This is a genomic window from Stenotrophomonas sp. YJH_SMC_43, from assembly GCF_059372535.1.
Map to the genome: position 1 here is coordinate 569,479 of NZ_JCAFVQ010000003.1, position 54,760 is coordinate 624,238.

Consider the following 54,760-nt stretch of genomic DNA (forward strand, 5'->3'; position numbering starts at 1 on the left):
TCCGCAGCGTGGATATCGAAACGCAGCAGCCGATCATCGCCATCACCCGCACGATGATCGAGCAGCAGGGCTTCACCACGATCGCCGACCTGCTGCAGAACTTGACGTCTACGGGCGCGCCGGCGATCTCCCGCGCACGCGCATTGTCGTCCGGTGAAAATGTCGGCGGTTACTACGTCGACATCCGCAATCTGGGCGCCACGCGCACGCTGGTGCTGGTCAATGGCAAGCGCCTCGGTGCGACCACCAGCGGCCTGCAGGATCTCAGCCAGATTCCGATGAGCGCGGTGGAACGCATCGATGTCCTGAAGGACGGCGCCTCCTCGCTGTACGGTTCGGATGCGATTGCTGGCGTGGTCAACATCATCACCCGCAAGAACTACGAAGGGCTGGAAGTGTCCATGCAGCACGGGCAGTTCAGCCAGGGCGATGGCAAGGACAGCACGTTTTCGCTGGTGACCGGCGCCCGTGGAGAACGTGGCGGATACACCCTCGCACTGGAATACCAGAAGTCGGACCCGGTATTTGCCCGCGACCGCGAGTTCTCCCGGTACGGCGGCGCCGGCCCCAACTACCCGGGCGCAGACTGGAGCAACATCAGCCAGAACGGTTCGTGGTGCGACCCGGCGCTCTACAAGTGCAACACCGGTGACGCGGTGTTCAAGACGCTCAACCGTGGCGGCGACCCGAAGAATCCGAACGACTACCACCCGATCACGCCGGCCGAGTTCGCCAACGGCAGCGACCAGATGCACCTGCAGACCGGCATCGAGCGTCGCTCGCTGTTCCTCAGCACGGACTACGCGCTGACCGACCAGATCAAGTTCGCCGCCGACATCGGCTACAACGAGCGCACCACCGACCAGCAGATCGCGGGCTACCCGTACCAGTCGACCAAGTTCGGCACGCCCCTGGACGCAGCCAGCGTATTCAATCCGCTCGACCATGGCATCGCGTTCAATCGCCGCCTGTGGGAAGTGCCGCGCACGACCGAAAGCAAGCTGAAGTCGCTGCGCATTGCACCAAGCCTGTCCGGCTACTTCGAACTGGGCGCCAAGACGTACGACTGGGAAGTCGGTGCGCTGTTCAACCGCAATGAAGTCACAAAAACAGGCCGTGGCGACATGAGCCTGATCGCTTCCCGGCAGGCATTGGGGCCCTCCTACCTCGATGCCAACGGTGTGGCCCGGTGTGGCACGGCGGCATCGCCGGTCACGGGCTGCCTGGCCTGGAATCCTTTGCTGCCATACGGTGTCGCGGGGGCTGGCTCTCTCTCCGATCCCGAACTGCAGCGCTTCTTGTTCCCGACGTTCAACGATACCGGCATCACCAAGACCCGCAGCTATTTCGCCAATATCTCCGGGCCAGTGATCGAACTGCCTGCCGGTGACCTGTCCGTCGCTCTGGGTTACCAGTACCGCAAGGAAGAAGGCCGCTTCGTGCCCGACGCCTTTGCCCAGTCGCGCCAGAGCACGGCACTGGGCGCATCCACCACCTCGGGTGAGTACAGTCTCAATGAGTTCTTCGCCGAAGTGAACGTGCCGGTGCTGCGTGACCTGCCGTTCGCCAAGGAACTGACCGTGAACCTGGCCACGCGCTATTCCGACTACAGCAACTTCGGCAACACCACCAATTCCAAGGCCAGCTTCGCCTGGCGCCCGATCGAGGAATTGATGATCCGCGGCACTTTCGCCGAAGGCTTCCGCGCCCCGAGCATCTCCGACCTGTATGGTGGAATGGGGACCAGCTTCGAAACCTATGTCGATCCCTGCGGCACCGGCGCCACCAACAGCGTCAACGGCAACGCTGCCTGCAACGCTGCCGGCGTCCCGCTGGGCTACCAGCAGCTGAACCAGAGCCTGAAGCCCTGTGCCAGCTATCCGTGTGCCACGCCCGACGAATTCACCACCGGCTCCAACGCGAAGCTGCGACCGGAAGAGTCCAAGAGCAAGACCGTGGGCGTGGTCTGGAGCCCGCGCTGGGTCGATGGCCTGGACATCAACCTCGACTGGTACAGCTACAAGATCACCAACATGATCATCGAGGACAGCGTCGACCGCATCCTGCGTGACTGCTACGTGCTGGGCAATTCCTCGCGCTGTGGCAGCATCAAGCGCGCTGGCGATGGCCACATCACCAGCATGTTCTACGGCCTGGCCAACCTGGGCTCGATGGAAACCGAAGGCTGGGACTTGGGCATCCACTACCGCCTGCCCGAGTTCTCGTTCGGCCGCTTCACCATCGACCTGCAGAACAGCTATGTCTCCAAGTACGACGAGGAGAACCAGAACTCGGCCGGCGACACCATCATGATGGGCCGGATCGGCCGGCCGGGCATCTTCCGCTTGCGCTCGAACCTGGGTGTGAACTGGCAGCTTGGCAACTTCAGCACGCAGTACACGGTGCGCTACTACTCCGGCATGGCCGAAAGCTGCGTGCCGAACCGTCCGTGCTCGCTGCCCGATCGCTACGCCTACGGAGAACCGGATGCTCTGCGCAAGGTGGGCTCCAATGCCTTCCATGACATCCAGGTCAGCTACAGGCTGCCTTGGGACGGTACCGTGGCGCTGGGTTCGAACAACGTGTTCAACCACCAGGGCCCGATCATGTTCTCCAAGCCGTCCAGCTCCTTCCCCTACTACGGCGGCTTCGATATCGGCCGCACCGTGTACGTGAAGTACTCCCAGCGCTTCTGACGGGCATGTCCGTGCTCGTGGCCGGCGGAAGGGGAGTCCGCCGGCCACGATGCACACCACCTCCACCCAATCTCCATCGTTTTTCGACGGAATCTCCAAGGTTCCCGGCAACACTTGATGTCATGACGGCTAAGGAGCAGGACCGCATGGATCGCCACGCGCCCCGACGCTGCACACCCGTCTCCAGGTTCACCACTGAATGTGGCGATGTGGCCGGGTTCCGACCCTCCGGACGTGCCGCCGCAAGGGAAGTACGAGATGACGACGGCAGTTCGCACCGGCCTGACCGACCTGGTCGCTGACGCGCAGCGGTACCTGCGCAGGATTCTCCCCGGGCTGGCCTCGGCAGTGCATCCACTTGCTTCATTGCACGCCATTCCCCACGCAATGGCATCGCGCTACCACCTCGCCGGACTGATGCTGTACGGGGAAACCCCCGCCATGCTCGCCGTGGCCCGCGAGCCCGGCGAATCCAGCACCCGTGTGATCCAGGATGTACGCTGCCTGCGCTCTGCTGCGAATGCACTGGTGCTGTACGTCTCGCCCTATCTCACGCCGACCCAGCGCCGCTTCCTGGTCGAGAACCACATCGACTTCGTCGTCCCGCACACCCAGTTGTTCGCGCCCAGCCTGGCCATTGAGTTCCGCGACGACCCTGATCATGAGAAGAAGGCCATCTCGCTGCTGCCTTCGGCGCAGGCCGTGCTGATCCACGTGCTGCTGAGCGGCCAGTCGCGCTGGTGGTCGCCGCGCGAGATCAGTGCTGCCGCCGGCTACACCTCGATGACGGCGTCGCGCCTGTCTGCCGAACTGGTTGGTCGCGGCCTGGTTGAACGCTCCACCGGTGGCCGCGAGCGCTTCCTGAAGCTGGCCGGCAACCGCGACGAGGTCTGGGCCAGGGCGCAGCCGTTCCTGCGTTCCCCCATCCTGAAGGAAGTGGATGTCTGCTGGGGCCCGACCGCCGAGGCGCTCCGCGATGCCGGGCACCCGGCGCCGACGGCGGGCCTCGATGCGCTTGCTGACACGTCACCGCCCGCGATCGGCGGCACCCGCGCGCTGCACATCGATGCGTGGCGGTTGCTGGGTGCACTTCCCATGCCCGGCCCGGACTGCGTCCAGAGCGCACGGCTGCAGATCTGGGCCTATCCGCCGGCATTCACCAGCATCGGCGATGTGGTTGACCCCCTTTCGCTGTATCTCAGCCTGCAGGGCAAACGCGGCCATGATGCAGACGCGCTGGAACAGCGGGTGGAACAGGCGCTGAGCGGGAACACATACCCCGCATGACCGAAGCCCTAGGCGGGCTGCTCGCTCGGCACCGCAGCAGCGCGCCTGGCGCTGTACTCGGCGAACACCACGCCGGACACCGCCAGCAGGCCACCGCCCAGTACCCAGCCACTGAGCGATTCGCCCAACAGCAGCACGGCCAGCGCGGCGGTCACGATCGGCACCAGGTTGAAGAAGCCAGAGACGCGCGCAGCGCCCAGACGTGAAAGTCCGGTCATCCAGGTCAGCGGCGCCAGGATCGAGGCACAGACCGCCGCGAAGCCGATGCAACCGACGGCGGTCAGATTGCTCACCCCGGTACCGACCAGCAACTGCAGTGGCAGCAGGATCAGCGAGGCCGCCGTGGCCTGCAGGAACAGCGACTCCAGCACCGACAGCGGAATCTTCCAGCGCTGCATCAGCACGTTATAGGCGGCGAAGGCCAATGCGCCGATCAGCATGATCGCGTCTCCGCGGTTCAGGCCCTGCGCCGCCAACCGTGCCAGGTCGCCCTGCGATACCACCGCCACTACGCCGGCGGTGGAGATCACCGCGCCAAGAATGGAAGTACCACGCACCGGATGGCCCATGAACACGCGTGACAGCGCCAGCGCGATCAACGGAATCAGCGCCTGGATCACCCCCATGTTGGTGGCCGAGGTGAAGTGCGCCGCATAGTAGGCCAGGCACTGGTACATCACCCCACCCAGGCAGCCCAGCACCAGGAAGCGCCCGAGGTTGGCGCGCACGGTCGGCAGATTGCCGCGCAGCCGCGGCAGCGCGAATGGCAGCAGGACCACCGCCGCGACCAGCCAGCGGAAGAAGCCGATATCGATGGGACCGACCGAGCCCGAAGCAAGCTTGGTCACGATGGTGTTCGCGCCCCACAGCAGGCAGGCGAGGATCGGGAAGAGATAGTTCACGCGTGCAGGTGTACGTGGGGGAATGGCCAGCGTACGCTTGGCGTATATTGAGGACATCCCGAAGATGCGCCACCCCGACCCCGGCTTGCGGCAATCGATGGAGCCGATCCCCACCTTCCGCCAGCTGCCCGGCCCGATCTACTTCCGGCAGGGCGCGATGGAGCCCACGGACTGGGGCACGCACAGCCATCCGTGGGGTCAGTTCAACTTCGTCGCGCAGGGGGTGATGGAGATGAAGATCGACGGCGAGTGGATGGTGTCGCCGCCGCACTACGCGATCTGGATTCCACCAGGAATGGCGCACTATTCACGCAACCGCTCGCAGCTGGCCTACCGCTCGGCCTATCTGTCGGCGGCGCTTTCACGCCGGCTGCCCACGCGTTGCAGTGCGCTGGAAGTCAGCCCGCTGCTGCGCGAACTGCTGCATGAACTGGCACGACAGGGCGTGACCGATCCGCAGACACCGGTCCAGCGGCGCATGGCCGCCGTGGTGATCGACCAGATCGTCAATGCCGCTGTGCTGCCCAGTTTCCTGCCGATCGCCAGCAGCGATGCCTTGAAGCTGGTGATGGCGTACATGGAGAAACACCTGTCGGCGGCCGAATCGGTTGCCGAGATCGCGCGGCGGCACCACATGAGCGTGCGCAAGCTGGAGCGCCTGGCACGCAGCGAACTGGGCATGTCGCTGGGCGACTGGCGTGGGCGGGTGAAGTTCGTGCGCGCCACCGAGGCGCTGTGTACACGCCGGCCGATCAGCCGGATCGCCGAAGAGCTGGGCTATTCCGGCGTCAGCGCCTTCGCCGAGATGTTCAAGCGGCACGCGCAGTGCACGCCGGATCAGTACAGGAAGCTGCATCGGGCGGGGTGAGCGCGGCCTAGAGAGCGACCAGCAGGTCCACAAGCAGCCTCGGCAGGAACAAGGCGGCCAGAACGCTGGCCAACAGGATCAGCAGGACCTTCGCCGTCAAGGGGCGACGGCGCGGATTGCTGAAGTACAGGTGCAGATCGCGCAGTTCGTCTTCCAGCTCCTTCCGCACGCCTGCGCTCTGTGCACCGGGTTCGAGCAGCTGTCGCTCAAGCGCCTTCAGGCGCTTCATCAGTTCACGCGGCGGTGTAGCCCGCAGGATCAGCTGATTGAGCTCTTGGAGCCGGCGCGCCTGCGGCATCAGCGCTGCCACGAGATCATCCGGCGGAAGCCGTGAGACCCGTCGCAGGGCGTCCGCATCCATCTCAGCCTGCAGCACATCGCGTTGCCGCTGCAGTTCGGCCAGGGAGGTGCGGCGCTGCCACATGAGGAGGCACAGGATTGATGGGTGGCGGGCAGTGTATCGCCCGGCGCCCCGGGAAGGGTGTCGATTTCCCGCCCCATCGTTCGTCGGAGAAGGAAAGGCGGGTCTTTCAGCCTGCAGGAGTGCCCCGATGTGCCCGATCCTCACCGCCTTCGCCACCTCTCCCGACCGCGGCCAGGGCCTGGCCCGTGACATGCGCGTACGCTGGGCGCTGGAGGAACTGGCCGTGCCCTATGACGTGCAGCTGCTCAGCTTTGCCGAGCTGAAGCAGCCCGTCCACCTGGCGCGCAACCCCTTCGGGCAGATCCCCACCTGGCAGGACGGCGACCAGGTCCTGTTCGAATCCGGCGCAATCGTCCTGCACCTGGCCGAACAGCATGCCGGCCTGCTCCCCGCTGATCCGGACGCACGCATGCGCGCGATCATGTGGGTTTTCGCTGCGTTGAACACGGTGGAACCGCCCATCGTCGAACGCTCGATGGCCTGGGTGCTGGAACGCGAACTACCTTGGTATTCACAGCGGCTGGTGATGCTGGACGAGCGCGTGCGGATGCGTCTCTCGCAGCTGTCTGCGTGGCTGGGCACGGCGGCGTGGCTGGATGGCGACTTCAGCGTGGGCGACCTGATGATGGTCTCGGTGCTGCTGCGCCTGAAGAGCAGCGGCCTCCTCGACGAATACCCGAAGGTGGCTGCCTATGTGGGCCGTGCAACGCAACGCCCCGCCTACCAGCGTGCATTTGCCGCGCAGCTGCAGGTGTTCCTGCAAAGCACAGACGCGCCATCACCAAAGGATGACTGAGGCAGCCTCCTTCGGCATTCGAAGGTCCCCGGCCGCGCGGGAAACCGGAAGGCAGCCGTGTGGTGTATACACGGGCTTCACTGCCTGTGGGCTCCGATCGCGGGGGTCGGACACCCTCAAGGACTTCACTGTGAGCACTTCCTCGCACTCGCTCGCTTTCCTGCTTGCGCGCATCCTGCTGATGGCACTGTTCCTGGTCTCCGGCCTGGGCAAGCTTGGCGACCTCAGTGGTACCCAGGGCTACATGGAAGCAATGGGAGTGCCCGGCATCCTGCTGTGGCCGACCATCGCCTTCGAGATCGGCAGCGGCCTGTGCATCCTGCTCGGCTTCCAGACCCGGCTGGTATCGATCGTCCTGGTGGGCTTCAGCCTGGTCACCGCCTTCATCTTCCACCACAACTTCGGCGACCAGACCCAGCAGATCATGTTCCTGAAGAATCTGGGCCTGGCCGGTGGCTTCCTGTTGCTGGCCTGCACTGGAGCCGGGCGCTACAGCATCGACGGCCGGGGACGCGGCGCATAGGTACCGGCCAGCAGGCTCGCCACGCTAGCGACGGAGCTCCGCCTCCGGCGCCAGCGTGTGGACCACCTTGCCCTGCGCATCGAGGAACTCGATTGCCCCGTAGCCCTCCGGCGTGACGGTCAACCGCAGTCGCGGCCGATCCGCCTTGTCATTCAGTGCAATGGCCGGCGTTCCATCGGCGCCGACCACCAGGCCGATGCGGGTCGGCGCCTGCACACCGGGAATCAACGCATTCCCGAGCGCGGGTTCGCGTATCAGCTTCGGTGCCTGGTTGATCGAGAAGCTCACTTGGCCATCGGGAGACACCCGCCATCCGATCGCATCCATCGCCGGATGATCCAGCGCCAGCACCGCCATGCCGCCGTCGACATCAGCGGTGCCGAAACCACCGCGCTCGCTGCCCTTGTCGTCGTACAGCACCATGCCGGCCACGTTGAAGGCGCGCTTGTACTGGATGCCATCGATGATCGGCGCCGGCGTCTTCCCGGACAGCGTCATGCGGATCACGCCCTGGTCATCGACGATATCGATGCGACGCGCGGTGATGCGCTCGTTGTCGGGCGTCCCGATCCGCGTCTGCGGAGCCTTGTCCACGATCAGGCGCTGCAGGGTTTCCACCGAAGGCCGCTTGGGCGCTCCGGCATCTTCGGCCGCACGCGCCGGAATGCTGTGGAATGCAATCAGCAGGACCAGCGCGCAGGCAGGGCGCATCATGCGGCCTCCAGAGCGGCGTGCACCGGGCGCCGGCAGGCGGCCTGCACCAGCATCAGCTGTGCCACCAGGATCAGCATCGCGCAGCCGGACAGCAGCCATGGGTCGATGTACCACTGGGCATTGAAGCTGAATTCGCCGGCGGAGATTCGCTTCCAGCCGTTGAAGTGCTGCATCGCCGCGACCACGAACGCGAAACCACCCATCGCGTTCGAAAGCCACGGCACGACGATGCCACCCGGCCGTGCAGACATCATCAGTAGACCCAGCACGCCGATGACGGTGCGCTGCACGCGGCAGTAAGGGCAGACATAGGCCAGCCCACTCCATTCCACCGACCAGGCCAACAGGCTGATCAGCACCGCTGCCGCCCCCGCGACGTACAGGACCCTCGGCGCGATCGCCGTGCTGCCGTTATGTGCCATGCTGTGGCTCTCTGCGGTAAGGACCCGCGCAGGGTAGCGCGGTTGGCCCTCGTACGGTTCAGCGCAGCGGATCGGCGGCCACACCCTCGCGGGTGATCTTCACCGGCAGGATGTTCCCCTGCGCATCGAATTCCAGGCGTTCTATGGCGGTCTGCCGATGGTCGCGCGTGGTGTCACCCAGCGGCCGGCGATGGTAGACGATGTACCAGCGGTCGCTATTTGGCACCTTGATCACCGAGTTGTGGCCGGCACTGGTGGCGATGGCCTCGTCCTGCTGCAGCACCTTGCCGATGCGCTTGAAGGGCCCGGTGGGTGTATCGGCGATGGCGTAGGCCACCGAGTAATCCGGGCCACCCCAACCGCCTTCGGACCACATGAAGTAGTAGCGGCCTCCGCGCCTGAACATCAGCGGGCCCTCCACGTATTCCGGCGCCGGGGTGATCTCCTTGAACAGCAAACCATCGGTCAGCGGCAGCACGCCGGTGAAATCATCCTTCAGGCGCACGATGTTGGCGCGCTTCCAACCGCCGTAGATCATGTACCAGGCGCCATCGTCATCCTTGAAGACGAACTGGTCGATGGGCTGCGCACCATTATGGAAAGCGCCGACCAGCGGCTTGCCCAGCAGGTCTTTGTAGGGCCCTTCCGGGCGGTCGGCCACCGCCACGCCGATGCCACCCAGCTCGCTATCGGTCTTGATGTCGTTGGCGGCGAAGAAGAAGTAGTACTTGCCGTTGTTTTCCACGACGGACGGCGCCCACATCGCGCGCTTCGCCCAGGGCACGTTCCTGGCGTTCAGGACGTCGGCATGCTTTGTCCAATGCACCAGATCAGGCGACGAGAAGGCATCGAACGTAATCTGCGCATCGTAGTCCGCCGAGGTGGTTGGAAATATCCAGTAGCGGCCTGCAAATACCGCCGCTTCCGGGTCGGCATACCACCCCTGCAGGATCGGATTACCCGAGGTGGCCGGCGGCGCGGCGTGCGCGCCCGTTGCCAGTGCCGCTGCCGTGCAGGCGGCCATCATCCACTTGCTCAACGCCATGCCGTGCGCTCCCGTGCTGGATGGATGGGAGCATATTAGATCGATTCAGATGCGGATTGCGAAGGCAGCCTCACCCCATGGGCGGGAATGGGACGAAGGCCTCAGGCTTTCTTGATGACGGTGCGCTTGCCGATGCTGCTGGTCTTGCCCGCTGTCGGCCTGGCCAGGCCAGGAATCAGGAAATCGGTGACCTTGTGGCCCATCGATACCTTGGCGGCCAGCCAGCGCGGCATGCGGCCACGGCCGGTCCAGGTCAGGCGCTTGTATTCCGGATCGCGGTATTTGGCCGCGACCTTGCCGGTTTTACGGCGGGCGGACTTGCGCGCAGGTGCGGCGGTTTCTGCGGCTTCATCGCCGAAGAGCTCTTCGATGGTGTAACCAGCTTCGGCGGCAGCGGCCTTCAGCAGGCGGCGCACGGCCGCGGCCGGGCGGCGGGTGGTGATGAGCGCTTTGCGCTGTTCGGCCGCAGCCACCAGTGCGCCCAGCTCCCGAAGGCTGAGCGATTCGATATCGATAGTCATGCGGGGAAAGGTCTACTGCGGCGGGCTGGGTGTCAAGTTTGGTTTATAGGTGCAGCAACTTGCCGACGGCCACCCTCTGCAGCCTGCCGGCATGAGATCGGGATAATTTGATTAGTTTCATTCTCGGCCATCCCACGGAATGACAGAATGTCATGAATCCGATCCCCCCTAAATGATGATGCGTCAAGGATTAGCCGGATTCAGGAACGTCTCGATTCATGGCGATACCACAAGGAAAGAAGGATGATCTCCGGAACGCTTACTCAAGAGCATCATCTCCACGCACTTCGCCTGCACCGGCGGAAGGCGGTAAAGGTACTGGTAGGGGTCCTGCTGGCATGTGCGGTGATCGGCGTTGTCGCTCTTGCCACGGACCATCACTTCTCTGGCCTTATCCTGGTCTGCGGCGGCGTCGGTGGCGCGATCAGTGCGTTCGCCCAGTCCAGGCTGACCCTGCCCCGTCAGGTGGCCAAGATCCACCGTCAACAGGCGAGTCTGCACGCCCACTACACCTATAGCTGGGACGAAGAGTGGCTCAACGTTGCGTCCGAGCATGTGCAGGCCAAACGGCGGTGGTCGGATTACGCCAAGGTGCGGGAGAACGAGGAAGTGCTGCTCCTCTACCACTCGGACGTCATGTTCGAGGTTCTCCCGAAAGCATGGTTCAACGGCCAGGCGCAGATGGATGAATTCCGGAGATTGGCCTCGCGCGCAGCGGGCTGAGCGTATCTACCGAACGTTTGAAACATTGCAGCTCTCCAATGAACACGTCACAGTTCGTTGCGTATAACGGAGACAGCGCATGCAAGAGAAGACTCATCACCTCAGGATGGCAGCGACAGGAATCACATTGCTACTGGCCGCCTGTACCTCCGTCGGCGACATGCGACGCACTGGACACGTCGCGACATTCTCGTCCGATCAGAATCCCTTGGCTGCGGCCACTTGCGTACGCGATGCGTGGGGAGAGGTGAGCATTGGGGGATCGCACTGGCAGTACGTCATTGAGCCCCGTTCCGATGGCTACTCCGTGTCCACTTCCAACGGCGGCGTCCCGGCAGAGTTTGTTGAGATCACCCCTCAGGCTGGAGGAGGAAGCGAGATCAAGTTCTACAGCAAGTTCCTGAAGCGCCGGCAGGCACGCTACATCGAGGCCGCCACGCAATGCGGTGCCCGCACGAAGTAGATCGAGCCCGGCGAACATCCCCGATTTCATGAGTCCTGATGGAAAGCCATCTCGCCATGACCAGCGCTCACTCACCTTCTTCGTGGATGCCACTGAACATCAATAGACGCAATAACTGCTCCAAATCCAGCATCAATAACCCTTGCTAGACGCTCTTGGACTCCGCCGGAGATCAGTGTGGTGGGCCCATCAGGATTCGAACCTGAAACCAAGGGATTATGAGTCCCCTGCTCTAACCGTTGAGCTATAGGCCCTGCGCAGCGCCACAGTGTAGTGGACCGCCCCCCCGCCCGGCTACTCAGGCATCACTGCCAACGCATTGGCCACCTGCTCCAGCCGCACCTCCGCAATCTCCGCGAAGTGCTGCATCTGGCGTAGATGCGCCTGAAAGAGCGCGACGGTTCTTCGCGCCCCTTCCAGCCCCGACTGCTTACTGCCACCAAACCCATCAACCAGTTCCGAGCCAGAAAGCGTCAGCAGCGCATCGTGCGCCGGGCGAACCCAAGTCGATCCTCGCGCTCATCCTGCAGTACCTCATCCCGGTCCAGCAGCGGCGTGAAATCGTCTCGCGGGGAATCGGGCGCGTCGTTCTCTACATCGTTCATGGCGTAGCTCCAGATACAGGACTAACCAGAGCAGCAGTGCGTACATGGCGCCTACGACCTGCTGCGCGTCTGCATCGGTGCCGGTGATGTCCGGCCCGCCCACGTGATGTGTTGAGCATCTGCCCGGCCAGACTGCGGCCGCCATTGAGTGAATTCAAATGGCATATGCGACAGGCGGCAGTTCCCCGGGGCATTGCCCGGTTCTACCGAGTGGTGAATTATGGGACGAATAGTGTTACGTAATTCCGGCACTCACCGCGTCCCAATCGCCGACGGCATTCCGCAAATCATTGTTTGGAGATGAATTCCACGCGACCTTGGAGGCTCGGTCGCCGGAATAGTGTTACGTAATCAATACGAATCCCGTTACGAATCCGCCGGCCACGCCCCACCGCCACCAAAGAAAAACCCCGCCGAAGCGGGGGTTCTTCTTGACAGAACCACTTGCCGAGCATGGGCTCGGCACTACCTGGAAATCAATCGATATCCAGGAAGCTGCGCAGCTGCTCCGAACGGCTCGGGTGACGCAGCTTGCGCAGGGCCTTCGCTTCAATCTGGCGGATGCGCTCGCGGGTCACGTCGAACTGCTTGCCGACTTCCTCAAGGGTGTGGTCGGTGTTCATGTCGATGCCGAAGCGCATGCGCAGCACCTTGGCTTCCCTCGGGGTGAGGCCGGCCAGCACGTCGCGCACGGTTTCAGACAAGTTGATGTTGGTGGTGTTCTCGATCGGGGACTCCACGTTGGTGTCCTCGATGAAGTCGCCCAGATGGGAATCCTCGTCGTCGCCGATCGGGGTTTCCATCGAGATCGGCTCCTTGGCGATCTTCATCACCTTGCGGATCTTGTCTTCCGGCATGTCCATTTCCTTGGCCAGCTCCTCCGGCGTAGCCTCGCGGCCGTACTGCTGGAGCATCTGGCGGGAAATGCGGTTCAACTTGTTGATCGTCTCGATCATGTGCACCGGAATACGGATGGTGCGCGCCTGGTCGGCAATCGAGCGGGTGATCGCCTGGCGGATCCACCAGGTGGCGTAGGTCGAGAACTTGTAACCGCGGCGGTACTCGAACTTGTCCACGGCCTTCATCAGGCCGATGTTGCCTTCCTGGATCAGGTCCAGGAACTGCAGGCCGCGGTTGGTGTACTTCTTGGCGATCGAGATCACCAGGCGCAGGTTGGCCTCGACCATTTCCTTCTTGGCCTTGCGCGCCTTGGCTTCACCGTAGGCCATGGCACGGCTGATTTCCTTCAGCTCTTCCAGGTCCAGCTGGGTCAGCTTCTCGATGTCGATCGTCGCCTGCTGTTCGGCGATGATCTGGTCCTTCACTTCGCGCAGGGCCGACGACCACTTCTGCTTGCGCTTCAGTGCGTCTTCCACCCACTCCAGGTTGGTCTGGTTGCCTTCCCAGGAACGGATGAAGTCCTTGCGCGGCATGCGTGCAGTGACGGTGGCCAGGTTCAGCACGCGGCGCTCATGGGCCTTGATCGACGCCATGGTGTCGCGCAGCTGCTTGGTCAGCACATCGGTCAGCGGCAGCGGCAGCTTCAGGGTGACGAACACCGCCGACATTTCTTCGCGCAGGCGCGGCAGGTTCTTCTTGTCGCCCTTGGTCGCGGCCTTCTTGAAGGCGTTGAAGGCATCGCTCAGCGCCTGCATGCGCGCGGCGACTTCCTCCGGATCCGGACCGGTCGGTGCGGCTTCTTCATCGCCACCGTCGACATCGTCGTCCTCGTCCTCGTCGCCTTCGGCGTCGGCATCGGCGCTGTCATCGGCAGCGGCCGCCGGCGGTGCCGGCTCTTCATCGGTCAGATCGTTGAAGCCGACGATCACTTCGGCCAGGCGCTTCTTGCCTTCCTTGTGGGCTTCGTAGTCGGTCAGCAGCGACTCGACCGAGACCGGGAACTGGCCCAGGGCCGCCTGGACCTGCGAAAGGCCTTCCTCGATGCGCTTGGCGATGGCGATTTCGCCTTCGCGGGTCAGCAGCTCGACGGTGCCCATTTCGCGCATGTACATGCGCACCGGGTCGGTGGTACGGCCACCTTCGGTGTCGAGCGCGCTCAGTGCGGCGGCGGCTTCTTCGGCCGCGGTGTCATCGACTTCGCGGTTACCGGTGTTGCCGTCGTTGAGAAGCAGGGTTTCCACATCCGGCGCAACTTCATGGACATCGATGCCCATGCCGTTGATCATGCCGATGATGTCTTCGATCTGTTCCGGGTCGACCATGTCGTCCGGCAGATGGTCATTGACTTCGGCGTAGGTCAGGTAGCCCTGTTCCAGGCCCTTGCTGATCAGTTGCTTGATTTCGGATTGGGCAGGACGTTCGTTGGCCATGTAGTGCTCGCGCCACCGGCTAGGGAGAAATAGGGAACGTAGCATTATACCAGCCCGGGGCCCGGACTGCCGGGCGGTGGTCCCGGCGGCCTAGGGCCTGAGAAGGAAGGTCACAGGACCGTCATTGACCAGGCTGACGACCATATGGGCACCAAATCGGCCCGTTTCCACCCCTGGCGCGTGATTTTCACGACAGATCTCGACAAATCGATTGAACCCGCGTTCAGCCTCGTCCGGCGGCGCGGCGCTGGTGAAGCTGGGGCGCATGCCCGACCGGGTGTCGGCGGCGAGGGTGAACTGGCTGACCAGCAGCAGGCCGCCGCCGGTGTCGCGCAGCGACCGGTTCATCTTCCCGGCCTCGTCGGCGAATACCCGGTAGCCCAGCAGGCGCTCGGCCATTCGCTGCAGCTGGGCCTCGCTGTCGCCCGGCTCCATGCCGACCAGCGCCAGCAGGCCGGGGCCGATCTGCCCCACCGCTTCGCCCTCGACGTGGACGGCGGCCTGGCTGACGCGCTGGATCAGGACGAGCATGCGGGGGCTTCCAATGAACACGGCCGGCCACGATAGCAGCGCCCTTGGCTAAACTGGCGCCGATGAATCCGCAACGCAAAGCCCGGCTGGTCTACCGCGCCACCACCCTGTTCGCCCGCCTGCCCTGGCCGCTGCTGCGGGGAATCGCCCGTGCCCTGTCCTGGACCTGGATCAGTCTCAACGCCCGTGAGAGCCGCGTCACCCGGCGCAATCTGGAGCTGGCCTACCCGGACCTGGAGGGCGCCGCCCGCGACCGCCTGCACCGGGAGCTGCTGCGCTCCACCGCCCTGCAGGCCATCGAAACCCTGCGCCTGTGGAGCCAGGCGCCGGCCGACAACCTGCGCCTGCACCTGAAGCAGCGCCACGGCGAGGCCCTGTACGACGCAGCGCTGGCCAGCGGCAAGGGCGTGATCGTGGCGGCTCCGCACTTCGGCAACTGGGAACTGCTGAACCAGTGGCTGGCCTCGCGCGGGCAGATCGCCATCGTCTACAAACCACCGGAAGACGAGGCCAGCGATGCCTTCCTGCAGCTGGTGCGGGGCGGCCAGAACGTAAAGCAGGTGCGTGCCGAAGGCCCGGCCGTGCGCCAGCTGTTCAAGGTGCTCAAGGACGGCGGTGCCACCGGCATCCTGCCCGACCAGCAGCCCAAGGCCGGCGATGGGGTGTTCGTGCCGTTCTTCGGCGTGCAGGCGCTGACCATGACCCTGGTCAACCGGCTGGCCGAGCGTACCGGCGCCACCGTGCTGTATGGCTGGTGCGAGCGCATCGGGCCGGACATGGAGTTCGCCCTGCACATCGAACCGACCGACCCCGCCGTGGCCGACCCGGACCCGCAGGTGGCCGCTACCGCGCTCAACGCAGGCATCGAGCGCATCGCCCGCCGCGACCCTGCGCAGTACCAGTGGACCTACAAGCGCTATACGCTGCGACCATCGGGCAGTGGCGAGGAAGACCCCTACGCGACCGAGGAACACCCGCACTGACGGCCGCTCCACTCAGGCCACCGGCCCCTGCGACCGGCGGCCGCACCACGTTGAATACGACGCCGGCGCCCCCATAGAGACTGCGATGTCCGCCTCCCCCGGTCCTGCCATGCCTGCTGCTTCTTCCCTGTTCGGCGATCCGGCCGCGATCCGCTGCGAGCGCGCGGTTTCCGAACTGCGTGCCGGTCGCCCGGTGCTGCTCCACGATGGCCAGGGCCAGCGCCTGGCGGTGATCGCGCTGGACAGCGCCACGGCCAGCAGCTTCGCTGCCTTCGCCAATGCCGCCCACGAGCGGCATTACCTGTTCCTGACCGCCACCCGCGCCCGCGTGCTTGGCGTGGAGGCCCCGCAAGGTGCGCGCCTGCCGCTGGCCGGCGTTGCCTTCGACGCCCTGCCCTCGCTGGGCTATCTGCGCGAACCGGGCCCGATGCCGGACGGCTGGAGTGCCGGTGACGCCTTCGATGCAGGCGCCGTGGAACTGGCCCGCCTTGGCCTGTTGCTGCCGGCCATGGTGGCGGTGCGCTTGGACGCCGAAGACCGCACCTTCGATGGCGCTTCCGAGGTGGCGCTGTGCGACCTCGCCGAAGGCGCAGCACATGCGGCCCACGACTACGAACTGGTGGCGCGTTCACCGGTACCGTTGCGCGACGTCGGCATGACCACGTTCGCGGTGTTCCGCGGCGGCGTCGCCCAGCGTGACCAGGTCGCGATCATCGTCGGCGAACCCGACCTGTCGGCGGTGGTGCCGGTGCGCGTGCACTCCTCGTGCCTGACCGGTGACCTGTTCGGCTCGCTCAAGTGCGACTGCGGCGACCAGCTGCGGCGCGGCCTGCGCAAGCTGAAGGAACTGGGGGGCGGCGTGCTGCTGTACCTGGACCAGGAAGGCCGTGGCACCGGCATCGCGGCCAAGATGCGCGCCTACGGCTACCAGCACGACGGCCTGGACACCATCGACGCCGACGCACAGCTGGGCTTCGGTGCCGACGAGCGCCGCTACGGCAGCGCGGTGGCCATGCTGCGTGGCCTGGGCATTTCGCGCGTGGCCCTGCTCAGCAACAACCCGACCAAGGCGCAGCGCCTGCGCAATGCCGGCATCGAAGTGCTGGACTGCATTCCGGTCACCGGCGAAATCACCGCCGAGAACGAACACTACCTGCGCACCAAGGCCGATCGTGCCGGCCACCTGCTGGATGTGGACGCGCTGATCCAGGCTGCCCAGTAACGCAGCCGACCTGCTACCGTCTGCGCGGTGCGGCCACGGCCGCCACCGCCCGCCCTGCCACCTGACGGAGCCCGCGTGACCGACGTTCCCCTTACTGCTCCGCCCACCGATGCCTGGCAGTCGCTGCCGCGCCGCGCCTCGCGGCTGGCCGCACTGGAAGGTGCCTTCGGTGGCCTGTTTGTGCCAGGCCTGCCGCTGGCCGCTGCATGGTGGTTCTTCGATCTGCCCGGTGGCGTATGGGTCGCAGCCCTCGGGCTGCTGGTGGGGGCTGCATGTGGTGCGTGGCTCGGCCACCGCCGCCTGGTCCGCACCCGTTGGCGGCTGGACGCACAGGGCCTGGGGCTGCGCCGCGACCTCATGTGGCAGCTGGAAACGCGAATCCCCCTGTCGCGCGTGCAGCACCTGGACCTGCGCCGCGGGCCACTGGAACGCCGCGCCGGTCTGGCCACGCTGATCGTGCACACCGCCGGCACCCGCATGAGCGCGGTGACCGTGAGCGGCCTGGACGAGGCGGATGCCGAGCGCCTGCGCGACACCCTGTCCCATCAGCTCGACCAGGACGCCGACGCCCTGTGAGCCTGCCACCACCTCTGCCTGCAGCGCTGCCCACCGGTGGCGAGGACCACCGCCTGCATCCGTGGTCATGGTTGTTCGTACTGTTGATGCAGCTGCGCCATTACTTCCTGCCGCTGGTCGCGCTGCTGGTGTTCGGCCAGCGGGGTGACCGCGACCCGATGTGGGCGCAGCTGATTCCGCTGACGGCAATTGCCGCACTGGTACTGGTGTCGGTGCTGCAGTACCTCAGCTACCGCTACCGTATCGGCAGTGATGCGATTACCGTGCGCAGCGGTCTGCTGGCGCGCAACCGGCGCGAGATTCCGTTTGCGCGCATCCACAACGTGGAAGTCCGGCAGAACCCGCTGCACCGCCTGTTCGGTGTGGCCGAGCTGCGCCTGGAATCGGCCGGCGGCGTGCGTCCAGAAGCCGAAATGCGGGTGCTGCAGCTGGACCAGGCGCTGGCGCTGGAACGACTGGTGCGCCAGCGCGGGCAGGCGCCGCAGGCCGCCGACGTTGTCGCCGCCGCCTCGATCACCGAGGCCGACACCGAACAGGTACTGCTGCGCCTGTCGAGCTGGGACGTGGTGCGCATGGGGCTGCTCTCCAACCGTGGCTGGGCGCTGGCGATCGCCGCGTTCGGTGTTCTGTTCCAGACCGTGCCGCGACCGGTGATGGACGATGCCCTCCAGCGCGGTGGCCGCGAGGCCTTCGGCTACGCCAGCCACCTGCACCCCGGCGTGGCTGGCGCGTTCCTGCTGCTGGCTGCGGCTCTGTTGCTGGGCTGGCTGGCGCTGCGCGTGTTGTCGGTGGTGCTGACCCTGCTGCGCTACCACGGCTTCACCCTCAGCGAGCAGGATCGCCGCCTGACCGTTTCGGCTGGCCTGCTCAGCCGCACCCGCAGCAGCGTGGCGCGCCGGCGCATCCAGGCCTGGACGCTGCGCGAAGGTACGTTGCAGCGCTGGTTCGGGCTGCGCCAGCTGCGCATCGACAGCGCCGCCGGTGGCCCTGCGCGCGATGAGGACCGCGCCCTGCGCGAACTGGCACCGCTGGCGTCAAGTACGCGTTGCGAGCAGCTGGTGCAGCACCTGCTGCCACAGTTGCAGTGGCCACCGGCGCAGTGGCAGTCCATTCCGCAGCGCGGCTGGTGGCGGCTGTGCCTGGGCGCGCTGCTGCTGGTGCCGCTGCTGGCTGCGGCCGCGTACTGGCGCTGGGGCCCATGGGGCCTGCTGGTGCTGGCGTGGCTGCCGGTGGCGCTGCTGGTCGCGCACCGGCAGATGGCGCGCATGGGCTGGTCCCTGGACGAGCACTATGTGGCGGTGCGCGGCGGCTGGTGGAAGCGCTGGTGGCGCTGGGCCGAGCTGGACAAGGTGCAGGGCCTGCGCCTGCAGCGCTCGCCGCTGGACAGGCTGCTGGGCACCAGCAGCCTGCAGCTGGATACCGCCGGCGCGCATGGCGATGTGGCGCTGACCCTGCACCATCTGCCGCAGGCACAGGCGCAACAGGTGATGGAGCAGCTGGCCGCAGCACTCGCGCGGCGCAAGCTGCGCTGGTGACGGCGGGGCCGGATCCCGGCCGCGCATCCACGCATGGCGTGGATCTACTGTAGCGCCGAGACCACGCTCGGCTTGACGCAGCCGAGCATGGGCTCGGCGCTACATCACCCCCGTTACCGCTGCGAGGGGCCCCAATAGCCCAGGTCCTTGCGGATCTGCAGATCGCGCACCCAGCTGCCGAACGGCTTGCGCCGCAGCGCGCCCATTTCACCCGACAGGAAATCCTCGGTGGCCGCGATCACGCGCTCGCTGGACAGGCCATCGCGGTACGGGTGGATGGCATCGGCGTAGCGCACGATTTCCGCCTGCAGCGCCGCGTCCGGGTGCAGCGCGCGCTGCAGCATCGCCTGCAGCTGCGCAGGATCATCGAAGTCGATCATGTGCGGCTTGGGCACGCGGTTGCGGAAGGTCACCACCGGCTTGTGCTGGACAATGAACTCCGAAACGATCGACGAGGTATCCGATACCAGCACATCGGCGGCGCGCTGTGCGGCCATCACCTGCTCGGGCTCGATGAAGCGGGCATTGGCACCGGCCAGCGCGCGGTAGCGTTCGAACAGTTCCGGCGGGCACTTCGGGTGCAGGGTCAGCAGCCAGTAGTGATCACCAGCAGCGATATCGGCGGCGATCTGCGCGTGCAGGTGCGGGGCCGCGCTCAACCGTTCAGTGAAGGTCGAGCCGAACAGGATCACCGGGCGCTCGCCGGCCGGAGCACGCAACGCGGCGCTCTCGCCACCGTCATCGCGGAACAGCGGGTCCAGCTTCGGCCAGCCGGTCTCTGCCACCGCGAAATGGCCCTGCAGGGCAGCGATCTCACGGAACGGCGCAGTGGTGGCCGGCCCCTGCGTGCAGTACAGGTCGAACATGCCGCGCACCCGGAAGTGGCCGCGCGCACTGTCGCGCTTTTCCACGTTGAAGCCATGGAACAGCTGCACCTTGGCCCCCGAAAGGAACGTCGGCACCCAGTTGGCCGCACTGAATACCGCCCGCGGACGCATTGCCAGGGCCTGCTTCAGGCCCAGGTTGGGCACCCCCGGCAGGCTGCTGCCGGCCGCGCCATCCTCGAACCAGGCTGCTACCTCCTGCCCGGACGCGTGCAAGGCCTGCGCCAACGGGGCGAGAATAGGCAGCGCATAGCGCTCCGTCGCAAACAACAGGTACCCGGCCATCATGTCCTCCACGACCGCTCCCATCGAACGGCCTTGCATCTCGGCGTGCATTATCGCGTTCAACGAGGCCGGGCGCATCGGCGACTGCCTGGCCTCGCTGGCCTTCTGCGATGAGATTGTGGTGGTGGACTCGCAGTCCACTGACGCCACCGTAGCCATCGCCGAGGCCGCCGGTGCCCGCGTGCTGCAGCGCCGGTTCGAGGGTTTCCGCAGCCAGAAGGCGTTCTGCGTCGAGCAGGCCAGCCATGACTGGGTGCTGTGCCTGGATGCCGATGAACGGATCAGCCCGGAACTGCGCGCGGCCATCGAACAGGCCCGCGACGGCGGCTTCAGCGGCCACGCCGGCTACCGATTCGCCCGCCTCTCGGAGTATTTCGGCAGGTTCCTGCGCCACGGCAACGCCTATCCGGACCGGGTGATGCGGCTGTTCGACCGCCGCCAGGGCGGCTGGCGCGGCAAGCGCGAGATCCACGAGGCGGCCAGCGTCGACGGCAGCGTCGGTACGCTGCGCGGCGACCTGATCCACTATCCGTACCGGTCATTGCAGCAGCAGCTGGCCAAGACCGAGAAGTATGCGCGGATGATGGCCGAGCACGAGTTCGCACGGGGCAAGCGGGCCACCCTGGGCAAGCTGGTACTGGCGCCGGCCTGGCGGTTCTGGCGCGGCTTCCTGTTCCGTGGCGGCTTCCGCGATGGCTGGCATGGCCTGGTCTACGCCTACGTACGCGCCAACTACGTGCGGCAGAAGACCATCATGCTGTGGATGCTGGGCAATGGACAGGCGGTGGCCGACCCGGCGCCTTCCGCGGACCGGCCGTGACCACGCTGTGTCACACTTCGCGGGCGTTGCCTGAAGATCCCCCATGAAAATCCTGTACACCAACTTCCACTATGGCGACGGTGGCGGCCACACCACGTACATCGTCTCGTTGGCGCGTGCGTTGCACGGCCAGCATACGCTCCATGTCGCCGCGCCGGCCGACAGCCGGCTGCTGCGGACCATGGCCGATGAAGGCCTTGCCCGCACACTGCCGATTGCGTTCGGCAGCGGCCTGCCAACGCTGCCCCGGCAGCTGGCCGAACAGCGTGCGCTGCGCAGGCTGGTGCGCGATGAAGGCATCGACCTGATCCACGTCAACGGTGCGCGCGACCACCGCTTCGTGATGCAGGGGCTGCTTGGCATGCGCCGCCCGCCGATCGTGCTGACCAAGCACAACAGCAAACCCACCGATACCTTCGGCAATGTGCTGCGCGCGCGCTGGGCCACCGATCGGCTGATCGCAGTCTCGGCCGACACCAAGCGCCTGCTGGAACAGGGCCCATACCGTCGCTGCCCGATCGACGTGGTCCGCAACGGCGTGGACCTGGAGCGCTACTCGCCACAGCCGGCCGGCACCGGCAGCGCGCTGCGCCAGCAATGGACGCAGGATCCACAGGCGCTGGTGCTGGTCAGCAATGCCGGCACCGACGATTACAAGGGCTGGATCGACCTGGCCCAGGCCATCGCGCGGCTGCCCGATGCGGTACGCCCGCACGTGCACATGGCCGTGGCCGGCCACCTGCCCACCGCGCAGCAGCGCGAACAGGTGCAGGCGCTGGGCGAGGTGGCCGCGCAGGTGCACTTCACCGGCCTGCTGGCCGATACCCGCGTACTGATCGCGGCCGGCGATGCTGGCTTCGTGCTGTCCCATGACGTCGAGACGATCTCCTTCGCCTGCCGCGAGATGATGGCCAGCGCCAAGCCGATGCTGGTCAGCGATTACGCGGGCCTGCCGGAAAACATCGAACAAGGCGTCGATGGCTGGGTCGTTGCCACCCGCGACATCGACGCCATCGCCGCACAGGTGCAGGCGCTGTACGCACAGCGCAATGCGCTGCCGGAACATGGCCGGGCAGCACGCCGCCATGCACAGCGGGAGTTCGGCCTGCAGACATTCGCCGACGCCACGCTGGCCAGCTACCACGCCGCCCTGGCCAGCCCCTGAGCCAGGTTGCCCGAACGCTCAATCGGTGATGCTGGGCCCCTGCAGGCGGCGCTCGTGCTCGAGTTCCGCCGCCGACGGCCGGCAGGTGCCGGCGACCGCGTCGGCAGGCACCAGCCACCAGCGGCGACGATTGGAAATGCCCGCCATTTCGGCCTGCGCACGATCAATGCAGGCCTGCATCGCATCTTCGTTCACCAGCAGCCAGCGGTGCTGCGGAACCAGCCGCTGCCAGCGCACGGCTGCCTGCAGCTGTTGATGCCAACGCGCTTCGAATCCAAAGGTGGCCGCAGGACGATCGGCCATCAGCAGGTTCTGCTCTTTCCATGCCACCAGTCCCAGCTCGGCCTGCGGGCCGATGCGTGCGCTGACCTCGCGCATCAGGCCACGGGCCGAGCTGGAATCGTTCAACACCGGATAGCCGACCAGGCTGTACAGCACCCAGACCCCGGCCAGAGTAGCGACCAGGGCAACGTGCCTGCGCCGGCGCCCGCACACCCACAGGCTCAAGGCCGACCAGGCCGCCATCGCCAGCGCCGCCCAGGCCAGCGCATCGGTGGCACCGGGAAGCAACCCGCGGCCATGGGTAAGGCGCACTTCGAAATCCGGATCACCCAGCAGCGCCAGCGCACCGACCAGGCCCAGCGCCAGTGCCAGCAACGCGGTGAATGCGCCCAGCACACGCTGCACATCGCGCCGCCTCAGCAGCCCCGGCAGCAACGGCGCCAACGCCAGGCAGAACATCGGCAATGCCGGCAGGATGTAGACGTCGCGCTTGCCGTGCGGAATGGAGAAGAACAGCACGACCAGCAGCCACCAGGCCAACGGCAGCAGGTAGCGCGCATCGCGCCGGCGCAGCCGCCGGAACCAGGCCGGAAGCGCCCACGGCAGCAGCAGGAACGCGGGGATCCACATCGACGGCATGATCGCCAGGAAGTACCACCACGGCTGGTGATGGTCCCAGGACTGCGTATAGCGCCGTGCGGTCTGCCGGAACAGGATGTCGTCCATGTAGGCGCGATACGGCTCCGAGCCGGTGGCCAGGCCGGCCAGCAGCATCGGCACCAGCCACAACGACACCGCCAGCAGGAAGGCCAGCGGTGCCAGCCAGAAGCGCAGGTCACGCACGTGCAGGCTCACCCGCGGCCAATGCAGCATGGATGCGACTGCGGCCGGCACGATCATCATCAGCGCCAGCACGCCTACGCCCTTGGTGATCACCCCGATGCCGGCGAAGAACCAGCCCATCCACCACCAGCGCCAGGCCGGGCCCAGCAGCAGATGGCGCAGCAGGCCGTAGTTGGCCAGGGTGATGAACAGCACCACCAGCGGATCGATCTGCGCCTTCTTCGCCTGGAAGGTGAAGTGCAGCGCGAACAGCAGTGCCCAACCCGCGTACAGCCCCACCTGCCGCGTCCACAGGCGGCGGCCGAGATCGACCACGCACCACAGCGTGCCCAGCGCGGCCAGCAGCGAGGGCAGCAGGAACGCCATCCGCCAGTGGCCGACCAGGCTGTACAGCGCGGCCTGCCACCACATCAGCATCGGCGGCTTGTCCGAATAGAGTTCGGGGCCGCGATGCGGGAACAACCAGTAACCACTGTCGACCATCTGCTTGGCCACCAGCGCGAAACGTGGCTCATCCGATGGCCACGGATCACGGAGGCCCAGGCCGGCCCCCAGCACCAGCAGGGCCATCACCACCAACAACCACGTCTGGCGCGACGCGTGGGTTTTCAGCATGGGACTCGAAACGGCAGCGGGGGTCAGGCTGCTTTTAACAGACGCGCGTAGAAGAAACCGTCAGCATCGTTTTCACCCGGCAGCCGCTGGCGTGCCACCCCTTCGCAATCGACGCCGAACGCGTCGCCCAGTGGCTGCGCCACGGCATCCGGATGCCACTTCAGGAACGCGCGCACCTGATCGATGTTCTCGGCGCGCAGGATCGAACAGGTGGCATACAGCAGCACGCCACCCGGGCGCAGCATCGACCAGCAGGCTTCCAGCAGGCGCGCCTGCACGCCAACCAGTGCATCGATATCTTCAGCGCGACGGTGGAACATCACATCCGGCTGGCGGCGGATCACGCCAGTCGCCGAGCACGGCGCATCCAGCAGGATCGCGTCGAACGGCACGCCATCCCACCAGGCACCGGGATCACTGGCATCGGCAGCCAGGGTCTGCGCATGTTCGCCCACGCCGGTGCGGGTGTAGGTATCGCGTGCGCGGGCCAGACGGCGCGCGTCGATATCCAGCGCCAGCAGGCGCAGGCTGGGGTCGCGCTCCAGCAGGTGCGCCGACTTGCCGCCGGGTGCCGCGCAGGCGTCCAGCACGCGGGCACCGGCCACCGGGGCCAGCGCATCGGCCGCACACTGCGCCGACAGGTCCTGCACCGAGATCGCGCCCTCGGCGAAGCCGGGCAGCTGATTCACGGCAACCGGAGAGGCCAGCCGCAACGCGTCGGCGCTGAGCGGACTGGCTTCCGCGGCGATGCCGGCTTCGGCCAGCGCTGCCAGTGCCTTGTCACGGCCGCCCTGCTGGCGGTTGGCGCGCAACCACAGTGGCGCCGGTTGCAGGCTGGCGCTGAAGATCGCGTCGGCCTGCGCCGGCCAATCGCGTTCCACCGCATCGGCCAGCCATTCCGGGAAGGCATCGCGCGCGGGCTGTTCCGGGAAACCTTCGCGCTGCGCGCGGCGCAGGATCGCATTGACCAGGCCTGCCTGGCGCTCACGGCCCAGTGCACGCGCGGCATCGACCGTGGCCGACAGCGCCGCGTGCGCCGGCAGCTCGAGCACGTCCAGCTGGGCGAACCCGACCATCAGCAGCGTGCGCAGGTCGGCATCACGCGCCGACAGCGGCTTCTGCATCCACGACTGCAGCGCCGCGTCATAGGTGCTGCGACGACGCAGGACGGCAAAACACAGGGCTTCCAGCAGCGCGCGGTCGCGGCTGTCGGCCAGCTTCGGCAGCGCCCAGGCCAGCTCGGCCTTCAGCGAACGGCCACGGGTGAACACCTGTGCCAGCACACGTGCGGCCAGCATGCGCGTGGCCGCGCCCGGCGCCGCCTTGGCGACGGAGAAATCGTTCTGCTTCGACACCGCTTATGCCCCCACGCGCAGATCGCGGCGGGCGTTGAGGTAGTCGGCCGCAGTAATCGCCTTGCCACCTTCCCGCTGCAGCACTCGCAGGCGCAGCGCGCCCTGGCCACAGGCGATGTCGATGCCATCGCGGCTGGCGGCCAGTACGGTGCCCGGTGCCTGGCCGTGGTCCGCCTCCAGCGCCACCGCACCATGGATGCGCACGCGTTCACCGGCCAGCGTCGCCTCGGCGATCGGCCACGGATTGAACGCGCGCACGGTACGCGCCAGCGCGCCGGCGTCCTGCGCCCAATCCAGCTTCGCTTCGGCCTTGTCCAGCTTGTGCGCGTAGGTCACGCCCTGCTCCGGCTGCGGCCGCGCGATCGGCTTGATGCCGGCACGCAGCAGGCCCAGGCCATCGGACAGCACCTGTGCGCCCAGCTCGGCCAGCTTGTCATGCAGCTGGCCACCGGTATCGGTGGCCGCGATCGGCAGTTCCTGGTGCAGCAGCACCGGGCCGGTGTCCAGGCCGGCCTCCATCTGCATCAGGCAGACGCCGGTCTTGGCGTCGCCGGCCTGGATCGCGCGCTGGATCGGCGCGGCACCGCGCCAGCGCGGCAGCAGCGAGGCATGCACGTTCCAGCAGCCGTGGGTCGGAATGGCCAGCACCGCCTTGGGCAGGATCAGGCCATAGGCCACTACCACCATCAGATCCGGCTGCAGGTCGTGCAGCTGCTGCTGGGCGGCCGCGTCCTTCAGCGACTCCGGCTGGTAGACCGGAATGCCACGGGCCACGGCTTCCAGCTTGACCGGCGACGGCGCCAGGCCACGGCCACGGCCGGCCGGACGATCAGGCTGGGTGTAGACGGCCACGACCTCATGATGGCGCGCAGCCGCGCGCAGCGATGACACCGCGAATTCCGGCGTACCGGCAAAGACAATCCTCATGGCTACCCCACTTGCAGGATGGATTCGTGCAGGAAAGAAAACGGCGCCGTCGGCCGGCGCCGTACAGCCCGCGCGTGCCGCGCAGGCGCGGGCCACCCGAAGGGTGGCCCGGATTGGCGATCACGCCACGTGCTTGCGCTGCTTGGCCAGCTTCTTGCGCACCATCTCGCGCTTGAGCGGCGACAGATAGTCGATGAACAGCTTGCCGTCCAGGTGATCCATCTCATGCTGGATGCAGGTGGCCAGCACTTCGCCGGCTTCCATCTGCTGTTCCTGGCCGTTGCGGTCCAGGTACTTCACGGTGATGGTATCGGCACGGGTGACGTCAGCGAAGATGCCCGGAACCGACAGGCAGCCTTCCTGGTACACCCGGCCCCCGTCCTTGGCGACGATTTCCGGGTTGATGAACACATGCGGTTCATTCTTTTCTTCGCTGACGTCGATGACCATGAAGCGCTTGTGCACGTCCACCTGGGTGGCGGCCAGGCCGATGCCCGGGGCGTCGTACATGGTCAGGAACATGTTGTCGATCAGTTCCTGGAAGGCCGGCGTGGTGACTTCGGCGGCTTCGATCAACGCAGCCTTGGTACGCAGGCGCGGATCGGGGAACTCGAGAATGGGGAGAAGGGCCATGGCTGTTTCCGGATAGGGGGCCGGCACGCCGGCATACGTCGCAGATTCTAGCTCCAACGCTTGCCTTGCGCCCCGGTTTCTGGACTATAGTGCGCGAACCTGTTGGGGAATCAGGGCTTCACACCTATGTTGCTTCGTTTTCGTACGGTCGTCGCCGCGGCGATGCTGACCGTGGCTGCCTATGCTACCGCCGTGGAAGTGAATGGCGGGCACCCGGACACCTATGTGGTCCGAAAAGGGGATACGTTGTGGGATATCGCCGCACGTTTCCTGCAGAAGCCGTGGCTGTGGCCGGAGATCTGGCAGGCCAATCCGCAGATCGCCAATCCGCACCTGATCTATCCCGGTGACGTGCTCAGCCTGGCCTATCTGGACCGGGTGACCGTCGCTGCCAAGCCCGGCCCGCGCCAGGAAGCCCCGATCGATGCCATTCCGCTGGCCCAGGTCGAGCCGTTCCTGAAGCAGCTGAGCGTGGTCGACAGCATCGAGCAGCTGCCCTACGTGGCCGGCCTGGAGGAAGAACGCCTGCGCGTCACCAGCGGCAGCGCGGTGTACGTACGCCTGGCTGACGCCCAGCTGGGCCAGCGCTGGGCCGTGGTCCGCCCGACCGTGCGCTATGCCCAGCCCAAGCCGACCGAGGACCTGACCGCCAACGGCGACGTCACCCCGGGCAGCGGCAACCTGTGGCGGGCCTACAACGCCCCCAACCACCGCCGCGGCGTGCTCGGCTATGAGCTGGCCCAGGTCGCCACCGGCACCATCACCCATGTCGCCGGCGGCAAGGTCGAGGCGTCCACCCTGGTGCTGGACAAGAACGAGGGCGGCCGCGAGGTGCGTGCCGGCGACCGCCTGGTCCCGGTCGAGGCCAAGCCGTACGACCTGCAGTTCATTCCCCATGTCCCGGCCGCCGGTGTGGAGGGCGTCGACGTGCGCGTGCTGGCCGTCACCGACATGTTCACCGCCGCCGGCCCGCGCGATGTGATCGCGATCTCGGCAGGCCGCGCGCAGGGCGTGGACAACGGCACCGTGTTCTCGTTGTGGCGCCCAGGCCGCCACGTGGCGCACCGCATGAAGTACCCGACCTCGTCGCGCATGGACGATTCGCTCAGCACCGGCGCAGGCCGGGTCTCGCTGCCGGACGAATATGCCGCGCACGCCATGGTGTTCCGTACCTTCGACAACGTCAGCTACGCGCTGGTGATGCAGGGCGTGAAGCCGGTGCGCGTGGGGTTCAACGCACTGCACCCGGACGCGAAGTAGCCATCGCCAGGCGGCCCGGCCACTGCGTGTAGTGCCGGCCTCTGGCGGGCAGGCACCTCCGGCAAAGTCTGACAGCCACATGCGAAGGCGCCCTAGGGCGCCTTTGTTGTATGCGCTCGATAGTGGGGGGATGACCAACCCAACTGACGAGGCGCTGCTGCGCCTGTTGATGGCAGGCGGCGCGCTGGCACCACGTCGGGCGCTGCTGGAGGCCGCAGGCAATGCGGAAATCGCGATCGCGCAGGGCGCCGCGAACTGGCGCGCCCACGGCTGCACGCCAGAGCAGTGCGCCGCACTGGAACGCCCGGACGCCCGGGCCTCGGCCGTGGCACGGCGCTGGCTGGAAGACGACAACCAGCACCTGCTGGCCTTCACCGATCCGGCATTCCCCCCGGCCCTGCTGGATGTTCCCAACCCACCCCTTGCGCTGTTCATCGCCGGTGACCCCAGCCTGGCCTGGCGCCCGTCGGTGGCGCTGGTCGGCAGCCGCTCGCCAACGCCGGGCGGACGCGCGCTGGCAGCCCGCTTTGCCGGCTGTTTCGTCGAAGCCGGACTGACGGTGACCAGCGGGCTGGCGGCGGGCATCGACGCCGCCGCCCACCAGGCGACACTCGACGCCGGTGGTTGCACCGTGGCGGTCATCGGCACCGGCCCGGACCGGGCCTACCCGGACAGCCACGCCCGCCTGCAGGCCCGGATCGCTACCGAAGGCGCGGTGCTCAGCGAGTACCTGCCAGGCACGCCGGCACGCCCCGGCCACTTTCCCGCCCGCAACCGGCTGGTGGCCGGGCTGGCACTGGCGACGGTGGTGGTCGAGGCCGCCCAGCGCTCCGGCGCCCTGATCACCGCACGCCTGGCCGCCGAGGCCGGCCGCGAGGTCTGCGCCCTGCCCGGCTCGGTGCTCAATCCACGCGCGGCGGGCTGCCATCGGCTGATCCGTGAGGGTGCTGCATTGATCGAGCGCCCGGAGGAGGTCCTGGAACTGCTGGCCCCCGCCCTCCGCCAGCAGCTGCCGGGCTTGCAATCACGGTTGGCCACCCCCACTGAACAGGCACCGCCGGTACTCCTGCCGGCGCGCTGGGCCGACGACCCTGACTACCAGTGCTTGTGGCGGGCCCTGGACCACAACCCAAGCAGTATGGATTCACTGATCACGCGCTGTGGATTGACGGCGCCCCAGGTGTCCTCCATGCTGCTGGCCATGGAACTGGCGGGAATCGTGGTGTGCGTACACGGCCGCTACTGTCGAACTCCCTAGTTTCTTCACCTCCACAGCGTCGCGCGACGCAGGCCGAGGGGCAATGAAAGAGAGCATCCTGGACGTACTGCTGTACCTGTTTGAACACTATTTCAGCGAAGATGCGGACCTGATCCGTGACCGCGATTCGCTCCAGAACGGCCTGATCCAGGCCGGTTTCAGCCCAACCGAGATCAACAAGGCATTCGACTGGCTCGATGCCCTGGCCGCGCAGCGGCCGAGCGTGGCCCAGGCACGGGTCGATGGCCCCGTGCGCGTCTACCACGGTCCCGAGCTGGACAAGCTGGACGTGGAATGCCGCGGCTTCCTGCTGTACCTGGAACAGCACGGCATCCTCGACGCCGACCAGCGCGAGCTGGTGCTGGACCGGGCGATGGCCCTGGACCAGGACGAACTGGACCTGGACGACCTGAAGTGGGTCGTACTGATGGTGCTGTTCAACCAGCCTGGCTCCGAGGCGGCGTATGCCTGGATGGAGACGCAGATGTTCATGGACGAGCCAGAACCCCTGCACTGACCGTACACTTGGGGGCATAGCGCATTCAGGAGCGTCCCCGTGAGCGAGTGGTTCCATGCAGAAGGCAACCGGCAGCAGGGTCCGCTGCCAGCGGAACAGTTGGTCGAGTTGTTCCGCAACAACCAGATCTCCCTGGACACCCTGGTCTGGCGCGACGGCCTGCCGCAATGGCAGCCGTTGCGCACCGTGGTCGACGAACTCGGCCTGATCGTGCCGGCGCTGGACGCTGCCACGCCACCCGTGGAACCCGAGCCCGAACCGGAACCGGTGGCACCGCCTCCGCCGCAGCCGCCGGTACTGCCGCCGTCCACCCCCTACACCACCAGTGCATCGGCCACCGCCCTGCCGGCGCCGAAGAAGAAGCTGTCCGGTTGCGCACTGACCGCCATCATCGGCGGCGGCCTGCTGCTGGTGCTGGTACCGATCGTGGCCATCCTGGCCGCCATCGCGCTGCCTGCCTACAACGACTACACCGTGCGCGCCAAGGTCGCCGGCGCAGTGACCGCACTGCAGCCGTTGAAGGACCAGGTGCAGCATTTCGCCGATGACGAAGGCCGTTGCCCCGGTGCCAACGACGCCGGCTTCCCGGCCCCGGGTGACTTCGCCCATGCAGGGCTGTCGGCGGTGAACATCGGTCGCTTCAACAATGGCCACTGTGGCATCGAAGCCACCCTGGCGCTGCCCGGCAAGAGCCTCGATGGCGACCTGCTGTGGCTGGAATACGATCGCGACAGCGGCCGCTGGGAATGCAGTGGCGAAAGCAACGACAAGTACCTGCCGCCGTCGTGCCGCGGCTGAGCCACGCGCACGCCAGCACCTCCAAGGATGATTCAACAGGGAACATGCAATGACTGAGTGGTACTACGCCGAAGGACAGCAACGCCAGGGCCCGCTGCCGGTCCAGGAGATCCGCCAGCGCTTCCAGCGTGGCCAGCTCAACCTGGACACCCTGGTCTGGCGCGAGGGCATGGCCCAGTGGGCTGCACTGCGCCAGGTGGTCGACGAGCTCGGCCTGCAGACGCTGGCCGATGCCAGCACTGCCACCAGCAGCGGCGGCTTCGACCTGCGTGGCGACTATGCCGCCATCGACAACGGCAGCGCCCCGCTGCCCGGCACCGGCGCACTCAGCAGCTCGCCCTACAGCGCTCCAGCCGCCGCCGGCGGCGGTGGCCACGCACAGCCGGTGGTTGGCGGTGAAGTGGTCTACGCAGGCTTCTGGAAGCGTGTGGCGGCCTACATGATCGACTACTTCGTGCTGGTCATCCCCGGCAGCATCATCGGTGCCATCCTCGGTGCGATCCTCGGCGCCAGCATGGGCGCGGTGGGCAGTGGCGAATCGGCCATCGAGATCGTGGCGCAGCTGGCCAGTGCCCTGATCAACCTCTGCATCGGCATGGCCTACTACACCTGGTTCCACGCCTCGCAGGGCGGCGCCACGCTCGGCAAGATGGCGGTCGGCATCAAGGTCGTGCGTGGCAACGGCGAGCGCCTGACCAAGGCGCGCGCATTTGGCCGCTACTGGGCCATGCTGCTGAGCAGCTTCACCCTCGGCATCGGTTTCCTGATGGCGGCCTTCACCGAGCGCAAGCAGGGCCTGCACGACATGATCTGCGACACCCTGGTGGTCGACCGCTGGGCCTACACCGACCAGCCGCAGCTGCAGCGCCGCGAGCTGGGCACGGTGACCGTGCTGGTGCTCGTGCTGACCGGCCTGCTGTCGCTGGCGGGCGTGGTCCTGCTGGTGTTCGCGGTCGGCTTCATCGCCAAGATGGCCTCATGAACGGCCATCCTCACGCCTGGCTGCTTGACATGGGCTGGCCGGGCGTGATTCCTCTAATAAGGTGAAACCTGAACGCCCGGCACATTACCGGGCGTTCAGTTTATGGATTTGCCCGTGGCCGCTTCACTAATGCGGCCGTTTGCTCCACCCTAGCGGCCCCTCTCCCCCGGTCCGCCCACAGACCTTTCCTGACATGCCCAAGCACCTGCTCATCGTCGAATCGCCGGCCAAGGCCAAGACGATCAACAAATACCTCGGCAAGGACTACACGGTCCTGGCCTCGTATGGGCACGTGCGCGACCTGATCCCGAAGGAAGGCGCGGTCGACCCGGACAACGGGTTCGCCATGCACTACGACGTGATCGACAAGAACGAGAAGCACGTCGATGCGATCGCCAAGGCCGCCAAGGGCGCCGACGACATCCTGCTGGCCACCGACCCGGATCGCGAGGGTGAGGCGATCAGCTGGCACATCGCCGAAATCCTGAAGGAACGCGGGCTGGTCAAGGACAAGCCGATGCAGCGCGTGGTGTTCACCGAGATCACGCCGCGCGCCATCAAGGAGGCCATCAGCCAGCCGCGCGCGATTGCCAGCGACCTGGTCGATGCCCAGCAGGCGCGCCGCGCGCTGGACTACCTCGTCGGCTTCAACCTGTCGCCGGTGCTGTGGCGCAAGGTCCAGCGTGGCCTGTCCGCCGGCCGCGTGCAGAGCCCGGCACTGCGCATGATCGTCGAGCGCGAGGAAGAGATCGAAGCCTTCATCGCCCGCGAATACTGGTCGATCGCCGCCGAATGCGCGCACCCGTCGCAGCACTTCAACGCCAAGCTGATCAAGCTGGACGGGCAGAAGTTCGAGCAGTTCACCATCACCGACGGCGACACCGCTGAAGCGGCACGCATGCGCATCCAGCAGGCCGCGCAGGGCTCGCTGCATGTCACCGATGTGGCCAGCAAGGAGCGCAAGCGCCGCCCGGCGCCGCCGTTCACCACCTCCACCCTGCAGCAGGAAGCCTCACGCAAGCTCGGCTTCACCACCCGCAAGACCATGCAGGTGGCGCAGAAGCTGTATGAAGGCGTGGCGATTGGCGACGAAGGCACCGTCGGCCTGATTTCTTACATGCGTACCGACTCGGTGAACCTGTCGCAGGACGCGCTGGCCGAAATCCGCGACGTGATCGCCCGCGACTACGGCATCGCCTCGCTGCCGGACCAGCCGAACACCTACCAGACCAAGTCCAAGAACGCCCAGGAGGCGCACGAAGCGGTGCGCCCGACCTCGGCCCTGCGCACTCCGTCCCAAGTGGCGCGCTTCCTGACCGACGACGAGCGCCGCCTGTACGAGCTGATCTGGAAGCGTGCGGTGGCCTGCCAGATGATCCCGGCCACGCTCAACACCGTCAGCGTCGACCTCTCGGCCGGCAGCGAGCACGTGTTCCGTGCCAGCGGCACCACCGTGGTGGTGCCCGGCTTCCTGGCCGTGTACGAAGAAGGCAAGGACAACAAGAGCGCCGAGGACGAGGACGAAGGCCGCAAGCTGCCGGCGATGAAGCCCGGCGACCGCGTGCCGCTGGAACGCATCCAGGCCGAACAGCATTTCACCCAGCCGCCGCCGCGCTACACCGAAGCGGCGCTGGTGAAGGCGCTGGAAGAGTACGGCATCGGCCGTCCCTCGACCTACGCTTCGATCATCCAGACCCTGCTGTTCCGCAAGTACGTGGAAATGGAAGGCCGCAGCTTCCGCCCGTCCGACGTCGGCCGCGCAGTGTCCAAGTTCCTGTCCAGCCACTTCACCCGGTACGTGGACTACGACTTCACCGCCAAGCTCGAAGACGAGCTCGACGCCGTCTCGCGTGGCGAAGAAGAGTGGATCCCGCTGATGGCCCGCTTCTGGGAGCCGTTCAAGGAGCTGGTGGAAGACAAGAAGGAATCGGTCGACCGTGCCGAGGCCAGTGGCGCGCGCGAGCTCGGCACCGACCCGAAGACCGGCAAGCCGGTCAGCGTGCGCCTGGGCCGCTTCGGGCCATACGCCGCCATCGGCAGCACCGCCGAAGATGCCGAGGAGAAGCCCAAGTTCGCCTCGCTGCGCCCCGGCCAGTCGATGCACACCATCTCCCTGGAAGACGCGCTGGAGCTGTTCCTGATGCCGCGCGCGCTGGGTGAGGACAAGGGCGAGCCGGTCAGCGTCGGCATCGGCCGCTTCGGCCCGTTTGCCAAGCGCGGCAGCACCTATGCCTCGCTGAAGAAGGAAGACGACCCGTACACCATCGACCTGGCCCGCGCCGTGTTCCTGATCGAAGAGAAGGAAGAGATCGCGCGCAACCGGATCATCAAGGAATTCGAGGGCAGCGACATTCAGGTGCTGAACGGCCGTTTCGGCCCGTACATCAGCGACGGCAAGATGAACGGCAAGATCCCCAAGGATCGCGAGCCGGCATCGCTGACCCTGGCCGAAGTGCAGCAGCTGATGGAAGAAACCGGCAAGCCGGTGCGCAAGGGCTTTGGCGCCAAGAAGGCCGCCGCGAAGAAGGCCCCGGCCAAGAAAGCAGCGGTGAAGAAGGAAGCGGCGCCAAAGAAGGCCGCTGCAAAGAAAGCGCCTGCCAAGAAGGCCCCGGCGAAGAAAGCAGTAAAGAAGGCCGCCGCCAAGAAGGCCCCGGCGAAGAAGGCCGCTGCAAAGAAGTAGATCCATGCCATGCGTGGATGAGGGGCAAGGTGTGCGGACCAGCGGTCCGCACCTACCGTCCGCGCCGACCACCCCTTCTGCACGCAGCCGGGGGATAATGAAGGCCCACGCCGGGCCGGTCGCCGCCATGAAAGAACTCACCCTGGACTCTGCTGTCGCCACGCTCCGCGCGGGCGGCGTGATCGCCTACCCGACCGAAGCGGTCTGGGGCCTGGGCTGTGATCCCTCGCACGAAGCTGCGGTGCACATGGTGCTGCGGCTGAAGCAGCGCCCGATCGAAAAAGGCATGATCCTGGTCGCGGCCGAGCTGGCGCAGCTGGAAGGCTGGGTGCGCCTGCAGGCGCTGCCCGACGCCCGCCAGCGCGCAGTACTGGCCAGCTGGCCCGGCGCCAACACCTGGATCCTGCCCGCCGGCCCGCGCGCGCAGCCCTGGGTCACCGGCGAACACAGCGGGATTGCGGTGCGCATCAGCGCACACCCGCTGGTGGCCGAACTCTGCCGCGCCTGGGGTGGCCCGCTGGTCTCCACCAGCGCCAATCTGGCCGGCGAACCACCGGCGCGCAGCCGCGAAGAGCTGGATCCCCGCCTGCTGCGCCTGCTTGACGGCATCCTTGACGGACAGACCGGTGGCCTGGCCCAACCCACCCCCATACGCGACGCGCTCAGCGGCAACGTGCTGCGCTCCTGAGCTGCCGATTGCACTGCCGCGGACAATCACGCACGCTGCCGCCATGAGCCTGCTGCGCGCCACCTTCAGCCTGTGCCTGCTGCTGCCGTGGACGGCGTCCGCCGCCGGGGCCGAGGACGTGCGGGTGTACCGCTGCGTTGCCAGCAACGGCGCCGTTGCCCTGCAGGACACGCCCTGCAACAGCGGCCGCCAGCAGGTACGCGACCTGCAGCGCCCGCGCGATCCCGCTCCACGGGTGGTGCGCAGTGATGCCACGCCTCCGCCGCCCAGCGAAACCCCGGTCATCCGCGAGCGCGAAGTCCGCCACGTCTACATCCAGCCGCCGCAGCCGATGTACGAATGCGTGAGCGAGGATGGCCGCCGCTATACCAGCGACAACAACGAAGGCAATCCGCGCTGGGTGCCGCTGTGGACCAGTGTCTGGCTGCCACACGGGCATCGGGGCCCGGCCTACCCGGGTCCGCGCCCGGCCATCGGCACGCCGATCGGCGAAGGCGCGGGTTATCGCCCTCCCTCGATCGGCATGGGCGTGCAGGTTCCGGCCGGCAGCGTGCTGGTTCGCGACAGCTGCCATGCGTTGCCGCCGCAGGAAGTCTGCGCGCGACTGAGTGACCGCCGCTGGGAGCTGGATCGCCGTTACAACAGCGCGCTGCAGAGTGAACGCACCGCCATCAGCAACGAACAGCGCGGCATCGATGCGCGCCTGTCGCGCGATTGCGAACGCTGAGCGCAGCACGCCGTCGCAGCCTGTACGCTGTGCGCATGAACCGAGTGATCTGGCTGCTTCTGGTGCTGCTACCCGGAAGCGCGTTGGCTGAAGAGGGCGTGATCTACCGCTGTACCTCCAGCAGCAGTGACGTCCCTACCCTCCAGCGCACGCCGTGCCCCACCGGCAGCAAGCAGCAGGTGCTGCGCATACCCGACCCGGCCAACTCGCAGCCGGCCGCCGCTGCACCTGTGGCGGCCGAACCTCCACCCGCCCCCGTCGAAATTCCCGCGCCGGTACCGGCCGGAGCGGCCGTTGCCCCTGCGGCCCCAGCGAAACCACGACGCGCGGATGAAGGACGCACGATCATGGAAGCAGGCATGGTCGAACACGAAGGAGACGACCAGATCCTCGACAGCGCGACGCTGCGCCGCGATGCCGAGGCCCGCGCCACCGCAGGTGACGGTCCACCGAAGCCGCCGCTTCCTCCGATCTTCCAGTGCACCGACAGCCAGGGCGGCGGCTACCTGTACGAGTACGAGGCCGCGCCCGGCCGCTGCGAGCTGATGACGGTACAGGGCCTTGGCGGAGTGACGCCGGTGAATGCCGCCAGCTGTGAAGTGGTGCGCGACCACTGCGAAGCGCTTCCCGAAGCGCAGCGCTGCGGTGGTTGGCAGCAGCGCTTCCGCGATGCCCGCGGCCGTGAGCGCTTCGCCGCGCCGGAGAACCGCGATACCGCGCGCGGTGAACGCAAGCGGCTGCAGGACGTGCTGGAAGCCAGCAACTGCCCGGTACCGGGGTGACAGCGGCGGCATGGCCGCACCTGCCCATGGGGTGGATCTGTTGTAGAGCCGAGCCATGCTCGGCTGCCGTTGGCGGAGTGCAGCCGAGCAAGGCTCGGCTCTACAGCAGAGCGATCAGAACCCGTAGCGCAGGAATCCACCATCCACTGCGATGCACTCGCCGGTGACATAGCTGGCCGCCGGCAGGCACAGGAAGCCCACGGCTGCAGCCACTTCCTCCGGCTCGCCGATGCGGCGCATGGGGGTGCGGTTGATCACTTCCTCGTAGTAGTCCGGGTCCGCCAACGGCCCGGACGTGCGCCGCGTGCGGATGTACCACGGCGCCACCGCGTTGACCCGGATGCCATCCTCGGCCCACTCGACGGCCAGGTTGCGGGTCATCTGGTGCATCGCCGCCTTGGTCATGCCGTAGACCACGCCGCTGCGCACATGGGTCAGGCCGGACACGCTGCCGACGTTGACGATGGACGACGACGCGTGGCGGGCCAGCAACGGATGCGCGTAGCGCGACAGCTCGAATGCCGAGAACAGGTTGGTCTCGAAGATCTTCCGCCATTCATCCTCGGAATACTCGGTGGCCGCCTTGGTGACGTTGCCGCCGGCGTTGTTGACCAGGATGTGCAGGCCATCGCTGTGGTCCTCCACCCAGTCCAGGATCTGGCGGCGGTCCTCGTCGTCGGAGACATCGGCAGCCAGTGCATGCACCTGCATCTGCGGATACACGTCCAGCAGTTCGTCACGCGCCGTCTCCAGCATGTCGATATCACGGCCGACGATCATCAGATCGGCGCCGAAGCCGGCCAGTTCATGCGCGATGGCAAGGCCGATGCCGGCGCTGGCGCCGGTGATCAGGGCGGTCTGGCCGTCCAGGCGCCACCGTTGCTGGGTCATGTGCTCTCCGGGGCCGCGCCCGCTGTGTTTCGATGCGGCAAGGATACGCGCTCACGGCCGCCCCCTGCCGAGGATGCGACACTGCCCGCACGCCCATCACGGAGTGCCGCCATGCGCATCCTGATCCTGTCCACGTCCCTGCTGGCCACCGTGCTGCTGTCCGCTTGCCAGCGCCCGCCCACGCCGAATCCGGAGAAGCCGCCGGAACCGCAGGCCATGGCCCGTGCGATCCAGCAGCCACTGGACCGCGCCAAGCGCGTGCAGAAAACCGTCGATGACGCCGCTGCGAGCGAGCGCAAGGCCGAGGCTGACGCCACGCAGTAAGCCCGCGAACGAAAACGCCCGGCCAAGGCCGGGCGTTTCCAGTCGATCCACGCCATGCGTGGATGGCTTCCGGTCAGAACCCGCAGAAGCAGTACGCCAGCGCCTTCACCGGCGTGCCGTTGCCCTTCTCGCGGGCCGCGTTCTCGACAAAGCGCAGCTGCGTATCCACTTCCGGCATCGTGCGCGCCAGCACCATCCGTGCCATGCCCGAGTCGGACAGCATCCAGGCACCGGCACGGCTGCCGGCGAAACCGCTGACGAACTGCGCGAACGGCGTTGCCGCCTTCTCGATGTAGCGCACGCGATAGGCATCGGCCTTGCCCAGCTTGGCGCGGCTGGCGGCATCGGCCACGGCATCCTTCAAGCCACCGAAGGCATCGACCAGGCCTCGTTCCTTTGCCTGCGCACCGCTCCACACGCGGCCACGGGCCACTTCGTCGACGGCCTCGACCGGCTTCTTGCGGGCGTCGGCGACGCGACCGGTGAAGTCGGCGTAACCCTTGTTGATCACCGACTGGATGACCTGGCCCACAGCCGGATCCATCGGGCGGGTGACATCGAACGCCCCGGCGAAACGGGTGGTGCCGACACCATCGGTGTGCACGCCGATCTTGTCCAGCGCGCGGCTGAAGTTCGGCACCATGCCGAAGATGCCGATCGAACCGGTGATGGTCGACGGATCGGCATAGATGCGATCGGCGTTCATGCTGATCCAGTAGCCACCGGAGGCGGCCAGGTCGCCCATCGACACCACCACCGGCTTGCCGGCGGCCTGCAGGGCCACCACTTCACGGCGGATCTGCTCGGAGGCGAACACTTCACCACCCGGCGAATTGACACGCAGCACCACGGACTTCACGTTCTCATCATCACGCGCGGCACGCAGCAGCGCCGAGGTCGATTCGCCACCGATGCGGCCGGCCGGGAGATCGCCGCCGCTGATTTCGCCGGCGGCCACCACCACCGCCACCTGCGGACGGTTGTCGACCGGGTTGCGGCGCGCATCGAGCTGTCCCAGGTAGGTGCCGAAGTCGACGTTGCGGAAACCACCGTCGGCATCGTCGTCGGCCACGCCGCGCTCGATCATCAGATCCTCGAATTCCTCGCGGGTCTTCAGTGAAGTCACCAGCTTCTGCTGCAGGGCGAACTTGGCCAGGTCACCACCGGCAGCGGCGATGCCTTCCGGCAGCGTGTCGATGCCGGCGGCCAGCTGTGCCGGGTCCAGGCGACGGGCCTTGGCAATGTCGCCCAGGTAGCGCTGCCACACGTCGTTCATCCAGAACAGGTCGGCTTCCTTGGAGGCCGGCGACGCAGCATCGAGCACGTACGGCTCGGCCGCGGACTTGTACTCGCCCACCTTGAACAGGTGCACGTCCACGCCGAGCTTGTCCTGCAGGCCGGAGCGGAAATACTGCCGGTAGCGGCCCAGGCCCTCGAGCACCACCGACCCCATCGGATCCAGGTAGACCTCGTCGGCCTGCGCGGCCAGCAGGTACTGCGACTGGCCCATGCTCTCGCTGTAAGCCACCAGCTGCTTGCCGGAGGCGCGCAGGTCCTGCAGTGCGGCGGCGACTTCACGCAGCGAGGCGAAGCCCGACGGCTGCAGCTTGTCCAGCTCCAGCACCACGCGTTCGATCTTCTTGTCTTCCTTGGCCGACTCGATCACCCGCAGCAGGTCGCGCAGCTGGATCTCTTCGGCACCGTTGTCGCCCACCGCCTTGGCCAGCGCACGGCTGACCGGATCAGCGCTGAACTGCTCGACCAGGCGGCCTTCCGGCGCGATCACCAGGGTGGTGCGGTCCTGCAGCGATTTGCTGGCACCGGCGCCCATGCCGGCAGCGATGACGAACATCACCAGCAGCAGGAACAGCAGGCCGAAGAACACCAGGTTGAGGATCAACCGGCGGGTGAAGTTCATGACGTCCCACAGCCCGATGAAGAAACTGGCGACGGGGTTGCGACGCGCCGGGGGCAACGGGGGCACGGGTTGATTCATGGAACGCTCCGGATGGCTTCTTGCCGTGGTGCCAGCATAGCCGGTGCCGCGTGATGCGGCATCGGACACAAGTCAGGGGATCGCCCGCCACGGGTCATCGCGGCGGGCGGGGCAAATCAGGACAGTACGGACTGGCCGATGCGCAGGCTGCTGCGCCGCAGGCGCCAGCCCATCAGGATGGCGGCGGCGGTCAGGCCGACGATCAGGCCGATCCACATGCCCTGCGGGCCCATGCCCAGCCCCAGGCCGAGCCCGGCGCCGAGCGGCATGCCCAGGCCCCAGTACGCGAACATGGCGATGAACATCGGCACGCGGGTGTCCTTCAGGCCGCGCAGTGCGCCGGCGGACAGTACCTGGATGCCATCCGGGAACTGGAAGGTGGCCGCGTACAGCAGCAGGGTGGAGGCCAGGCCGGCCACCGCCAGGTCGTTGGTGTAGACACCGACGATGGCATCGTGGCCGAACAGCAGCACCGCCGCCGACAACGTCTGCGTGCCCATGATGATCGCGTAGCCAGCCCACGCCGCACGGCGCACGCCGAAGCCATCGCCACGGCCGACTGCATGGCCGACCCGCACGGTGGTGGCTTCGGCCACGCCCATCGGGATCATGAAGCACAGCTGCGCCACGTTGATCGCGATCTGGTGCGCGGCCGCTTCATTGGCACCGAGGCGGCCGATCAGCAGCGCGGTGACGATGAACAGGCCGCCCTCCATCAGCACGGTGATGCCGATCGGCAGGCCGGTGCGCAGCAGATCCCAGATCGCCTTCCAGCGCGGCCCTTCGAAGTGCGAGAACAGCTGCAGGTGGGCGAAGCGCTTGGTGAACCACAGGTAGGTGGCGAAGGCGATCGCCTGCAGCCACATCATCACCGCCGAGGCGATGCCCAGGCCCTCGGCACCCATTTCCGGGAAGCCCAGCTTGCCGTTGGCCAGCACGTAGCCCATCGGCGCCAGCACCAGCAGGCCGCCGAAGCCGAGCAGCATGGTCGGCAACGTCCAGTGCATGCCCTCGCTCAGATAGCGCATGCAGAAATACAGCGTCAGCGCCGGGCCGCCCCAACGCACCGCATGCAGGAACGCGGTGGCGCCCGGCACGATGTCCGGCGCGATGCCGAAGGCCGGCAGCAGCGGCGGCACCACGGTGAGGAAGGTGAACATGATCAGGCCCAGGCCCAACGCCAGCCACAGTGCCTGGCGGAACAGCGGGCCGATCTCGCGCTCGCGGCCGGCGCCATGCAGCTGCGACACCGAGGCCGTGAGCGAGATCAGGGTGCCGATCGGGATCAGCATCGGCAGCCACAACAGCGCCGTGCCGATGGTCACCGCGGCCAGGGTCGCGGTGGCGTGGTGGCCGGCAATGACGTTGTCGACGAAGGAGATCAGACCGGTGGATACATGCCCGAGCACAAGCGGCAGGGCGAGCAGACCGGTGGCGCCGACTTCCTTGCTGAAGCGCGGCGTGGAGGTTGCAGTAGACATAAGGTGCTTGACGCGAACTGCGGTTGCGCGCGAAGGGCACAGGCACCGGGTTGCGGCCGGTCATCTTACGCGTGCAGCGCGCGCATTCCCATGACATGGCGTGAATGCTGGGTTCCGGCAGGCCCCAGCATCACGCGTTGCGATCGCGTTACGAACAGGAAAGGGGACGGAGGGGATTAAGTCGTTTCCAGCCCGACTGTGCCGAACACGACTTAATCCCCTCCGTCCCCTTTGTTTACTGACCCGCCTGGCGCTTGAGCCAGGTGTCGCGCTCGGCGGCCGGCACCGCGAGGAACGCGCTGCGAACCGTGTCGCGCTCCTGCGGCGGCGTGCGCTGCGCGACCAGGGTGAGCTGGGCCAGCTGCGCCGGGCTGAGCTGGCGCAGCACGGCCAGCGCGGCCTCGCGCTGTTGCGGCGGCACGAACCCGAACAGGCCGTGCAGCTTGGGGAACTCCAGGCCCAGCTGCGGGCCCAACCGCCAGCCTTCGCGGAACGCCTGGTCCTGCGCCTGGAACTGCTGGCGCAGGCGCTGCTGCTGGTCGGCTGGCAGTGCATTGAATCGCGCAGCGGCCTGACGGATCCGCTCGCGCTCGCCCTCCGGCAGGGCGCGCCAGGCCGCGTAATCGGCCCGACGCTGGCGCTGCTGCGGGGCGTCAAGCTGGGCGAACGCGGCGGGTGTCGTGCTTGTGGTTGCCGGGGCCGTAGCCGCCGGTGAACTGCCAGGCACTGGCGGCGGCAGCGGCACGTTCAAGGTCTGCGGCGCGGCGGACAGCGACAACGGCAGGGCCAGCAACAGGCTGGCGAGCAGGGTCTTATTCATCGGCGGCAGCGGTTTCCAGCGTGGCACTGGCCGGCTCGGGCCGGCTCGGCTTGGATTGTGATTCGTCCACCGGCAGCGGGCCGCCAGCAGCGGTCCACGCATACAAATCAGCATCGGCCACCAGCGGATAGTCGCGGTCGGCCAGCATGGTGGCGTCGTCCGTAGCCTGCGCAGGGGTCGCGTCCGGCGTGGCGTTGACCTTGCTTGGCGGCAGTGCTTCCACCGTGACGGGGCCCGCCTCACCGACCACGCCTTCCGGCAGCGGTGCGTCGCTGCCAGACGAATGGCCCTGCCAATAGCGCCAGCCCAGCGCGGCTGCCAACAGCACAACCACGGTCACCAGCAGGATCAATGGACCGCGCCAGCGCGGCTTTGCGTTCGAACGGCGGCGCTTGCCATTGGCAGCCGTGCGATCTTCACGCTGCGGCGCACGCCAGCCGGAGGTCGGGGCTTCATTGTTGGCCGCCGGCGCGGCCGGCTGCTGCAGCTGCTGCAGGCGTTTGGCGGGCAGGTCGCGGATGCGCAACTGCACCTGTTCGGCCAGCTGGCGCCAGGCCGAGGCATCGGGTTGGCCGTGCGCGTCACGCGGGCAGGCCTCGGCCAGCAGGTGCTGGTAGCCGGCTTCATCCTGGTCAAGCACGCGCATGGCGATACCTTCATCCAGGCTGCCGCCCACCCGCAGCAACAGCGCCAGGCGCGGCAACGGTCCCATCTCGCCCAGCGCGGCCAGCGGCGGTTCCCACTGGCCGCCCACCGGCTCGCGCAGCGCCTGGCGCTGGCCCAGCAGGGTCCAGAAGCGGGTCGGCCACTGCGCCATCGGCAGGTCACTGGCGACCGCGGCAAAGGCACGCATCACCGCCACCAGGGTCTGCTCGGCACGCGCGGCATCGCCGCACTGCAGCTCAGCCACCACCAGGGCGCGGCGCTCGACGCCACGCAGGAACGCCGACAGCGCGCCGGCCGCGGTCGAGGAAACAGGGGCGGGCACAGCCGTCATCGGTCACTCCAAAGGTCTGCGGGAATGATAGCGGCAGGCAATCGACGCCCGTAGGACTTGCGCCCACGGATACTTCGTGCTGCAGGTTGTGCACAGCACCACGCTCCCGGCGCGGGAAACTGCGGCATGCAGCTGAATTCACTCTGTTTCAGCAATGTTTCACACTTAAGTCCTTGATTTTGAATTCCTTTTAAGTGTGGCGATTTTTTGACCAACCCAAGCGTGAGCTCGTCGCCATCGGCCTCCTGCGTTCCCGTCGACCGGTAACGCACAACGTTATCCACAGAACATGTGGATAAGCCTGAATCTCCAATGGACACCGATATTTAGGTGACATTTATGATTCAACGGGCGCCGCTCCGCCGTCTCCCACCCCGCCATTCGCGCGCGCATGGCCCGGTACACTGGCCCGATGCTTTCACCGATTCCGACCCTGCAGGTTGCCCTGCCCGTCCCCCTGCCCCGTCTGTTCGACTACCTGCCGCCGGAGGGCGATGGCCCCACGGTTGCGGTCGGCTGCCGCCTGAAGGTGCCGTTCGGCAACCGCGAGCTGGTCGGGGTGGTGGTGGGGCACGGCCAGACCGACGACGGCCAGGGACTGCGCCAGGCGTTGGCCTGGTGCGACCCGCAGCCGCTGCTGCAGGGGGAGCTGTGGCAGAGCCTGCAATGGCTGGCGCGTTACACCCACGCACCGCTGGGCGAAGTACTCAGCACCGCCCTGCCCGGCCCACTGCGCCATGGCGACACCCTGCCTGACACCCATCACTGGGGCTGGCAGCTGACCCCCGAAGGCCATGCCCAGCGCGGGAAGCTGCGCGCCGGCAGCCGCCCGCGACAGTTGGCAGAACTGCTGGCCGAAGCCGTCGTGGACGAGGACGTGCTGGGCGAACGCATGGAGGACTGGCGGACCGCCGCGCGCAGCCTGGCCAAGCGTGCGCTGGCCGAGCGCGTGGCGATGACGGTGGCACCGCAGCATGCGCAGCCACTGCCCGGCCCCACGCTCAACCCGGACCAGGCCGAGGCCGTGGCCGCGATCAACGCTGCCGAAGGCTTCCAACCCTTCCTGCTGGATGGCGTGACCGGCAGCGGCAAGACCGAGGTCTACCTGCAGGCCATCATCCACTGCCTGGCACAGGGCAGGCAGGCGCTGGTGCTGGTGCCGGAAATCGGCCTGACCCCGCAGACCCTGGCACGCTTCCGCGGCCGCCTCGGCATCGCCGTGCATGCACTGCATTCGGGGTTGAACGACAACGAGCGCGCGCGCGTCTGGGCTGCGGCTTCGCGTGGCGAGGCACGGGTCATCGTCGGCACCCGCTCGGCGGTGTTCACGCCATTGCCGCAGGCCGGGCTGCTGATCATCGACGAGGAACACGACGGCAGCTACAAGCAGCAGGACGGCATCCGCTATCACGCGCGCGATTTCGCTCTGGTGCGCGCCAAGGCACTCGGCATCCCGGTGCTGCTGGGCAGCGCCACCCCCTCGCTGGAAACGCTGCACAACGCCTATGCCGGGCGCTACACCCACCTGCGCCTGAAGCAGCGTGCCGGTGATGCACGGCCACCGCGCGTGCGCATCCTCGATGTGCGCAAGCGGCCGCTCCACGATGGCCTCTCGGCCGATGTGCTGGCCGGCATCGGCGAGCACCTGCAGCGCGGCCAGCAGGTGCTGGTGTTCAAGAACCGCCGTGGCTACGCGCCGGTACTGCTGTGCCACGACTGCGGCTGGACCGCACCGTGTAACCGCTGCGATGCACCGATGACCGTGCATGGCGGCGGCCGTCGCCTGCAGTGCCATCACTGCGGCGCGCGGCAACCGGCGCCGCTGGCATGCCCGGCCTGCGGCAGCCTGGCGCTGCAGCCGCAGGGCATCGGTACCGAACGCCTGGAAGAGCATCTCACCGCGGCCTTCGCCGATTTCCCGGTGGTGCGCATCGACCGCGGTACCACGTCGCGACGTGACGCGCTGGAACAGCAGCTGGCGAAGCTGGGCGACCAGCCCGGCATCCTGGTCGGCACGCAGATCCTGGCCAAGGGCCACGACCTGCCGAAGCTGACGCTGGTAGTGGTGGTCGGCATCGACGAGGGCCTGTTCTCGGCCGATTTCCGCGCCAGCGAGAAGCTGGCGCAGCAGCTGATCCAGGTGGCGGGCCGTGCGGGCCGTGCACGTGATCCCGGCGAGGTCTGGCTGCAGACCCATCACCCCGGGCACCCGTTGCTGGAAACCCTGGTGAGTGGTGGCTACCACCCGTTCGCGCAGGCCGAGTTGAACCAGCGACAGGCCGCCGGATTCCCGCCGTTCGCGCATCTGGCGCTGATGCGCGCCGAGGCGCAGCAGGTGGAGCATGCCAATGCATTCCTGCTGGCAGCGCGTCAGCTGCTGGGCGAGCAGAATGTGGTGGAGGCGTATGGGCCGATGCCGGCGCCGATGCCGCGGCGGGCCGGTTACCAGCGCACGCAACTGCTGCTGTCTGCCGTGCCGCGGCCGCCATTGCACGGTGTGCTCGGGCAACTGGTTCCGCAGCTGTATGCGCTGCCGGAAGCACGCAAAGTGCGCTGGTCGCTGGATGTGGATCCGACGGACCTGTATTGATCCGGTAGGTGCTGCCGGGCACGGCTCGGCACTACGGTAGAGCCGAGCCATGCTCGGCTGCTTCTCTTTCCAGGAAAAGACCCGTCCCCGCTTACGTCAGCGGCGACATCACGCCGCGCTGGTAGGCCGGCCGCTCGCGCAGGCGCGCATACCAGTCGGCCAGGTGCGGCAGTTCCGGGCGCTGGATCGGCAGTTCGAACCAGGCATAGATCAGCGAGCCCAGCGGGATGTCACCCATCGCGAATTTCTCACCCGACAGCCACGGCTGTTTGGCCAGCGTGGCATCGGCCATCGCCAGGTAGTCACCGGCACGCACGATGGCGGCATTGATGCGCGATTCGTCACGGTCGGCCGGGGCGGTGCGCATGATGCCCCAGATCAGGTCGGTGTACAGCGGCGCCATGCGCGAGGTGCTCCAGTCCATCCATTTCTCGGCCTGGGCACGCTCCATCGGGTCTTCGGCGTACAGCGTGCCCAATGCGTAGCGTGCGCTCAGGTAGCGCACGATGGCGTTCGATTCCCACAGCGGCAGGCCGTGGTCTTCGATCACCGGCACCAGGCTGTTGGGATTCATCGCCTGGTACTCCGGCGTCTGCGTGCCGCCGTGGCTGCCACCAACTTCGATGGATTCATACGGCAGGCCGATCTCCTCGGCGCACCACAGCACCTTGCGGACGTTACTGGAATTGCGGCGGCCCCAGATCTTCAACATGCGGGTTTTTCCTTGCTGGCAATGCGAGCGGCAACGATACGCCTGATCGGGTGGGGTGTGTGCGTGCCGGATGCGGGATCTTGCATCCGGCGTTGCCGGCCAGCGGCCGGCACTACCGGTTCTTCTTCGGCAGCGCGCGCACGTAGGATGACTTGCCGTCCTTCTTCAGCTCGAACAGCCCGATCGCTGCCAGCAGGTCACTGAGCTTGCCGTAACCGTAGTTGCGCGGATCGAACGAAGCCTGGTTGCCGATCTGGCTGCCAACCGGCCCCAGATGCGACCAGCCATCCTCGCCCTCGGCCGAGGACACCGCGCGGCGCAGCATCTTCACCAGCCGGGTGTCGCTGCGCATTTCCGCACCGCTCTTGCGCGGCCGCGCATCGTCGTTGGCTACCGGCTCGTTCGAGGCCTGTTCGCTGGAGGCCTGTTCGGTATCCGGCACGCTGGCGTGGGTCTGGCCCAGCGCTTCCAGATAGGTGAACTTCGAGCACGCGTTGACGAACGGTTCCGGCGTTTTCTTCTCGCCAAAACCATACACCTTCACGCCATCGGTCAGCAGGCGCATCACCATCGGGGTGAAATCGGCATCGCTGGAGACGATGGCGAAACCATCGAGGTTGCGCGCGTACAGCAGATCCATGGCGTCGATCACCATCGCCATGTCCGAGGCATTCTTGCCCTTGCTGTAGGCGAACTGCTGGATCGGACGGATCGCGTACTCGTGCAGCACCGCCTCCCAGCCCTTCAACCGCGGACTCTTCCAGTTGCCATAGGCGCGGCGTACGTTGGCCACACCGTAGCGGGCGACTTCGGCCAGGACCTCGTCGATCTTCGAGGCCGGCGCGTTGTCGGCGTCGATCAACAGGGCGATGCGCTTTTCCGGTTCGCTCATGGGCTCCTCACGGGCCGTTGCCTGAACCCGAGTATCGCCGATCCACGCGGGCGCTGACGTGACAGGGGGCCATCATGCGAAGATGCCAGGCGCTTCCCCCAATGCCCCCACTGGAGTAAGTCGATGAGTCGCGAGCGCGTTCCCCACCTGGTTGTTGTCGGCGGCGGTTTTGCCGGTCTCTGGGCCACCCGCGCCCTGGCCCGCGAGCGCATACGCATCACCCTGGTCGACCGCCGCAACCATCACCTCTTCCAGCCGCTGCTGTACCAGGTGGCCACCGCCGGCCTGTCCGCCCCGGATATCGCCGCACCGCTGCGCCACATCCTCGGCCACCAGCGCAATGTGGAAGTCCGCCTCGGCGAAGTGGTGGCCATCGACAAGCAGGCCCGGCAGATCCGCATGGCCGATGGCAGCACGCTGGACTACGACAGCCTGCTGCTGGCCACCGGCGCCACCCACGCCTACTTCGGCAACGACCAATGGGCCGATGATGCGCCCGGGCTGAAGACGCTGGACGATGCCATCGCGCTGCGCCGCAAGCTGCTGCTGGCGTTCGAGCGCGCCGAAGCAGAACCGGACCCGGCGAAGAAGGCCGCATGGTTGAGCTTCGCCGTGGTTGGCGGTGGACCTACCGGCGTCGAACTGGCCGGCACGCTGGCCGAGATCGCGCGCCATACCCTGCGCAACGAGTTCCGCCACATCGACCCGGCCAGCGCCAAGGTGCGGCTGGTCGAAGCCGGGCCGCGCGTACTGTCGTCGTTCCCGGAAGTGCTTTCGCTGAAGGCGCGCCGGCAGCTGGAAAAGCTGGGCGTGGAAGTGCTGACCGGCACCCCGGTGAGCGACATCGACAGCCAGGGCTTCAGGCTCGGCGATCAGTTCGTGCCGGCACGCACGGTGGTGTGGGCCGCCGGTGTGGCCGCTTCACCGCTGGCGCGCACGCTGGAGGTGCCGCTGGACCGCGCCGGGCGCGTGCAGGTGCAACCCGACCTCACCCTCTCTGGCCACCCGGAACTGTTCGTGGCTGGCGATCTGGCCGTATTGAACCAGGCCAACGGCAAGCCGGTGCCTGGCGTGGCGCCCGCGGCCAAGCAGATGGGCAAGTACGTGGCCGAGGTGATCCGCGCGCGCCTGCACGGCAAGCCCGAACCCGGCCCGTTCAAGTACGCAGACTTCGGCAACCTGGCCACGATCGGCCGCATGGCTGCGATCGTGCATCTGGGCCGGCTGCAGCTGTCCGGTGTGCTGGCGTGGTGGTTCTGGCTGGCCGCGCACGTGTTCTTCCTGATCGGCTTCCGCAACCGCATCGTGGTGCTGCTGAACTGGGCCGTGGCGTACTGGAGCTACCAGCGCAGCGCGCGCATCATCTTCGGTGATGACCAGGACGACCGGCGACCGAAGCGGTAGGAGCGCACGCAACGGGGTCGGCTCCCTTTCCGCAGGAAAGGGCTCTGACCCGGTCAACACCCTCCACGCATGGCGTGGATCTACCGGTTCATCGGGCCACCGGACATCCGTCGTTTCGACCAGGTCCGGCAGAAGTCCTCCTTCCTTGCGGTGTCGGCAATCTGCGCGGTACTCCAATGCCGGGTGATCCAGATCGTCAATGCGGTACTGCTGAGCTGCCAGCGCAGCACGCCGCGCTGCGGTTGCCGCCACAGATAGCGCCGGGCAATCCAGAAGGCCTCCCGCTCCACTTCAGGCACCTTCTTCATCGCGTCGTTGTCGAAGAACTGGGCGGTGAAGCGCCAGGGGTTCATCGGCCGATACCCCGCCCGTGGCTCACTGCTGCACGCAGCCACACCACTGAGCGCACGGTCGGCCGGCTTCGGCCGACCGCCTGCTAATACCAGCCCGAGCAGGTACAGCAGTCCAGGCAGCAGCGCGATGCCGGCGACCAGCACGACGACGGAGATCCATGCCTTGCCGGCGGCACGCATCGCTCACTGCGCCTTCGGTTTCGGGTACCACAGCGCGTTGACGATGACCCAGCGCTGGTCGAAGCGCCCCATGTGGAAGTAATCGACGAACCACGGGGTCTCCAGCCGTACCGAGGCCGCGTTGCCGGTCACGTCCAGCACCGTGCAGCGACGATCCCATTGATCCTTCGGGGTCTTCAACGCGCCCTGCTTCGTCAGCAAGACCAGCTCCTCCTTCGACATCCGGCGCAGGCCCAGGCGTTCGTCAGGTGTATCGCCGAGCACAGCGCGCTTGGCCAGGTCCGGATGCAGGGAGCGGGCGACGCGCTGCGGGTCGGCTTCCAGCTGGCCATCGACATAGTCGTGGCAGGTGGCTTCGATGGCCGCGAGGGTGGCCGGGGCGGCGGCGGGGCTTGTGCCTGCGGAAAGAGCGAACAGCAGGGCGATCGTGGACATCCGGGTCTCCAGCTCTGGGCGCGAGGCGATCATCGCACGGGCCGGGTAGCCCATCCACGCGTGGCGTGGATCTACAGGACCGGCGCCTGCAGCCAAGCCAGCTTGCGTTCGCGGGGCTGCTGCTTGAGCTGCCACTCGGCGCGGGAGGCGGCGGCCCGGTCCGGGTATTCGCGCACGGCCAGCACGCGCAGCGGCGGCCGGGCCCGGGTGTAGCGCGCGCCCTTGCCGGCCTGGTGGGCGGCGAAACGCGCCTCCACATCGGTGCTGATGCCGGCGTAATAGCTGCCATCGCGGCATTCGAGCAGGTACAGGAACCACGGGCGGAGGGACGGGGCCATGCCTGGATTATGCCGTGCTGCACTGCAGCGGATATACTGGCGCCCGAATGCAGGAGAGAGGCGCCGCGCTGGCGCCCGCCGAAGGCGCAGGCTCCCATGATCGCTCAGGCCGGTGGGCTGGAATCCCACCAACCATGCATTCGACTCGCCGAGCTGGAGAGAGGTCACCGGGCACGCCCGGGACGATCCGCCGAAGGGGCACGCGGCCCATGCCGCTGAACTCTCAGGCAAAAGGACAGCGGGAGCGGCACCGGTCATCGTCATCCCGTCATTGCGCAGGCTGTGGCGGTAGTCGCGCATGGCCGGCCCCACCGCGCCCGGAGCCTGTCCCATGCTGCTGTCCATCATCTACCTGATTGCCATTTCCGCCGAGGCCATGACTGGCGCACTGTCCGCAGGCCGCCGCCGCATGGACCTGTTCGGCGTGGTCATGATCGCCTGCGTCACCGCACTCGGTGGCGGTTCGCTGCGCGACATCCTGCTCGGCCACTACCCGCTGGGCTGGGTCAAACATCCCGAGTACCTCGGCTTCACCGTGTGTGCGGCGCTGATCGCCACCTGGGTGGCGCGCTGGATGCACCACTTCCGCCGCACCTTCCTGGTGCTCGACGGCCTGGGCCTGATCGCCTTCACCCTGATCGGCTGCTCGATCGCGCGCGAAGCCGGCCATGCGATGCCGATCGTGCTGATCGCCGGCATGCTGACCGGCGCGTTCGGCGGCGTGCTGCGCGACATCCTCTGCAACGAGGTACCACTCATCTTCCAGAAGGAGCTGTACGCGATCATCGCGCTGCTGACCGGCGCGGCCTACCTGTTGCTGCTGCACTGGGGCGTGGCCGATGCCACCGCAATCCTGTGCTGCCTCGGCGGCGGCTTCGCGCTGCGCCTGCTGGCGATCCACTACCGCTGGGAAATGCCGAAGTTCGTGTACCACGACGAAGTGCATTGAAGTTCGCGTTCTCCACGTCGCCCAGCGCTTGTTGCCGTGTTGCGTTGGGACGCTGTCTCCAGCGCCGCGGCGCCCATCTGGTCCCTCAGTGGCGGACCACGAATCCCCCCGAGCGCCCACTGGACGGCGCCCGCAGCTCTTCATCGAATGCATCCTTGATCGCGTTGATCGCCGCGCCGCGGTCCATCCCGCCACTCACGACCAGAGCATCTGCGACATGCTGGGCGACGTCTGCCAGGATGCGTCCCCACGCATGCTCCTCTCGAATGCCAGGACGATCTCCATACAGGCCAACGTTCAGCGAAGCATGCAATCCCCGTTCGGCAATCCACACGCGGATCATCTCGATGGAATCCTCATCGCGCTGTGCGGCTTCTGGAATGATCAGTTCTTTCATGGCTGCGGCCACCAAACAGGAAGTGGCATTGTGACGTGACCTGGAGCGTACGTGGAGCGGATCTTCTACAAAGCCCCGCGCTTCGCGGGCTCGACGCTACATGAAGGCCCCATCCATCGTTCTCACCACCCCGGCGATGTACCTGGCGCTGTCGCTCATGCGCAGCGCCAGGCGCATCGCCGGTGCAGATGGGCCGGTCTCCAACTCCGACCGGCCCTGATCGCGGCCGCACCCCCGCAGGCGCTGGCCGCCATCCACACACGTGCCGCACTCAAGCGGCTTCCATCAGGCGGCTTCGGACACCTTCACTTCACGGCGGGCGCGCACGGCCGCGGCCAGCCGCTCCAGCACCGTCACGGTGGTGTCCCAGTCGATGCAGCCATCGGTGATGCTCTGCCCGTAGACCAGCGGTTGGCCTTCCACCAGTTCCTGGCGACCACCAACCAGATGGCTCTCGATCATCACGCCAACGATGCGTTGTTCGCCGTCTTCCAGCTGAACGGCGATGTCGTCGATCACCTTCGGCTGGTTCTCCGGATTCTTCAGGCTGTTGGCATGGCTGGCGTCGATCATCAGGCGCGCTGGCAGCTTGGCCTTGGCCAGCACCTGGCAGGCCTCGGCAACACTGCCTGCGTCGTAGTTCGGCTGCTTGCCGCCGCGCAGGATCACATGGCAATCCGGGTTGCCGGTGGTCGACACGATGGCGGTTCCGCCCTGCTTGGTGACCGACAGGAAGTGATGCGGATTGGACGCCGCACCCACTGCGTCAGCGGCGATCTTCACGTTGCCATCGGTGCCGTTCTTGAAGCCGACCGGGCACGACAACCCCGAGGCCAGCTCGCGATGCACCTGGCTTTCAGTGGTGCGTGCGCCGATCGCGCCCCATGCCACCAGGTCGGCGATGTACTGCGGCGAGATCACGTCAAGGAACTCGACACCGGCCGGCAGGCCCAGCTTGTTGATGTCGCGCAGCAGGCCGCGTGCGATGCGCAGGCCCTTGTCGATCCTGAAGCTGCCGTCCAGGTCCGGATCGTTGATCAGGCCCTTCCAGCCCACCGTGGTGCGCGGCTTCTCGAAGTACACGCGCATGACGATTTCCAGTTCGCCGGCCAGCGCGTCGCGCAGCGGCTTCAGGCGCTGGGCGTACTCGATGGCGGCCTTCGGGTCGTGGATCGAGCACGGGCCTACCACCACTGCCAGGCGGTCGTCGCGGCCATGCAGGATCTGGTGCAGGGCCGCGCGCGAGGCGCTGACGGTGTCGGAGGCTTCATCGTCACAGGGCAGCATCGCCAGCAGCTGGGCAGGCGGTGTCAGCGGTTCGATGGTGCGGATACGCAGGTCGTCGGTGTGCGGGGGCATTGCGGGAGATCTCCGGAACGTTGGGGGTCCCCAGCGTGGCGGCATGAAAAAAGCCGCCAGGTTCGCTGGCGGCTTTCGGGAATGCGTCTGAAGCTTTCTTCAGGGTGAGCGCAATCCTTCCTCCGCCGGTGGCTTCGGAAAGTAATACCAGTAAAAGCTGGTGGGGGCTGCGTTCATGGGATCTATTGATAGCACAGCTTTTGCGCAGTGCAAAATGTTTCATACGCAACTGGGGACGCGGTTCAGCGAGATGCGCGCCAGCCCGGCCTACGCGGCGGCAACCACGCAAAGTCGCTCATTTGCCATGCACTTCCACGTCCAGCAGCAGGCCCTCATGGATGTCGGCCCAGCGTTCCAGCACGCGATCCAGTTCCCGCCGGGCCTCGTCCAGCTGCTCGGGGTTGAGCAGGGAACGCGCGGTGTAGAGGTCGGAAACCAACCGCCGCAGGGCCGATTCCTGGATGGCCACCGACGGCCCCTCCAGCCCCGGCAACTGCAACGCCGGGCTGTCGCCAAGAGGGCCGAACAACGTGACCTGGAGCGTGCTCTGCATGATCGACTTCCCTGCGGATGGACATGGGCAATGTCCTGTTTACCGCGTCCGGGTGACAGGCGCATGTGCCACCCATGCCGAGGACCGGGATCTGCCGGCGTCTGCCGCCCCGCTACAAGGCGGCCAGGTCGGCCAAGTGCTGGGCCATGCTGTCCATCGCGCCTACCGCATGGGTGGTGGTGAAGTACTCATGCCAGCCGGTAGCGGCAATGCCAGCCACCAGCGCATCGACCTCCTCGCGGCTCGCGCAGCGCCAGACCGCATAGAACTGTTCATCGCTGCTATGCGGTACGTCCCTGGCAATGCGGCCCATCGCCAGCGGCGTGATGCGGGCTGGATCGAACTGCTGCATGCCGGCGCCAATACGGGCGAAGAAGGCATTCCGCTGCTCGGGCGGCAGTGTGGTCCAGGCCGGCGTGGCGGTATAGAGCTCGATGAAGGTGTGCGACATGGTGGTTCTTCCTTGAGGTTGACGGGGTTGCGGGTTTGTCGGCCAGCATCCGGCACTACCGGAGCGAGCGCAGTGCGCGTTTGCGGATGTAGGCGTTGGCGTCGCTGTGGCGCTCGTGCTGCCAACGCGTGCACAGCACGCGCAGCCACTTCGGCTGAGTCTTGCCGGCATCATTGAGCCAGTTGCCGACCGAATCCTGCACGTAGCGTTCCGGGTCGTCAGCCAGTGCTTCCAGCATCGGCAATGCATGTTCAGGGTGCTGCTTGAACAGCGCGATATGTGTGGCCCAGACACCGCGCGGACGCAGTGCTTCGCAGGCGAAGCGGCGCAGGTACGGCGAAGTTTCCTGTGTCCACGGTTGCAGGTACTCAAGCGCCTGCATCGGCGCGGCAACGATGTCCGTGCGTAGCGCCAGCCACGCCCATTCGCGCACACCGAAGTGTGGATCGTCGGCCAGCGTGCGCATCTGCTGCAGCTTCTCTGCCAACGTCGCGCGGGCATCGCTGCCGATCAGGTAGCAGGCCCAGCCGCGCACGGTGTCGGACGCATGGTCCTGCCATTGCACGGGATCGCCCTGCCCCGCCTCACGCAGCAGTTGCGCAGCCAAGGCCATGCGCAGTGTGATGCCCTTGCCTGAGGCATCCTGCATGCGTTGCAGCGCTTCCGGTGCAAGCGCAGGCGCCACCACCTGCAGCAGCGCGGCGAAATCCACTGCCAGGCATTCGGCCAGATGGGTGGTGGGGGCATGGCCGGTGTTGAGTGCATGCAGCCGTTGCGCCGCGATCGCCGGGCTCATGCTGCAGGCTCTCGTCCGGCATCGGTGTGCTGCCAGACCTTATGCAGCAATCGCGACAGGTGCTGCTGTTCTTCCGCGTCCAACCCGCTGAACAAGCCCCCTATCCATTGCGTGTGCTGGTTGAACAGCGTCTCGGCCAGGCACTTCCCCTGTGTGGTCAGCACGATCTGCAGGC

General features: G+C 66.9%; 56 protein-coding genes, 1 tRNA gene and 2 riboswitches (2 of these 59 running past the window's edge). Of the genes, 26 read left to right on the forward strand and 31 right to left on the reverse strand.

Going from position 1 to position 54,760, the window contains the following annotated elements; translation table 11 throughout:
- Together AC5QAH_RS14745 and AC5QAH_RS14750 are read left to right on the forward strand one after the other, a co-directional pair.
- On the forward strand, positions 1-2,696 hold the 3' portion of the coding sequence (locus AC5QAH_RS14745; RefSeq protein WP_495232424.1) for a TonB-dependent receptor domain-containing protein. Its footprint begins 139 nt before the window's first position; 2,696 of the gene's 2,835 nt are visible here — the last part of the coding sequence; its start codon lies beyond the left edge, outside the window; it ends in the stop codon at positions 2,694-2,696.
- A 258-nt stretch (positions 2,697-2,954) separates the two neighbouring features.
- On the forward strand, positions 2,955-3,983 hold the full coding sequence (locus tag AC5QAH_RS14750) for an IclR family transcriptional regulator (RefSeq protein WP_049453022.1): 1,029 nt from the start codon (positions 2,955-2,957) through the stop codon (positions 3,981-3,983).
- Positions 3,984-3,991: 8 nt separating this feature from the next.
- Here the strand turns inward: AC5QAH_RS14750 and AC5QAH_RS14755 are convergent, their stop codons facing one another.
- On the reverse strand, positions 3,992-4,942 hold the full coding sequence (locus AC5QAH_RS14755; RefSeq protein WP_495232425.1) for a DMT family transporter: 951 nt from the start codon (positions 4,940-4,942) through the stop codon (positions 3,992-3,994).
- A 7-nt stretch (positions 4,943-4,949) separates the two neighbouring features.
- On the opposite strand from AC5QAH_RS14755, the gene AC5QAH_RS14760 reads away from it, so the two are divergent.
- Positions 4,950-5,753: an AraC family ligand binding domain-containing protein gene (locus tag AC5QAH_RS14760; RefSeq protein ID WP_495232426.1), complete on the forward strand. Its 804-nt coding sequence runs from the start codon at positions 4,950-4,952 to the stop codon at positions 5,751-5,753.
- A gap of 7 nt (positions 5,754-5,760) precedes the next feature.
- Here AC5QAH_RS14760 and AC5QAH_RS14765 read toward each other — a convergent pair whose 3' ends face one another.
- Positions 5,761-6,114 (reverse strand): hypothetical protein, encoded by a 354-nt coding sequence (locus AC5QAH_RS14765; protein WP_331601295.1) that lies wholly within the window; start codon positions 6,112-6,114, stop codon positions 5,761-5,763.
- 190 nt (positions 6,115-6,304) lie between these two features.
- Here AC5QAH_RS14765 and AC5QAH_RS14770 point away from each other — a divergent pair, with 190 nt between their 5' ends.
- Together AC5QAH_RS14770 and AC5QAH_RS14775 are read left to right on the forward strand one after the other, a co-directional pair.
- Positions 6,305-6,973, forward strand: coding sequence for a glutathione S-transferase family protein (locus tag AC5QAH_RS14770; RefSeq protein ID WP_071305906.1), 669 nt, complete (start codon positions 6,305-6,307; stop codon positions 6,971-6,973).
- Between the two features lie 130 nt (positions 6,974-7,103).
- A complete protein-coding gene (locus AC5QAH_RS14775; protein WP_019336340.1) occupies positions 7,104-7,496 on the forward strand; it encodes a DoxX family protein in 393 nt (130 codons plus the stop codon).
- A gap of 24 nt (positions 7,497-7,520) precedes the next feature.
- Here AC5QAH_RS14775 and AC5QAH_RS14780 read toward each other — a convergent pair whose 3' ends face one another.
- From AC5QAH_RS14780 to AC5QAH_RS14795, 4 genes are all read right to left on the reverse strand, one after another.
- Complete coding sequence (locus AC5QAH_RS14780; RefSeq protein WP_019336339.1) at positions 7,521-8,207, reverse strand: hypothetical protein; 687 nt, start codon at positions 8,205-8,207, stop codon at positions 7,521-7,523.
- Complete coding sequence (locus AC5QAH_RS14785; RefSeq protein WP_010481243.1) at positions 8,207-8,632, reverse strand: hypothetical protein; 426 nt, start codon at positions 8,630-8,632, stop codon at positions 8,207-8,209. Before AC5QAH_RS14785 ends, AC5QAH_RS14780 begins: the two co-directional genes overlap by 1 nt.
- Positions 8,633-8,690: 58 nt before the next feature.
- Positions 8,691-9,677 (reverse strand): glycoside hydrolase family 43 protein, encoded by a 987-nt coding sequence (locus tag AC5QAH_RS14790; RefSeq protein WP_171954607.1) that lies wholly within the window; start codon positions 9,675-9,677, stop codon positions 8,691-8,693.
- A 101-nt stretch (positions 9,678-9,778) separates the two neighbouring features.
- Positions 9,779-10,198 carry an H-NS histone family protein gene (locus tag AC5QAH_RS14795; RefSeq protein ID WP_043397532.1) on the reverse strand — a complete coding sequence of 140 codons (420 nt, stop codon included), beginning with the start codon at positions 10,196-10,198 and terminating at the stop codon, positions 9,779-9,781.
- Between the two features lie 243 nt (positions 10,199-10,441).
- Here AC5QAH_RS14795 and AC5QAH_RS14800 point away from each other — a divergent pair, with 243 nt between their 5' ends.
- Positions 10,442-10,921 carry a YcxB family protein gene (locus AC5QAH_RS14800; protein WP_224328629.1) on the forward strand — a complete coding sequence of 160 codons (480 nt, stop codon included), beginning with the start codon at positions 10,442-10,444 and terminating at the stop codon, positions 10,919-10,921.
- A gap of 79 nt (positions 10,922-11,000) precedes the next feature.
- A complete protein-coding gene (locus AC5QAH_RS14805) occupies positions 11,001-11,384 on the forward strand; it encodes a hypothetical protein (protein WP_224328630.1) in 384 nt (127 codons plus the stop codon).
- A 178-nt stretch (positions 11,385-11,562) separates the two neighbouring features.
- Here the strand turns inward: AC5QAH_RS14805 and AC5QAH_RS14810 are convergent.
- The 4 genes from AC5QAH_RS14810 to dtd all read right to left on the reverse strand — a co-directional run bounded on the left by AC5QAH_RS14810 (position 11,563) and on the right by dtd (position 14,850).
- Positions 11,563-11,638 (reverse strand) — tRNA-Ile (locus AC5QAH_RS14810).
- A gap of 219 nt (positions 11,639-11,857) precedes the next feature.
- Positions 11,858-11,989: a hypothetical protein gene (locus AC5QAH_RS14815; protein WP_019338915.1), complete on the reverse strand. Its 132-nt coding sequence runs from the start codon at positions 11,987-11,989 to the stop codon at positions 11,858-11,860.
- Between the two features lie 476 nt (positions 11,990-12,465).
- On the reverse strand, positions 12,466-14,319 hold the full coding sequence (rpoD, locus tag AC5QAH_RS14820) for an RNA polymerase sigma factor RpoD (RefSeq protein ID WP_010481200.1): 1,854 nt from the start codon (positions 14,317-14,319) through the stop codon (positions 12,466-12,468).
- Between the two features lie 90 nt (positions 14,320-14,409).
- Positions 14,410-14,850 (reverse strand): D-aminoacyl-tRNA deacylase, encoded by a 441-nt coding sequence (gene dtd / locus AC5QAH_RS14825; RefSeq protein ID WP_019338916.1) that lies wholly within the window; start codon positions 14,848-14,850, stop codon positions 14,410-14,412.
- A 62-nt stretch (positions 14,851-14,912) separates the two neighbouring features.
- On the opposite strand from dtd, the gene AC5QAH_RS14830 reads away from it, so the two are divergent.
- From AC5QAH_RS14830 to AC5QAH_RS14845, 4 genes are all read left to right on the forward strand, one after another.
- A complete protein-coding gene (locus AC5QAH_RS14830) occupies positions 14,913-15,833 on the forward strand; it encodes a lauroyl acyltransferase (RefSeq protein ID WP_217014354.1) in 921 nt (306 codons plus the stop codon).
- An 85-nt stretch (positions 15,834-15,918) separates the two neighbouring features.
- Positions 15,919-17,055: a GTP cyclohydrolase II RibA gene (ribA, locus tag AC5QAH_RS14835; protein ID WP_019338917.1), complete on the forward strand. Its 1,137-nt coding sequence runs from the start codon at positions 15,919-15,921 to the stop codon at positions 17,053-17,055.
- 75 nt (positions 17,056-17,130) lie between these two features.
- Positions 17,131-17,631, forward strand: a complete 501-nt coding sequence (locus AC5QAH_RS14840) for a PH domain-containing protein (protein ID WP_043397520.1) — start codon at positions 17,131-17,133, stop codon at positions 17,629-17,631.
- Positions 17,628-19,166 carry a PH domain-containing protein gene (locus AC5QAH_RS14845; RefSeq protein ID WP_071305911.1) on the forward strand — a complete coding sequence of 513 codons (1,539 nt, stop codon included), beginning with the start codon at positions 17,628-17,630 and terminating at the stop codon, positions 19,164-19,166. The genes AC5QAH_RS14840 and AC5QAH_RS14845 overlap by 4 nt, the downstream gene beginning before the upstream one ends.
- Before the next feature lie 113 nt (positions 19,167-19,279).
- Here the strand turns inward: AC5QAH_RS14845 and AC5QAH_RS14850 are convergent, their stop codons facing one another.
- On the reverse strand, positions 19,280-20,338 hold the full coding sequence (locus AC5QAH_RS14850; protein ID WP_043397515.1) for a CDP-glycerol glycerophosphotransferase family protein: 1,059 nt from the start codon (positions 20,336-20,338) through the stop codon (positions 19,280-19,282).
- Between AC5QAH_RS14850 and AC5QAH_RS14855 the strand changes: the two genes are divergently transcribed.
- Together AC5QAH_RS14855 and AC5QAH_RS14860 are read left to right on the forward strand one after the other, a co-directional pair.
- Entirely contained in the window at positions 20,337-21,155 is an 819-nt protein-coding gene (locus tag AC5QAH_RS14855) for a glycosyltransferase family 2 protein (RefSeq protein ID WP_100446813.1), read from the forward strand. The two genes, AC5QAH_RS14850 and AC5QAH_RS14855, sit on opposite strands and share 2 nt — an antisense overlap.
- A gap of 43 nt (positions 21,156-21,198) precedes the next feature.
- Positions 21,199-22,320: a glycosyltransferase family 4 protein gene (locus tag AC5QAH_RS14860; RefSeq protein ID WP_191850081.1), complete on the forward strand. Its 1,122-nt coding sequence runs from the start codon at positions 21,199-21,201 to the stop codon at positions 22,318-22,320.
- An 18-nt stretch (positions 22,321-22,338) separates the two neighbouring features.
- Here the strand turns inward: AC5QAH_RS14860 and AC5QAH_RS14865 are convergent, their stop codons facing one another.
- The 4 genes from AC5QAH_RS14865 to def all read right to left on the reverse strand — a co-directional run bounded on the left by AC5QAH_RS14865 (position 22,339) and on the right by def (position 26,975).
- Complete coding sequence (locus AC5QAH_RS14865; protein WP_495232427.1) at positions 22,339-24,060, reverse strand: ArnT family glycosyltransferase; 1,722 nt, start codon at positions 24,058-24,060, stop codon at positions 22,339-22,341.
- Between the two features lie 23 nt (positions 24,061-24,083).
- Complete coding sequence (rsmB, locus tag AC5QAH_RS14870) at positions 24,084-25,415, reverse strand: 16S rRNA (cytosine(967)-C(5))-methyltransferase RsmB (protein ID WP_010481181.1); 1,332 nt, start codon at positions 25,413-25,415, stop codon at positions 24,084-24,086.
- Between the two features lie 3 nt (positions 25,416-25,418).
- A complete protein-coding gene (gene fmt / locus AC5QAH_RS14875; protein WP_495232428.1) occupies positions 25,419-26,342 on the reverse strand; it encodes a methionyl-tRNA formyltransferase in 924 nt (307 codons plus the stop codon).
- 120 nt (positions 26,343-26,462) lie between these two features.
- Positions 26,463-26,975, reverse strand: a complete 513-nt coding sequence (gene def, locus AC5QAH_RS14880; protein WP_010481177.1) for a peptide deformylase — start codon at positions 26,973-26,975, stop codon at positions 26,463-26,465.
- Between the two features lie 126 nt (positions 26,976-27,101).
- Here def and AC5QAH_RS14885 point away from each other — a divergent pair, with 126 nt between their 5' ends.
- The 9 genes from AC5QAH_RS14885 (at position 27,102) to AC5QAH_RS14925 (ending at position 36,667) form a co-directional block, all read left to right on the forward strand.
- On the forward strand, positions 27,102-28,235 hold the full coding sequence (locus AC5QAH_RS14885) for a LysM peptidoglycan-binding domain-containing protein (RefSeq protein ID WP_010481176.1): 1,134 nt from the start codon (positions 27,102-27,104) through the stop codon (positions 28,233-28,235).
- Positions 28,236-28,365: 130 nt separating this feature from the next.
- The gene (dprA, locus tag AC5QAH_RS14890; protein ID WP_071305916.1) at positions 28,366-29,493 is read left to right on the forward strand and encodes a DNA-processing protein DprA; all 1,128 of its coding nucleotides are present in this window, start codon (positions 28,366-28,368) and stop codon (positions 29,491-29,493) included.
- A gap of 43 nt (positions 29,494-29,536) precedes the next feature.
- Positions 29,537-30,010: a DUF494 family protein gene (locus AC5QAH_RS14895; RefSeq protein WP_005411195.1), complete on the forward strand. Its 474-nt coding sequence runs from the start codon at positions 29,537-29,539 to the stop codon at positions 30,008-30,010.
- A gap of 39 nt (positions 30,011-30,049) precedes the next feature.
- Positions 30,050-30,808, forward strand: coding sequence for a pilin (locus tag AC5QAH_RS14900; RefSeq protein ID WP_019338922.1), 759 nt, complete (start codon positions 30,050-30,052; stop codon positions 30,806-30,808).
- Positions 30,809-30,857: 49 nt separating this feature from the next.
- Entirely contained in the window at positions 30,858-31,790 is a 933-nt protein-coding gene (locus tag AC5QAH_RS14905; protein WP_010481172.1) for an RDD family protein, read from the forward strand.
- A gap of 193 nt (positions 31,791-31,983) precedes the next feature.
- Positions 31,984-34,470, forward strand: coding sequence for a DNA topoisomerase I (locus AC5QAH_RS14910; RefSeq protein WP_010481170.1), 2,487 nt, complete (start codon positions 31,984-31,986; stop codon positions 34,468-34,470).
- A 97-nt stretch (positions 34,471-34,567) separates the two neighbouring features.
- The gene (gene tsaC, locus AC5QAH_RS14915; RefSeq protein ID WP_019338925.1) at positions 34,568-35,158 is read left to right on the forward strand and encodes an L-threonylcarbamoyladenylate synthase type 1 TsaC; all 591 of its coding nucleotides are present in this window, start codon (positions 34,568-34,570) and stop codon (positions 35,156-35,158) included.
- A gap of 43 nt (positions 35,159-35,201) precedes the next feature.
- Positions 35,202-35,885 carry a DUF4124 domain-containing protein gene (locus AC5QAH_RS14920; RefSeq protein ID WP_414610278.1) on the forward strand — a complete coding sequence of 228 codons (684 nt, stop codon included), beginning with the start codon at positions 35,202-35,204 and terminating at the stop codon, positions 35,883-35,885.
- 35 nt (positions 35,886-35,920) lie between these two features.
- Positions 35,921-36,667 carry a hypothetical protein gene (locus AC5QAH_RS14925; RefSeq protein WP_495232429.1) on the forward strand — a complete coding sequence of 249 codons (747 nt, stop codon included), beginning with the start codon at positions 35,921-35,923 and terminating at the stop codon, positions 36,665-36,667.
- A gap of 114 nt (positions 36,668-36,781) precedes the next feature.
- Here the strand turns inward: AC5QAH_RS14925 and AC5QAH_RS14930 are convergent, their stop codons facing one another.
- Entirely contained in the window at positions 36,782-37,558 is a 777-nt protein-coding gene (locus tag AC5QAH_RS14930) for an SDR family oxidoreductase (RefSeq protein ID WP_010481164.1), read from the reverse strand.
- 111 nt (positions 37,559-37,669) lie between these two features.
- On the opposite strand from AC5QAH_RS14930, the gene AC5QAH_RS14935 reads away from it, so the two are divergent.
- The gene (locus AC5QAH_RS14935) at positions 37,670-37,882 is read left to right on the forward strand and encodes a hypothetical protein (RefSeq protein ID WP_010481162.1); all 213 of its coding nucleotides are present in this window, start codon (positions 37,670-37,672) and stop codon (positions 37,880-37,882) included.
- 73 nt (positions 37,883-37,955) lie between these two features.
- Here the strand turns inward: AC5QAH_RS14935 and sppA are convergent, their stop codons facing one another.
- The 4 genes from sppA to AC5QAH_RS14955 all read right to left on the reverse strand — a co-directional run bounded on the left by sppA (position 37,956) and on the right by AC5QAH_RS14955 (position 43,176).
- Positions 37,956-39,878: a signal peptide peptidase SppA gene (gene sppA / locus AC5QAH_RS14940; RefSeq protein WP_019338929.1), complete on the reverse strand. Its 1,923-nt coding sequence runs from the start codon at positions 39,876-39,878 to the stop codon at positions 37,956-37,958.
- Positions 39,879-39,994: 116 nt separating this feature from the next.
- The gene (locus tag AC5QAH_RS14945; RefSeq protein WP_010481157.1) at positions 39,995-41,359 is read right to left on the reverse strand and encodes an MATE family efflux transporter; all 1,365 of its coding nucleotides are present in this window, start codon (positions 41,357-41,359) and stop codon (positions 39,995-39,997) included.
- A 235-nt stretch (positions 41,360-41,594) separates the two neighbouring features.
- Positions 41,595-42,179, reverse strand: a complete 585-nt coding sequence (locus tag AC5QAH_RS14950) for a DUF3106 domain-containing protein (RefSeq protein ID WP_010481155.1) — start codon at positions 42,177-42,179, stop codon at positions 41,595-41,597.
- Positions 42,172-43,176 (reverse strand): hypothetical protein, encoded by a 1,005-nt coding sequence (locus tag AC5QAH_RS14955; RefSeq protein ID WP_010481153.1) that lies wholly within the window; start codon positions 43,174-43,176, stop codon positions 42,172-42,174. Before AC5QAH_RS14955 ends, AC5QAH_RS14950 begins: the two co-directional genes overlap by 8 nt.
- A 412-nt stretch (positions 43,177-43,588) precedes the next feature.
- Between AC5QAH_RS14955 and AC5QAH_RS14960 the strand changes: the two genes are divergently transcribed.
- Complete coding sequence (locus AC5QAH_RS14960) at positions 43,589-45,766, forward strand: primosomal protein N' (protein WP_495232430.1); 2,178 nt, start codon at positions 43,589-43,591, stop codon at positions 45,764-45,766.
- A 91-nt stretch (positions 45,767-45,857) separates the two neighbouring features.
- Here AC5QAH_RS14960 and AC5QAH_RS14965 read toward each other — a convergent pair whose 3' ends face one another.
- Positions 45,858-46,478: a glutathione S-transferase family protein gene (locus AC5QAH_RS14965; RefSeq protein ID WP_010481150.1), complete on the reverse strand. Its 621-nt coding sequence runs from the start codon at positions 46,476-46,478 to the stop codon at positions 45,858-45,860.
- Positions 46,479-46,590: 112 nt separating this feature from the next.
- Positions 46,591-47,370, reverse strand: coding sequence for an NYN domain-containing protein (locus AC5QAH_RS14970; RefSeq protein WP_010481148.1), 780 nt, complete (start codon positions 47,368-47,370; stop codon positions 46,591-46,593).
- A 123-nt stretch (positions 47,371-47,493) separates the two neighbouring features.
- Between AC5QAH_RS14970 and AC5QAH_RS14975 the strand changes: the two genes are divergently transcribed.
- Positions 47,494-48,774: an NAD(P)/FAD-dependent oxidoreductase gene (locus AC5QAH_RS14975; protein ID WP_049452933.1), complete on the forward strand. Its 1,281-nt coding sequence runs from the start codon at positions 47,494-47,496 to the stop codon at positions 48,772-48,774.
- 80 nt (positions 48,775-48,854) lie between these two features.
- Here AC5QAH_RS14975 and AC5QAH_RS14980 read toward each other — a convergent pair whose 3' ends face one another.
- From AC5QAH_RS14980 to AC5QAH_RS14990, 3 genes are all read right to left on the reverse strand, one after another.
- Positions 48,855-49,307: a hypothetical protein gene (locus AC5QAH_RS14980; RefSeq protein WP_049452935.1), complete on the reverse strand. Its 453-nt coding sequence runs from the start codon at positions 49,305-49,307 to the stop codon at positions 48,855-48,857.
- Positions 49,308-49,310: 3 nt separating this feature from the next.
- On the reverse strand, positions 49,311-49,742 hold the full coding sequence (locus AC5QAH_RS14985; RefSeq protein ID WP_049453026.1) for a nuclear transport factor 2 family protein: 432 nt from the start codon (positions 49,740-49,742) through the stop codon (positions 49,311-49,313).
- Positions 49,743-49,813: 71 nt separating this feature from the next.
- Entirely contained in the window at positions 49,814-50,080 is a 267-nt protein-coding gene (locus AC5QAH_RS14990; protein WP_049452937.1) for a GIY-YIG nuclease family protein, read from the reverse strand.
- Positions 50,081-50,120: 40 nt separating this feature from the next.
- Positions 50,121-50,210, forward strand: a riboswitch (glycine riboswitch).
- A 13-nt stretch (positions 50,211-50,223) separates the two neighbouring features.
- Positions 50,224-50,327, forward strand: a riboswitch (glycine riboswitch).
- A gap of 84 nt (positions 50,328-50,411) precedes the next feature.
- Between AC5QAH_RS14990 and AC5QAH_RS14995 the strand changes: the two genes are divergently transcribed.
- Positions 50,412-51,029 (forward strand): trimeric intracellular cation channel family protein, encoded by a 618-nt coding sequence (locus AC5QAH_RS14995; RefSeq protein WP_005411215.1) that lies wholly within the window; start codon positions 50,412-50,414, stop codon positions 51,027-51,029.
- A gap of 85 nt (positions 51,030-51,114) precedes the next feature.
- Here AC5QAH_RS14995 and AC5QAH_RS15000 read toward each other — a convergent pair whose 3' ends face one another.
- The 6 genes from AC5QAH_RS15000 to AC5QAH_RS15025 all read right to left on the reverse strand — a co-directional run.
- On the reverse strand, positions 51,115-51,426 hold the full coding sequence (locus tag AC5QAH_RS15000; RefSeq protein ID WP_010481144.1) for a DUF5076 domain-containing protein: 312 nt from the start codon (positions 51,424-51,426) through the stop codon (positions 51,115-51,117).
- 285 nt (positions 51,427-51,711) lie between these two features.
- Positions 51,712-52,785 carry a 3-deoxy-7-phosphoheptulonate synthase gene (locus tag AC5QAH_RS15005; protein ID WP_053443579.1) on the reverse strand — a complete coding sequence of 358 codons (1,074 nt, stop codon included), beginning with the start codon at positions 52,783-52,785 and terminating at the stop codon, positions 51,712-51,714.
- A 295-nt stretch (positions 52,786-53,080) separates the two neighbouring features.
- Complete coding sequence (locus tag AC5QAH_RS15010) at positions 53,081-53,338, reverse strand: hypothetical protein (protein ID WP_223009776.1); 258 nt, start codon at positions 53,336-53,338, stop codon at positions 53,081-53,083.
- A 112-nt stretch (positions 53,339-53,450) separates the two neighbouring features.
- Positions 53,451-53,789 (reverse strand): DUF6616 family protein, encoded by a 339-nt coding sequence (locus tag AC5QAH_RS15015; protein ID WP_010481139.1) that lies wholly within the window; start codon positions 53,787-53,789, stop codon positions 53,451-53,453.
- A gap of 55 nt (positions 53,790-53,844) precedes the next feature.
- Positions 53,845-54,585, reverse strand: coding sequence for a DNA alkylation repair protein (locus AC5QAH_RS15020; protein ID WP_159360624.1), 741 nt, complete (start codon positions 54,583-54,585; stop codon positions 53,845-53,847).
- Positions 54,582-54,760, reverse strand: the final stretch of a protein-coding gene (locus AC5QAH_RS15025; RefSeq protein WP_010481135.1) for a MarR family winged helix-turn-helix transcriptional regulator. It continues 322 nt past the right edge of the window; only the last 179 of its 501 coding nucleotides appear in the window; the start codon falls outside the window, past its right edge; the stop codon is at positions 54,582-54,584. Before AC5QAH_RS15025 ends, AC5QAH_RS15020 begins: the two co-directional genes overlap by 4 nt.

Excerpts from the sequence above, each read along its gene's own strand:
- AC5QAH_RS14990 (WP_049452937.1), bottom strand. The coding sequence starts at position 50,080 with ATGGCCCCGTCCCTCCGCCCGTGGTTCCTGTACCTGCTCGAATGCCGC.
- dprA (WP_071305916.1), top strand. The coding sequence starts at position 28,366 with ATGACCAACCCAACTGACGAGGCGCTGCTGCGCCTGTTGATGGCAGGC.
- AC5QAH_RS14960 (WP_495232430.1), top strand. The coding sequence starts at position 43,589 with ATGCTTTCACCGATTCCGACCCTGCAGGTTGCCCTGCCCGTCCCCCTG.
- AC5QAH_RS15005 (WP_053443579.1), bottom strand. The coding sequence starts at position 52,785 with ATGCCCCCGCACACCGACGACCTGCGTATCCGCACCATCGAACCGCTG.
- AC5QAH_RS14830 (WP_217014354.1), top strand. The coding sequence starts at position 14,913 with ATGAATCCGCAACGCAAAGCCCGGCTGGTCTACCGCGCCACCACCCTG.
- AC5QAH_RS14970 (WP_010481148.1), bottom strand. The coding sequence starts at position 47,370 with ATGAGCGAACCGGAAAAGCGCATCGCCCTGTTGATCGACGCCGACAAC.
- AC5QAH_RS15020 (WP_159360624.1), bottom strand. The coding sequence starts at position 54,585 with ATGAGCCCGGCGATCGCGGCGCAACGGCTGCATGCACTCAACACCGGC.
- rpoD (WP_010481200.1), bottom strand. The coding sequence starts at position 14,319 with ATGGCCAACGAACGTCCTGCCCAATCCGAAATCAAGCAACTGATCAGC.
- AC5QAH_RS14855 (WP_100446813.1), top strand. The coding sequence starts at position 20,337 with ATGTCCTCCACGACCGCTCCCATCGAACGGCCTTGCATCTCGGCGTGC.
- AC5QAH_RS14965 (WP_010481150.1), bottom strand. The coding sequence starts at position 46,478 with ATGTTGAAGATCTGGGGCCGCCGCAATTCCAGTAACGTCCGCAAGGTG.
- AC5QAH_RS14935 (WP_010481162.1), top strand. The coding sequence starts at position 37,670 with ATGCGCATCCTGATCCTGTCCACGTCCCTGCTGGCCACCGTGCTGCTG.
- AC5QAH_RS14945 (WP_010481157.1), bottom strand. The coding sequence starts at position 41,359 with ATGTCTACTGCAACCTCCACGCCGCGCTTCAGCAAGGAAGTCGGCGCC.
- AC5QAH_RS14955 (WP_010481153.1), bottom strand. The coding sequence starts at position 43,176 with ATGACGGCTGTGCCCGCCCCTGTTTCCTCGACCGCGGCCGGCGCGCTG.
- AC5QAH_RS14980 (WP_049452935.1), bottom strand. The coding sequence starts at position 49,307 with ATGCGTGCCGCCGGCAAGGCATGGATCTCCGTCGTCGTGCTGGTCGCC.
- AC5QAH_RS14860 (WP_191850081.1), top strand. The coding sequence starts at position 21,199 with ATGAAAATCCTGTACACCAACTTCCACTATGGCGACGGTGGCGGCCAC.
- AC5QAH_RS14750 (WP_049453022.1), top strand. The coding sequence starts at position 2,955 with ATGACGACGGCAGTTCGCACCGGCCTGACCGACCTGGTCGCTGACGCG.
- AC5QAH_RS14865 (WP_495232427.1), bottom strand. The coding sequence starts at position 24,060 with ATGCTGAAAACCCACGCGTCGCGCCAGACGTGGTTGTTGGTGGTGATG.
- AC5QAH_RS14800 (WP_224328629.1), top strand. The coding sequence starts at position 10,442 with ATGATCTCCGGAACGCTTACTCAAGAGCATCATCTCCACGCACTTCGC.
- AC5QAH_RS14780 (WP_019336339.1), bottom strand. The coding sequence starts at position 8,207 with ATGCGCCCTGCCTGCGCGCTGGTCCTGCTGATTGCATTCCACAGCATT.
- AC5QAH_RS14850 (WP_043397515.1), bottom strand. The coding sequence starts at position 20,338 with ATGATGGCCGGGTACCTGTTGTTTGCGACGGAGCGCTATGCGCTGCCT.
- AC5QAH_RS14795 (WP_043397532.1), bottom strand. The coding sequence starts at position 10,198 with ATGACTATCGATATCGAATCGCTCAGCCTTCGGGAGCTGGGCGCACTG.
- fmt (WP_495232428.1), bottom strand. The coding sequence starts at position 26,342 with ATGAGGATTGTCTTTGCCGGTACGCCGGAATTCGCGGTGTCATCGCTG.
- def (WP_010481177.1), bottom strand. The coding sequence starts at position 26,975 with ATGGCCCTTCTCCCCATTCTCGAGTTCCCCGATCCGCGCCTGCGTACC.
- AC5QAH_RS14765 (WP_331601295.1), bottom strand. The coding sequence starts at position 6,114 with ATGGATGCGGACGCCCTGCGACGGGTCTCACGGCTTCCGCCGGATGAT.
- AC5QAH_RS14760 (WP_495232426.1), top strand. The coding sequence starts at position 4,950 with ATGCGCCACCCCGACCCCGGCTTGCGGCAATCGATGGAGCCGATCCCC.
- AC5QAH_RS14950 (WP_010481155.1), bottom strand. The coding sequence starts at position 42,179 with ATGAATAAGACCCTGCTCGCCAGCCTGTTGCTGGCCCTGCCGTTGTCG.
- AC5QAH_RS14895 (WP_005411195.1), top strand. The coding sequence starts at position 29,537 with ATGAAAGAGAGCATCCTGGACGTACTGCTGTACCTGTTTGAACACTAT.
- AC5QAH_RS14975 (WP_049452933.1), top strand. The coding sequence starts at position 47,494 with ATGAGTCGCGAGCGCGTTCCCCACCTGGTTGTTGTCGGCGGCGGTTTT.
- AC5QAH_RS15010 (WP_223009776.1), bottom strand. The coding sequence starts at position 53,338 with ATGCAGAGCACGCTCCAGGTCACGTTGTTCGGCCCTCTTGGCGACAGC.
- AC5QAH_RS14925 (WP_495232429.1), top strand. The coding sequence starts at position 35,921 with ATGAACCGAGTGATCTGGCTGCTTCTGGTGCTGCTACCCGGAAGCGCG.
- AC5QAH_RS14790 (WP_171954607.1), bottom strand. The coding sequence starts at position 9,677 with ATGGCGTTGAGCAAGTGGATGATGGCCGCCTGCACGGCAGCGGCACTG.
- AC5QAH_RS14885 (WP_010481176.1), top strand. The coding sequence starts at position 27,102 with ATGTTGCTTCGTTTTCGTACGGTCGTCGCCGCGGCGATGCTGACCGTG.
- AC5QAH_RS14785 (WP_010481243.1), bottom strand. The coding sequence starts at position 8,632 with ATGGCACATAACGGCAGCACGGCGATCGCGCCGAGGGTCCTGTACGTC.
- AC5QAH_RS15015 (WP_010481139.1), bottom strand. The coding sequence starts at position 53,789 with ATGTCGCACACCTTCATCGAGCTCTATACCGCCACGCCGGCCTGGACC.
- AC5QAH_RS14755 (WP_495232425.1), bottom strand. The coding sequence starts at position 4,942 with ATGTCCTCAATATACGCCAAGCGTACGCTGGCCATTCCCCCACGTACA.
- AC5QAH_RS15000 (WP_010481144.1), bottom strand. The coding sequence starts at position 51,426 with ATGAAAGAACTGATCATTCCAGAAGCCGCACAGCGCGATGAGGATTCC.
- dtd (WP_019338916.1), bottom strand. The coding sequence starts at position 14,850 with ATGCTCGTCCTGATCCAGCGCGTCAGCCAGGCCGCCGTCCACGTCGAG.
- AC5QAH_RS14930 (WP_010481164.1), bottom strand. The coding sequence starts at position 37,558 with ATGACCCAGCAACGGTGGCGCCTGGACGGCCAGACCGCCCTGATCACC.
- AC5QAH_RS14805 (WP_224328630.1), top strand. The coding sequence starts at position 11,001 with ATGCAAGAGAAGACTCATCACCTCAGGATGGCAGCGACAGGAATCACA.
- ribA (WP_019338917.1), top strand. The coding sequence starts at position 15,919 with ATGTCCGCCTCCCCCGGTCCTGCCATGCCTGCTGCTTCTTCCCTGTTC.
- AC5QAH_RS14995 (WP_005411215.1), top strand. The coding sequence starts at position 50,412 with ATGCTGCTGTCCATCATCTACCTGATTGCCATTTCCGCCGAGGCCATG.
- sppA (WP_019338929.1), bottom strand. The coding sequence starts at position 39,878 with ATGAATCAACCCGTGCCCCCGTTGCCCCCGGCGCGTCGCAACCCCGTC.
- AC5QAH_RS14920 (WP_414610278.1), top strand. The coding sequence starts at position 35,202 with ATGAGCCTGCTGCGCGCCACCTTCAGCCTGTGCCTGCTGCTGCCGTGG.
- AC5QAH_RS14905 (WP_010481172.1), top strand. The coding sequence starts at position 30,858 with ATGACTGAGTGGTACTACGCCGAAGGACAGCAACGCCAGGGCCCGCTG.
- AC5QAH_RS14815 (WP_019338915.1), bottom strand. The coding sequence starts at position 11,989 with ATGAACGATGTAGAGAACGACGCGCCCGATTCCCCGCGAGACGATTTC.
- AC5QAH_RS14985 (WP_049453026.1), bottom strand. The coding sequence starts at position 49,742 with ATGTCCACGATCGCCCTGCTGTTCGCTCTTTCCGCAGGCACAAGCCCC.
- tsaC (WP_019338925.1), top strand. The coding sequence starts at position 34,568 with ATGAAGGCCCACGCCGGGCCGGTCGCCGCCATGAAAGAACTCACCCTG.
- AC5QAH_RS14770 (WP_071305906.1), top strand. The coding sequence starts at position 6,305 with ATGTGCCCGATCCTCACCGCCTTCGCCACCTCTCCCGACCGCGGCCAG.
- AC5QAH_RS14910 (WP_010481170.1), top strand. The coding sequence starts at position 31,984 with ATGCCCAAGCACCTGCTCATCGTCGAATCGCCGGCCAAGGCCAAGACG.